This window comes from uncultured Bradyrhizobium sp. (genome assembly GCF_936928535.1).
GTDB lineage: Bacteria > Pseudomonadota > Alphaproteobacteria > Rhizobiales > Xanthobacteraceae > Bradyrhizobium.
The window spans coordinates 56,549-113,336 of sequence record NZ_CAKZHY010000094.1; the positions used below are offsets into that span (position 1 = coordinate 56,549).

Below are 56,788 nucleotides of genomic sequence, written 5' to 3' on the forward strand. Positions count from 1 at the left end.
TGCGGTCCCGGTCACGGCGGCCCGGGCATGGTCGCCAACACCTATCTCGAAGGCAGCTACAGCGAGATCTATCCAAACATTCCGCGCGATGCGGACGGATTACGGAAACTCTTCAGGCAGTTCTCCTTCCCCGGCGGCATCCCAAGCCACGCGGCGCCGGAGACCCCGGGCTCGATCCACGAAGGTGGCGAGCTCGGCTACGCCCTGGTGCATGCCTATGGCGCGGCCTTCGACAATCCCGACTTAATCGTCGCCTGCGTCGTCGGCGACGGCGAGGCCGAGACCGGTCCTCTGGCGGCGTCCTGGCACTCCAACAAGTTCCTCAACCCCGCCCATGACGGCGCGGTGCTGCCGATCCTGCATCTCAACGGCTACAAGATCGCCAATCCGACCGTGCTTGGCCGGATACCGGACAGCGAGATCCGCGATCTCTTCCGCGGGTTCGGCCACGAGCCGCTGTTCGTCGAGGGCGACGATCCCAAACCGATGCACCGGGCGATGGCAGATGCGCTCGACGTCGCGATCGCCAGCATCCGCTCGATCCAGCAGCACGCCCGCGACGGACGCAAGACGATCGAACGGCCGCGCTGGCCGATGATCGTGTTGCGCAGCCCGAAGGGCTGGACCGGCCCGAAGGAGGTCGATGGCAAGAAGGTCGAAGGCTTCTGGCGCGCGCATCAAGTGCCCGTTGCGGGCTGCCGCGTGAACCCGGCTCACTTGAAGATCCTCGAAGACTGGATGCGCAGCTACGAGCCGGACAAGCTGTTCGACAAGAACGGCGCGCTCGTCGCCGAGCTTCAGGCCCTCGCGCCCGAAGGCATCAGGCGCATGGGCGCCAACCCGCACGCCAATGGCGGCCTCCTGAAGAAGGAATTGAAGCTGCCCGACTTCCGCAGTTTTGCCATTGAGGTGCCGCAGCCCGGTGGCGTGACCGGAGAAGCGACGCGCGAGCTCGGCAAATTCCTGCGCGATGTCATCCGTCTCAATGCGGAGGAGCGCAATTTCCGCATCGTGGGCCCCGACGAGACCGCGTCAAACCGGCTCGATGCGGTGTTCGATGCGACCGAACGCGCCTGGATGGAGCCGATCAAGCCGTACGACGTGCATCTGGCGCAAGACGGACGCGTGATGGAGGTGCTGAGCGAGCATCTCTGCCAGGGCTGGCTCGAAGGCTATCTGCTGACCGGGCGGCACGGCTTCTTCTCCTGCTACGAGGCCTTCATCCACATCGTGGATTCCATGTTCAACCAGCACGCCAAATGGCTGAAGGTGACGCGGTACCTGCCGTGGCGGCGACCGATCGCCTCGCTGAACTATCTCCTGACCTCGCATGTCTGGCGCCAGGACCATAACGGCTTCAGCCACCAGGACCCCGGCTTTGTCGATCTCGTCGCCAACAAGAAGGCCGACATCGTCCGCATCTATTTCCCGCCCGACGCCAACACCCTGCTCTGGATCGCAGATCATTGCCTGCGAACCTACAACCGGATCAACGTCATCGTCGCCGGCAAGCAGCCGGCGCCGCAATGGCTGTCGATGCAGGAGGCCGCGACGCACTGCGATGCCGGCATCGGGATCTGGACCTGGGCCGGCACCGAGGATGCTGACGGCGAGCCCGACGTGGTGATGGCCTGCGCAGGCGATGTGCCGACGCTCGAGACGCTCGCCGCCGTCGACCTGCTGCGCAAGGCGTTGCCGGAGTTGAAGATCCGCGTCGTCAACGTCGTCGACCTCATGACGCTGCAACCCAGGGAGCAGCACCCGCATGGCCTCTCCGATCGCGACTTCGACAGCCTGTTCACGAAGGACAAACCCGTGATCTTCGCCTATCACGGCTATCCCTATCTGATCCACCGCCTCACCTATAACCGCACCAACCATGCCGGCCTGCATGTGCGCGGCTTTGCCGAGGAGGGCACCACGACGACGCCGTTCGACATGGTCGTGCTCAACGAGCTCGACCGCTATCACCTCGCGATCGAGGCGATCGAACGCGTGCCTGATCTTGCCACCAAGGCCGCGCAGGTGAAGCAGCGATTCCGCGACAAGCTGATCGAGCATTCGCGTTATGTGCGCGAGCACGGCGAGGACATGCCTGAGATTCAGGAATGGGTTTGGCCGGGCAAGGCGGGCTGACGGCATGACGTCGGTCCTCGTCCTCAACGCAGGCTCGTCGAGTATCAAGTTCGGCCTGTTCGAGATCTCGAGCCGCACGCCTGCCCTGCTTTGCAAGGGCCTGCTTGACGAGCACGAGGCAAAGCCGCGGCTGGTCGCAACCAGTCCCTCCGGCGAGACGCTGTTCGAAAAGCAGAAGGACGCCTCGGATGCGGACGGCGGCCATCTGTTCGCCGACGTGCTCGGCTTCATCGAGGATCGTTTTGGCGAAGGCTTGCGCGCCGTGGGGCATCGCATCGTGCATGGCGGCGCCGATTATTCCGGCCCGGTCGAACTGACCGACGATGTCTTCACCAGGTTGGAGGCGCTGACGCCATTGGCGCCCCTGCACCAGCCGCGCTGCCTGGCGCCCGTCCACGCCATCAGCGCGATCCGCCCCGCGCTGACGCAGATCGCCTGTTTCGACACCGCATTTCACCACGGCATGGCGCCCCCGATGAACCGCTTCGCGATCCCGAAGCGCTACGAGGCTCACGGCCTGCGGCGCTATGGCTTTCACGGGCTCTCATTCGAATATGTCGCAGGCCGGCTCGCCGAAATCGCGCCGGAGCTTGTAGCGAAGCGCGTTGTCATCGCCCATCTCGGCAATGGCGCCAGCCTCTGCGCCTTGCGCGACGGTCGCAGTGTCGACACCACAATGGGACTGACACCGCTCGATGGTCTCGTGATGGGCACGCGCTGCGGCAGCATCGATCCCGGCGTGCTGCTCTATCTGCTCCAGCACGAGAGCATGTCTACCGAGGATCTGCAGCATTTGCTCTATCACGAGTCCGGCCTGCTCGGCGTCTCCGGCATCTCCGCGGACATGCGCACCTTGCTCGCGAGCAAAGAAGCCGCAGCGCGCGAGGCAGTCGATCTGTTCGTGTTCCGCGCGGCCCAGGAGGTCGCGGTAATGGCGAACACGCTGGGAGGGCTCGACGGCCTCGTCTTTACCGGCGGCATTGGCGAGCATGCGAAGGAAATCCGCGGTGCCATTGGCGAGCGGCTCGCGTGGCTCGGAGTGAACATCGACTCGACTGCGAATGACGAGGGTCGCGACCGCATCAATGCCGGCCACGGCGTTGTCGACGTGCTCGTCATCCCGACCAATGAGGAACTGACGATCGCACGTCATTGCGTCGCGGTGCTGCGATCAGGGGCGGACTGATCCAACTAATGGGAGGTGTCAGCCAACCCGTCATTGCGAGCGTAGCGAAGCAATCCAGATGATCTCTGCGGCGGGACTCTGGATTGCTTCCTACGCTCGCGATGACGACGAAGGAGATAACAACGTCCCATTCAGTGAATCCCCGCAAATATCTGGATGCACCCGATCGCGACCTCGATCACGATCAGCACCACCACCGCGATTTCGAGCCGCAGCGAGCGCTGGGTGTCGATGATGTCGGTGAGCGCATCGGCCGTTTCCGCGATGACCGTGATCTTGCGCTCGAGCGTGTCGAGGCGCTCCGTCAGCTCATATTCGTCCTCCAGACGCGCATAGAGCCGGTCGAGCTGGGGCTTTTCCCAGAGCGCGTCGGGCTTCTCGGCGACGGCGACGCGGCCGGCGACGCGCTGCTGCACCAGCAGCGCATTGCCGATCAGCTGCAGGATGCCCTTGCGTCGCCGCGATGTCCGGCCTTTCTCGGCAAGCTCCCGCGCAAAAGGCTCGATGACATCGAAAACGGCCGCTACACGGCGCTCGTCGCGCGCCAGTGACGTGCTCTTGGCGAGGGCATCTGCGATCAGCAGCAGTCGTTCGTCGGAGAATTTCGAGAGACAGATCGGGCCGCCCGGCTGGATCGCCTCGGCGTTTTCGTCCTTGCAGAGCTGCGCCTGCGCGGTCTCCTCCTCGAGCGGGCTGAGCTCGCCGGTCACGCGGGACTTCAGGCTGTCGAGCAGCACCTTCTCCTCCGAAGGAAGCAGGCCGATCAGCACCACGACGCCATAACGGAAGATCACGGCGAGGCCAGCATGGACGCGAAAGGCCGCCGGCGTCGAGGACACCAGCGTGCCGAGCTCGAGGTTGGACGCGTTGATGCGTTCGCCGAGCATCACGGCGCGAATGCGCAGGGTCGGTGCGGGATCCGGCTTTGGGGATGTTGTCATCGTGCCAGCAGGAAGTTGATCGGCGTTCATAGGACACTCTCGCTCTGCGCCGCGGTCATTGCGCATTTTTTCCATCGGTAAGGTTCGTGTCAGACTACCGACAGCATCTCGTGGAAAATACGGTCATCGCCCGACGGTATTGGCGGAGAGAAAGCACCGTAAAAGCTCACGAACCCGTCACCCGCCGAAACATTCGGCAATATGACCACCCTGCGCACGACACATTCGGCTGCGATGGACCAGCACTGGTTGACCATCGCACGGCTAACCACCGCCGGAAAGTTGCACTCGGCATCGCCGCGTGTTTATGACAGTATCATAACGAGCTACGCTTCCTCCGAAGTGCTGATATCGAAGCCTCAATCATGCTGAGCGTCATCATACCGACTGAAGGCGTCGAGCAGACGGCAGTCGCAACTCTCGCCGCGCTGGTACCCGGTGCCGCAGCGGGCCTCATCAAGGAAGTTCTGCTGGTCGACGGCACCCGCAACGGCGTCATCGAACGTGTTGCCGACGTCGCCGGCTGCCGTTTCATCGGCTACGAAGGAACGTCGCAGGGCGCAGCGCTGGCCGCCGGCGCACTTCAGGCCCGTTCGCCGTGGCTGATGTTCCTCCCCGCCGGCGCGGTGCTGGACACCGGCTGGATCGAGGAGACGACCCAGTTCATCCAGGCCGTCGCGGCCAGCGGCCGGGATCGCGCCGCGGTCTTCCGCTACGCCCGTTCCCCCTACGCCGATGCCGGCTTCCGCGACTTCCTGCGATCCGTGGTGCGCAAGCTGGTCGGCCCGCTCGGCGATCAGGGTCTTTTGATCGCGCGTGATCATTACGACCGGATCGGGGGCTACCCGCCCCAGGCCCGCCGTTCCGAGGCCCGGCTGCTGCGGCGGCTCGGCCGCTCCTCCCGGACGCTGCTGCGCAGCCGGATCGTCATGGTCGGGTGAGGTCACCTAATACTTGCCAAAGTCAAATAATTATTTGACAATGGCAATTATTGAGGTGTCCCATGCCAATCAACGGTGTCGACGACCAGATCTCGGCGGTTCGCGCCTTCAACCGCTTCTATACCCGCAAGCTCGGGGTGCTCGACCAGCACCTGGGCAAGAGCCCGTTTTCGCTGAGCGAGGCACGCGTGCTCTATGAGCTCGCGCATCGCGATGACCTTGCGGCCAAAGAGATCGGAGGCGAACTCGGTCTGGACCCCGGCTATCTCAGCCGCATCGTCCAGAGCTTCGACGAACAGGGCCTGATCACGCGCACGCCCCTGCCCACGGATCGCCGGCAGTACCAGCTCAGCCTCACCGCCAAGGGCCGCCAGACCTTCGCCAAGCTGAACCTGAGCTCGCAGAATGAGGTCGCCGCGATGCTGGCCCAGCTTTCGGCCGGCGATGCAATGCGCCTGACCCAGGCGATGGCGACCATCGAAACAGTGCTGGAGCAACGCCGGAGCCCACCTGCGCCCGTCGTACTGCGCAGCCATCGCGTTGGCGACATGGGCTGGGTCATCTCCAAGCAAGGCGCCGCCTATGCCGCGGACTACGGTTGGGACATCAGCTACGAGGCGCTGGTCGCCGAGATCTGCGCCCAGTTCATCAAGACCTACGATGCCGCGCGCGAGCATTGCTGGATCGCGGAAGTCGGTGGCGAACCGGTCGGCTCGATCTTCCTGGTCAAGGCCACGGACGAGCTCGCCAAGCTCCGCCTGTTGCAGGTGGAAAAACAAGCACGCGGCCTCGGCGTCGGTCGCGCGTTGGTCCAGCAATGCATGCAGGGCGCGCGCGAGCGCGGCTACAAACGGATGACGCTGTGGACGCAGAGCATCCTGGTCGCCGCGCGCGGCATCTACAAGAGCGCCGGCTTCGAGCTGGTCGCAACGAAGCCACATCATAGCTTCGGTCACGATCTGGTGGGCGAGACCTGGGAGCGGGATCTGTAGCCGCGCATGGAGCGAATGCGCATGAATGCGCCCTCGCCCCTTGCGGGAGAGGGCATCTCCGCTGGTAGACACAAATTCACTCGGGTGAGGGGTATCTCTCCGCACTTGCCGTGCCGATAGAACCCCTCATCCGGCGCTTCGCGCCACCTTCCCCCACAAGGGGGGAAGGGAAGAGAAAATTACACCGTCGCACCCTGCGCTTTCGGCCGGCGCAGATGCTCGTCCAGCCGCGGCATGATCTCGACGAAATTGCAGGGGCGCGTGCGGTAGTCGAGCTGACTCGCGAGGATGCCGTCCCAGCCGTCGCGGCAGGCGCCGGGTGAGCCCGGCAGGCAGAAGATGTAGGTCGCACCGGCAACACCCGCGGTGGCGCGGCTCTGGATCGTCGATGTGCCGATCTTGGCATGGCTCAGCATGTGGAAGGCGATGGAGAAACCGTCCATGCGCTTCTCGAACAAAGGCTCGATCGCTTCCGGCGTGACGTCGCGCCCGGTGAAGCCGGTGCCCCCGGTGGTGATGACGACATCGACGCTGCTATCAGCGATCCAGCGGCGGATCACGGCGCGGATGGCCTCGACATCATCGGTGACGATCTCGCGCGCGGCGAGATGATGGCCCGCGGCAGTGAGGCGATCGACCAGCGTCTGGCCGGACTTGTCATCGGCAAGTGCGCGCGTGTCGGAGACGGTGAGCACCGCGATGTTGAGCGGGATGAATTGCTTGGATTCGTCGATGGACATTACGACTTCACTCCTGCTTCCACTGCCGCCGCGGTCATCCTGAGGTGCGCGCCGTGCGGTGCTACGCACCGCGCGGCAAGCCTCGAGGGATGGGCCGCGGGCTCCGCCATCCTTCGAGGCCCGCCGAAGAGGCGGGCACCTCAGGATGACGCCACTACTCCCGGATTTTCCTATGCGCAATTGCGCATCATAATTCACGCTGCGTCCGGGGCGCGGGCCGATGTAACTACGGCCCGCCGCCGCCGAACGTGTTGCAGGCTTGCAGAGTACCCTGCTGATAGCCGGTCATGAACCACTGCTTGCGCTGCGCGGCCGAGCCGTGGGTGAAGGAGTCAGGCACCACGCGCCCTGTCGCCTGGCGCTGAAGCGTGTCGTCGCCGATCGCGCTCGCCGTGGTCAGGGCGGCGTCGATATCGCCGGCCTCGAGGAAGTTCGGACGCTTCTTCGCCTCGCGATTGACCCAGATGCCGGACAGGCAATCGGCCTGGAGCTCGACCTTCACCTGCAGCGCGTTCGCCTCGGCCTTGCTGCTGGCCTGCTGCTGCAGCCGTGTCACCTTCGGGATGATGCCGAGCAGGTTCTGGATGTGATGGCCGGCCTCATGGGCGATGATATAGGCCGAGGTAAAATTGCACGCCGACTTGCCGGAGCAGCCGTGGAAACGCGTCTCGACCTCGCGGAAGAATCCGGTATCGAGGAAAATGGTGCGGTCCGGCGGGCAGTAGAACGGCCCCATCGCCGACTCGGCCCGGCCGCAGCGGCCGCCATTGGTGGCGTTGCGGAACAGCACGACCTTCGGGCCGGTGTAGGACTGGCCGCTGGCCTGGAAGATCTCGCTCCAGCGATCGTCGATCTCGCCGAGGATGCCCGAGATCATGCTGCCCATCTCGTCGGTCGGCGCGCCGCGCTTGGCCTGGGACGACGGACGGTCGCTCTGGTAGCTCGGCGCCTGGCCGCCGCCGGTGAGGATCTCGGCGCCGCCGATCAGGATGCGCGGGTCGATGCCGAAGGCATAGCCGACGATGCCCAGCACGATGATGGTGCCGATGCCGAGGCCGCCGCCGCCCATCGGCAGGCCGAATCCGCCGCCGCCACCGCCGCCGAATCCTCCCCCACCGTCGTCGCGACGATCCTCGATGTCGTCGCTGCGGCGGAAATCATCGTAGCGCATGGCGGGCTTCCCTCAAGGTCGGCAATGACGCGGCGTGGGCACGCGGAAACGCAAAAACCTCAACGCGCCACATAGCTAAAATTTCCATTGCGTTAATCAATATCCCGCTCGGCAATTATTGCCTAGTGCGACAGCCTGCGACGCCAGCAATTTTTTCCGAGGACCAAGCATTTTTTTCCGAGAGAAATTTCGGAGTCCTTTGCGGACCCGGCGGCCCCTGCAACGCCAGGAAACGCGAAACACACTGTAAAACACGACGAATGCGCGCAGCGACACGCACGCAACACGCGATGTCGGGCCTCCTCACTAAAGCGGCGGGTTAAGTCGATTTTTACTTTGCCGCTTCATTGTAACGGTCAGTCGGTTGTTTGGTCCCGCGTCGCCGACAGCGTCGCCTGAGTCAGAGTTCTTGAGTCATGGTAGTGTCGCGTCGCGGGGCGTCTGCAAAGACGCCCCGCACAAATTTTGAGTCTCCGTCGCACAGCATCATTCTCGGTGATTGCGTCGCCGAGATGTCGAAGCTTCAGGCAGGTTCGGTCGATCTCGTGTTCGCCGATCCGCCCTACAATCTGCAGCTCAAGGGCGATCTCAAGCGCCCCGACGAATCCCATGTCGATGCCGTCAACGACGACTGGGACAAGTTCGATTCATTCTCCGCCTATGACGATTTCACCCGCGCCTGGCTGCTCGCCGCGCGCCGCGCGATGAAGCCGTCGGCGACGATCTGGGTGATCGGCTCCTATCACAACATCTTCCGCGTCGGCGCGATCATGCAGGACCTCGGCTTCTGGCTCCTGAACGACATCGTCTGGCGCAAGACCAACCCGATGCCGAATTTCCGTGGCCGCCGCTTCACCAACGCGCACGAAACGATGATCTGGGCCGCGCGTGACGAGAAAGCCAAGGGCTACACCTTCAACTACGAAGCGCTGAAGGCGGCCAACGAGGACGTGCAGGCACGCTCCGACTGGCTGATCCCGCTCTGCACCGGCGAGGAGCGCCTCAAAGGCGCCGACGGCAAGAAAGTGCATCCGACACAGAAGCCGGAAGGCCTGCTCGCGCGCGTGCTGCTGTCCTCGTCCAAGCCCGGCGATCTCGTGATCGATCCGTTCAACGGCACCGGCACCACCGGCGCCGTCGCCAAGCGCCTCGGCCGCTCCTATATCGGCTTCGAGCGCGACAAGACCTATGCGAAGGCGGCGGAAGCCCGCATCGCCGCGATCGAGCCGCTGCCGGAAGAGAGTCTCGCCCCGTTCATGACCGCACGCGAGGCGCCGCGCGTGGCGTTCTCCGAGTTGATCGAGCGCGGCATGATCATGCCAGGAACGAAGCTGTTCGACGCCAAGAAGAAGCTCGGCGCACTGGTGCGTGCCGACGGCGCCATCATGTTCGGCGACAAGGTCGGCTCGATCCATCGCATCGGCGCCGTGGCGCAGGGCGCGCAGGCCTGCAACGGCTGGACCTTCTGGCATGTCGAGACCAAGAAGGGCCTCAAGCTGATCGACGAGCTGCGCGCGGAAATCCGCGCCGGCATGGCGGAGTAGCTGCATTCGCAGCCCTCGCAGGCCCTTGTACGCCGCGACAGCCGGGACTAGATTCGTAGCATCAGTCCCGACCGGTGTTGCTCCCATGCGACGACAGTCCGAGACATTGCTGCTGGTGCCGCTGCTGCCGATCTTCCTCATCGGCATGTTTCCGATGGTCGTGATCGCCCTGCTCGGCTTTTTCGGCCTCGCGCTGTTTGGCGTGCTGGTGATCTGCGTCGGGCTTGCCAGCAGCAACGAGGCGCACGACAATTTCAATCACGATGTGATCGTCAACGGCTATTCGCGCGGATCGGAGCGCAAGGCACGGGCCTCCGACATGCACCTTGCCACACGCCTCGGGTTGCGGCTGGAGGCGGTCGGCGCGGCGATGGTCCTTACGGCGGCGATCGGCCTTTGTTACGCGCCCTGATCTGCGCCTCGCGCAGATACCGCCCGGCAAACTCGCCGGTTGTGCTTTCAGCCGGGATGCAGGCAAGACAGGGGCGCAAGCGGCAATGACGCTGCGTCCTGCGGAGATGATTGATGCTCAAATTCTATTTCAACGGATCGCCGAACCCGACCAAGGTCGCGCTGTTCCTCGAAGAGGCTGGGCTGGCTTACGAGCCGGTGAAGATCGACACCCGCAAGGGCGAGCAATTCGCGCCGGAGTACTTGAAGATCAACCCGAACGGCAAGGTGCCGGCGATCGACGATGGCGGCACGATCGTGTTCGACTCGAACGCGATCCTGCTCTATCTCGCCGAGAAGACCGGCAAGTTCCTGCCCGCCGCCAGCGTGCGCGGCGAGACGCTGTCATGGCTGATGTTCATCGCCACCGGCGTCGGGCCGTATTCGGGTCAGGCCGTGCATTTCAAGCATTTCGCGCCGAAGGACCAGAACCACGACTACGCCCATAATCGCTACCAGTACGAGACCGATCGCCACTACAAGATCCTCGACGCGCACCTCAAAGGCCGCAAGTACATGGTCGGCGATGCCTATTCGATCGTCGATATGGCGCTGTGGGGCTGGGCGCGGATGGTGCCGTTCAAGCTCGGCGACGACGCCTTTGCGCGCTACCCGAACGTGAAGCGGCTGGTCGACGAGATCTCGGCACGCCCCGCAGCGGCGCGCGCGCTCGCGCTGAAGGACAAGTTCACCTTCAAGGCCGAGATGGACGATGAGGCGCGCGCCAACATGTTCAGGCACATGACGACGAAAGTCGCCTGATCACATCGCACTGCGATGAAAGGCCACGCGCGTGCGTGGCCTTTCAGGCCGCGTGGACCGAGCTCAGGAATTTTGCGACCTCGGTCTTCAACCGGCTGCTGTCCGATGACAGCGAGCGCGCCGCCGACAGCACCTGCGAGGAAGCCGAGCCGGTCTCGGCCGCGCCGCGCTGCACGTCGCCGATATTGGTCGAGACGCGCTGGGTGCCGTGCGCGGCCTGCTGGACGTTGCGGGAGATTTCCTGCGTCGCTGCGCCCTGCTCTTCCACGGCCGCGGCAACCGTCGAGGAGATTTCCGACAGCCGCTCGATGGTGCCGCTGATCTCCCTGATGGAGCCGACCGATTCTTCGGTCGCTGCCTGGATGCCGGAGACCTGCTGGGCGATCTCGCCGGTCGCCTTTGCGGTCTGCTCCGCCAGCGCCTTGACCTCGGAGGCGACCACGGCAAAGCCGCGGCCGGCCTCGCCCGCGCGCGCGGCCTCGATGGTGGCGTTGAGCGCCAACAAATTGGTCTGGCCGGCGATGGTGCTGATCAGTCCGACGACGTCGCCGATGCGCGCGGCGGCCTTGGACAACTCGCTGACGCGGGCGTTGGTCTTGCTCGCCTGCCCGACGGCTTCGCCGGCGATGCGGGCGGATTCCTGCACCTGACGGGCGATCTCGCTCACCGAGGACGACAGCTCCTCGGTCGCGGAGGCGACGGCCTGGACGTTCGCCGAGGCTTCGTGCGATGCAGAGGCGACTTCCGTCGACAGATCCTGGGCGCGCGTTGCCGTCGTCGTCAGCGTGCCGGCGGAGGTCTCGAGCTCGCTGGAGGCCGACGACACGGTCTCGACGATCTCGCCGATCGCCTGCTCGAACTGGTCGGCGAGCCGGACCATGTCCTTCTTGCGGTCCTCGGCCTGCCGCGCCTCGCTCTCGGTCTGCTCGTGACGCATGCGCTCGGTGTCGATCATGTTGTCCTTGAACACCTGGATCGCCTTGGCCATGTCGCCGATCTCGTCGGCCTTGCCGCGCGAGGGGATCTCGACCGCGAGATCGCCGCCAGCGAGCCGGCCCATCGCGCGCGTCATCGAGGTCAACGGGCCGACGATGCTGCGGGCGATCAGGAAGGCGACGATCACGCTGAAGACAACCGCGAGACCGCCTGCGACCTCCTGAATCCATGTCGTGCGGGCGATGACGCCGGCGGCATTCGCCCGCGTATTCCGGGACTCAGCCGTGAGTTCGGAATCCGCGACCTTGAGCTTGTCGATACTGGTGGCGATCAGGGGCGCAATGTTGTTGCGGAACGTCTCGTCGGCCACAAGGATCGCGGCGGAGGTCGACTCGAACGCCGCCTGATAGGCGGTCAGCGAGGTCTTGACCGGCGCGAGCGCCGACTTGACCTGATCGGGCAGAGTGGCCTCCTGGAGCCCCGCGATCCGTTGCTGCGCCCTCTCGGTATTCGCCCTGAAGGTCGAGGTTGACTTGGAATCGCGCATGGCGAGGAAGCGCCAGCTCGCCAGACGCGCCTGGAGGATCTTGGACTCGAGATCGGCGACGGGCGCCGTGACCTCGGCATCGTGGGTTCCATGCGCCGCGATGACCAGCTTGCCGGCATAGGTGTTCAGTTCCTCGCCACCGGGCAGCAGCGCGGCCTTGCCTTTCGTCGTCTCCTTGACCGCGGCGCCCATGCGCTCGCGCAGCGACTGCAGCTTGGCGATATCGCCAATGAGACCATCGTAGATCTTGCGCCGCTCCTCGGAGAACGACTCCGCCGATTGCGCTTTCAGCAGCTCGATCGTCGCCGCCTCATGTTCGGCGGCCTCCTTGAAGGCGGGCTCGTTGGCGTCGTAGATGTAGCGCAGGTTGGCGCGCTGCAGCGCCTGGAGATGGATCGATATCTCCCGAACGCGCGCGGCATGGTTCGAGAAGGCGGACATTTTCGCGACCTGGTCCTGGACCGACCACAGGTTCCAGACGGCAACCAGGGCCATGATCAAGCTCATCACGGCAAGAGCCGTAAAGCCGGCGTAAAGACGTCCCCGGATTCTCAAACGAATGCCCCGCATGATGGCCCCTCAGAATTCGCGCAGCCGAACGCCCCCACGGCTCATCCCGCTGCGGGCAGCACAATGAAGCACACTTGTTAATTGTACCCTTCTTGATCGGGCTGATGCCCCGGTTGCTGCTTCCGGGAACCGACCCGGCGGGGACCGGGGCGCGAGGTAACCGGGCTGTCGCCGGCCCGATATCAGGCTGTCGCCTGATTCAGCCTGCCGAGCGCGTTCTCGACCACTTCCAGCGTGTAGGGCTTTTGCACCACCGGCGCCGAGGCCAGGTCCACGGGGATCGGCGCGCGCTCGCCATAGCCGGTCGCGAAGATGAAGGGCACGCCGATCTCCTTCAGCCGCTGCGCCACCTTGATGCTGCTCTCGCTGCCGAGATTGAGGTCGAGCAGCGCAAAGCTCGGCCGCGTGCGCTCGATCGCGCGCAGCGCGTGGTCGACGCTCGCCGCCGTGTCGACGTGCCGCGCCCCGAGATCGAGCAGGATCACCTCCGCCGCCATGGCGATGATGAGGTTGTCCTCGACGATCAGCGCCGTGTCGGAAATGCGGGGACGGGCGGGCTGCTGTTCCTCGATGCGCATGGCGGCTCCTGCGATTGACGGCACCAGTTCGACGAAGTTCGGCGGGATCACGAATCTCGCCTGCACGCCGAGCAGGTCGAAGCGGATTTCGGCTTCGCCCTTGAGGTCGAACGGGACGGAACGCTCGATGATGGTGGTGCCGAAGCCGCGGCGCGACGGCGGCTGCACCGGCGGCCCGCCGCTCTCTTTCCACTCGATCTCGAGGCTCGAGTTCGGGTCGACCCGCCACACCACCTCGACCTGGCCGGTGGAATCGGCGAGCGCACCGTATTTGGCGGAGTTCGTCATCATCTCGTGGACGACGAGCGCCAGCGTCGCGAACGCCTTGGGATCGAGCGCAACCTCGGGTCCGTCGATTTTCACGCGATCGGCGCGGGACCCGAGATAGGCCCCCGCCTCGGATTCCAGCAGCGTGCGCAGCGCCACCGGCGCCCAGTTCAGATTGGTGATCTGGTCGTGAGCGCGCGCCAGCGCCTGGATGCGGCCGCCGAGCACGCTGGCGAACTCGTCGACGCTTCTCGCGGTGTCCTTGCTCTGCGCCACCAGCGCGCGGACCAGGCTCAGGATGTTGCGGACGCGATGATTGAGCTCGGCAATCATCAGCTCCTGCCGCTCCTGCGCGCCGCGCCGCTCGCGGGCGGCCAGATCGGACAATTGCAGGATCACCTCGAGCAGCGTCACGCGCAGGCTCTCGGCGATGCGGATGTCGGCTGCCGACCACGGCTTCGACTGGCCCGCGACCGTCTCCTGCCAGAGCTCAAAGCTCTTGCGCGGCGTCAGGCGCGGCCCGTTCGGGCCTTCCTCGTAGACTTTCTCGGGCGCGCCCGCCCAGTTCACCGAGCGCACCACCTCTCGCCGGAAAAAGATCAGGCAGTCGCGCGGGGTGCGCGAGATCGGGATCGCGAGGAAGCCGGCGGCGCGGTCGCGAAACACCTCGCCGGCCGCGTAGATCTTGGCGATCTCCGCGCTGGCGCAGATGCGGCCCGGCGAAGTCCGGTTGATGAAGGCGACGAGGTCCCTGACCTCCGCCTCGGTCGGCGTCTCGCCGTCGAGCGTGATCCTGCTGTCGGACCAGATCGCGACGCCATCGCAGGCGATCATCTTGCGGTAATCGCCGACGAAATCGACGATCGCGCGACGGCTGTGCTCGTGGGTGGCGGCGATCTCGATCAACCGCTCCTGGATCTTCTGGGCGCTGGCCTCGTAGGCCACATCGATCTCGCGCTCGCGCCCCTCCACGATCCAGGAGAACATCTGCCCGAACAGCTCGGAGGCCGTCCGCTTCTCGAACGAGATGTAGCGCGGCGAATAATGGTGGCAGGCGAACAGCCCCCACAGCTTGCCGTCGCGCAGGATCGACACCGACATCGAGGCGGCAACGCGCATGTTGCGCAAGTACTCGATATGAATCGGCGACACCGAGCGCAGCACGCTCATGGACAGATCAAGCAGCCCCGCATTATGCGAGGCTGTCGACAGCAATGCGGCCGGCGTGGCGTCGATGTCGGCGATGATGCGCAGCCAGTTGCGCTGATAGAGGATGCGGGCCTGCCTGGGAATGTCAGAGGCCGGGTAGTGCAGCCCGATAAACTTTTCGAGACCTGCTTCCGCGGCCTCCGCGATCACCTCGCCCGATCCGTCCGGATGAAACTGATAGACCATGACGCGATCGAAGCCGGTCAGAACTTTGAGCTGGCGCGCCGCCTCGCGGGCAAGCTCGGTCATGCCGCGGGTCTTGCGGATGCGCTCGAGCATCAGCCGCACCAGCTCGCCGGAATTGACACCCGCCTCGATGACGCTGGGCTCGGCCTCGACGACGAGATAGGCGCCGGAGAAATGGATCGAGAGATCGTAGAGCGGCTTGCCCGCCTGAAGCTCGACGCCGAACACGCGTTCAGTCGAGTCAGGGCCACCAAGCTGGTCGACGCGGTTGCGGATGGTCTCGATCGCGGCAGCGGAGAAGACTTTCACGAGCGGCTGTTGCAGCAGATCGGTGACGTCGCCGCCGAGGAAGCTGCCGGCATTGTCCGACGCCATGCAGATCGTGAAATCCGACAGCAGCGCCAGCAGGAAGCCGAACGGCTGCACATTGCCGGGGATGTGGATCGGCTCGCGATCGCAATTGGTGAGATTGACCGCCTCGTTCATGCGCGATCCGCCGCCCGCTCGAATGCAGCAAAGGCGCTGCGCGCCGCCTCGATCGCCTCGTCCTCGTCACAGGCCTCTTCGCATGCGAGCTTCGCCAGAAAACTCTGCCACAGCCGTTGGCCCGCGCCGTGGCTGAGATAGGCGGTGGCCTGCCCGACGCGTGGATCGGCCGCGTCCGCGACCGCCTTCAGCAGGAATTTTGCACCGAGCCGGGAGCCCTCCAGGACGTACATGGTGCCGATCACGCCGCTCTGTGTCAGCGGCGGCACCGACACGGTGGCATGCGCCTCGCGCCCGAGCCGGTCGAGATCGGCCGCAATCGCGGCGCTGCGCGTGCGCTCCGGCCAGTCCGGAAACATGTTGGCGACGCCGGCGTCCGCGAGCGCCGCTTCAAGCGGCAGCAGCGCGCCCGCGCTGGCCTGGAGAAAACGGCGATAGCCGGAAAACACGGTGAGATCGAACGCCGACATTTGCGCATCGAGCTCCCGATGCGCCGCGGCGGTCGCGTCTCTCAATCGTTCACGGAGTTCCGGAAAGCTGCGGTTCACCTGTATCGAAACGTCCGAAGCCCCAGCCAGCATGAAATTCCCAAACGCGCGCGAAGCCGGCGCGCGATTGCCCCGGAAGCAAGGGAACGTCGGTGGAACCCGGATAGTTCCGGACCTGAACCGGAAAAATGGAGACGAGACCCTCGGTCCCGCCTCCCCCTATTTCCGACGCCAATGCCTGTGGAGTTCGTATTCGATCTCCGCCCGGGTTGTCCCGCAGTCCTGCAGCTCCCGCTCGGTCATGGCGGCGAGCCGGCACCGGTCCTGCGATCGCTCCCGCCTGCGACGGATGGTCTCAACCACCGCCTGCCAGAGCCGCAGGGCCATTGCCGCTGACAACGAACGGCCCCGGCGGGTGGATGTGACGCCACTCAATCCGCTCAGCTCGCGGCCCTCGCGGCCGTTTGCGGAAACGGACCCAGCGCTCTCTCGGTCAGAACGGAGTCGCAGTACTCGCGGATCTCCTTGATCTTGCCCTCCTCGAACCGAAACACCAGGCAATAGTCATTGTCGTAACGAACGCCTTCCGGCGTGACGTTGTCGCCCTTCGCCTCCACCACGACGATGTCGCCATCGGCGATGAAGCGCTTGGCGACCGTGCGCGTCCGGTCGCGCAGGCGGGTGCGCACATAGCCGTGCAGATCGCTGAGGATCGAGTCCTTGCCCGTGAAGGTGCGCGACCAGGAATACTGGCCGGTGACGATCCACTTCGCGTCGTCGGCAAGGCTTGCGGTGAACAGTGATCGGTCGCGGACAGCCGGGTCGGGGCTGGCGGCGGCAGCGAAAATATCCTGCATCAGTTTCTTGTTGGCGCTCGCGCTCATGGCGGCATCTCCTTGTCATGCTAACGCCGAGACCATCGCCGCTGGACGAGAATTCTTCAAATCGATAGCGAATATGATATCTATTCACCTCATGAATTTGAATTCGCTCGACCTCAATCTGTTGACCGCGCTTGACGCCCTGCTGCGCGAGGCCAATGTCAGCCGCGCCGCAATGCGCATCGGACTGTCACAGCCCGCCACCAGCCACGCCCTGCAGCGGCTGCGCGATATCTTTGGCGACCCGCTGCTGGTGCGCACCGGCGCTCGAATGGAACTGACGCCGCGAGCACAGGCACTGCGCGCACCGCTGGCGCAGGCGCTCGATCAGGTGCGTGGGCTGTTCGTGCCTGACGCGTTCGATGCCGCGCGCAGCGATCGGCACTTTCGCCTGATGATGCCCGATCTCGCGGTCGAATTGTTGATGCCGCCCTTGATGGAGAAGGTCACGCGTCTTGCACCCAACGTCCGCATCGACGTGGTGCCATGGCGGGGACCGGCGATCTTCCACGCCGAGTTCGCCCGCACCATCGACCTCGTGATCTCGATCGGCAATGCCTTCAAAGGGTTTCATCGCCAGCTGCTCTACACCGACAGCGATGCGCTGGCGGTGCGGCGCGGTCATCCCGTGGGCGCCAAGCTGAAGCGGCGCGACGCTTTCCTCGCTGCACGCCATGTCGGCGTGATCATCCGCGGCCAGCCCGAAGACCTGATCGACACCTGGCTGCGGAGCAAGGGCATCGAGCGGCAGATCTCGCTGGTGGTGTCGGGCTATCTCGAGGCGCTGCACGTCGCCGCCCGCACCGACCTCGTCGCCTTCGTGCCGCGGCGGCTGATCGCAGGGCTCTCAAAGCAGCTCGGGCTCGCCACGGTGACGCCACCGCTCGATCCCGGGATCGACGAGCAGTTCATGTTCTATCCGACGCGGGCGCAGATGGACCCGGGCTCGATCTGGCTGCGACGCTTGATGCTGGAGACAGGGCGGGAGTTGGAGAAGCGGTCTTCGTAGGGTGGGCAAAGCGAAGCGTGCCCACCACCTGTCGCCGCCGGAGAAAGACGGTGGGCACGGCGCTATGCGCCTTTGCCCACCCTACGAAACCTTGCACTGGATAGAATACTGTCTCGGCAAAGACAGTGTCATCCCGGGTCTGCGCTGACGCTTGCCCGGGATGACAGGGGAGAATGTGGTCGCGCCTTACCGGATCAAGCCTTCTGCGCGTCCATCACCTTGCGCACGGCTGGACGATCGGACATGCGTTTGAAGTGGTCGGCGATCTTCGGCGTGGCGTTGATGTCGACGCTGTCGCCCTCGAGCCAGGTCGAAAGCGTGTACAGATAGGGATCGCAGATCGTGAACTGATCGCCCATCACCCAGGGTCCCCTGTACATCCTCTGCTCGATCAAGGAGAAGCAGGCGCCCATGGTCTGCGGCACTTTCGCCTTCATGTCGGCGAAGGAGCTCTCCTGCGTCGCCCAGCGCGCGCCCCGCATCTTGTGAGCGTGATTGATGTGCACGGTCGAGCAGAGATAGGAGTTGAACGACTGCACCTGCGCGAAGTCGAAGAGATCGTCGAGCGGCGCGAGCTTCGCCTTGGGCATGGTCTGGGCGATGTAGGCCAGCATCGCCGGCGTCTCGGTGAGGACGCCACGATCGGTCACCAGGGCCGGCACGCGGCCCTTCGGGTTGATGGCGAGATATTCAGGGCTGTTCTGCTGATTGTCCTTGAAGCTCAGCCGTTCAGCCGTGTAGTCGGCGCCGGCCTCTTCCAGGGTGATATAGGTGGCGAGCGCGCAGGTGCCGGTGGCGTAGTAGAGCTTGAGCATGTCGGACCTCATGGGAAAGCTGGAAATTAACGGCATTAGCCCCTGGGGTCTATAGCACGACATCCTCTTCGCAGTTGCCCACATCCGCCCGCCTGTGCGAAGACGCCCGCAGTCGGAGGGGTTTTTCATGACGGTTCTTATCGCCGGCGGCGGCATCGGCGGGCTGACGCTTGCGCTCAGCCTGCATCAAATCGGTGTCCCCGTAAAAGTGTTCGAGAGCGTCGCGGAGCTGAAGCCGCTCGGCGTCGGCATCAACGTGCTGCCGCATGCGGTGCGCGAGCTGATCGAGCTCGGGCTGCTGGACAGGCTGGATGCCAGCGGCGTACGGACCCGAGAGCTCGCCTATTTCTCCAAACACGGCAAGCCGATCTGGAGCGAGCCGCGCGGGCTGGAGGCCGGCTACAAATGGCCGCAGTTCTCGATCCACCGCGGCATGCTCCAGCAGATCCTGCTCGATGCCGCCGTCGAGCGGCTCGGCCGCGAGAACATCTTGACCAGCCATCACCTGACCGGCTGGACCGAGACGACCGGCGGCGTGCGCGCCGACTTCATCGACAGGGCGACCGGAAAGCCTGCCGGGACGTACGAAGGCACGATCATGATCGCCGCCGACGGCATCCATTCCGCCGCGCGAGAAAAGCTCTACCCGAACGAAGGCCCGCCGATCTGGAACGGCCGCATCCTCTGGCGCGGCGTCACGCCCTCGAAGGCTTTCCTAACCGGCAGGACCATGATCATGGCCGGTCACGAGATCCTGAAATTCGTCTGCTATCCCATCTCGAAGGAGCCGGACGCCGCAGGCAACCATTTGATCAACTGGGTCGCCGAGCGGCACATGCCGCCGACCTATCAGTGGCGGCGCGAGGACTATAATCGCACCGCGCGGCTGGAAGAGTTTCTGCCCTGGTTCGAGAGCTGGCAATTCGACTGGCTCGATGTGCCTGGCCTCATCCGGAACTGTCCGCACGCCTATGAATATCCGCTGGTCGATCGCGATCCGGTCGCGCAATGGACGTTCGGCAAGGTGACGCTGATGGGCGACGCCGCGCATCCCATGTATCCGATCGGCTCGAACGGCGCCTCGCAGGCCATTCTCGATGCGCGCACCATCACCCGCGAGATCCTGGCGCATGGCCCGACGACCGCAGCGCTGCTCGCCTACGAAGCCGAGCGGCGGCCCGCGACCACCGACCTCGTCCTGCTCAACCGCAAGAACGGCCCCGAGCAGGTGATGCAGCTTGTCGAAGAACGCGCGCCTGACGGCTTTGAGATCGTCACCGACGTGCTGTCGCAGAAGGAGCTGGAAGACATCGCCGCGAACTACAAGCGCGTCGCGGGCTTCCAGGTCGAGGCGCTGAATGCCAAGCCGCCGATCGTGAGCAAGGACGCGCGGGCGAGTTAGCTGAACCGCAAGCCGCGAGCTCCCGCTTCACCTCGCCCCGCTTGCGGGGAGAGGCATAGGCCGCCTCTGGCGGCCGTCCTCAAGAACGCCGAAGCAAAGCTTCGGCTATGTTGCATCGCAGATGCAATCCGGGTGAGGGGGTACAGGTCTATCGAAAATTTCCCGTGCGGAGAGAAGCCCCTCACCCCACCCTCTCCCCGTAAGAACGGGGCGAGGGAGTGAGAGAGCAGCGCCCGCCTCACCTCACCACCCTCGCCGCCTCCAGCAGCCGTTCGCCCGCGCTGGCCGTCGCCAGCACGGTGCCGTCCTCCGCCATCAGCTTCGCCTCGACGAACGCGATGGTCTTGCCGAGCTGCGTCACCTTGGCTTCGCCGATGATGGTCCCCGGTTTCGCCGGGCTGAGGAAATTCACGGTCATGCTGATGGTGGTGGTGTAGAGGCGGCCCTCGCTCATCACCAGCACGGCCGGGCCCATGGTGTCGTCGAGCATGGCAGAGAGCATGCCGCCCTGGATGAATCCCGCGGGATTGCAGAACTCAGGTCGGCCCTCGAACGCGAGTTTAATCCATCCTTCCTCCGGACGGGCATCGAGCAGGCGCCATCCCAGCAGCTCGGCGCAGGGCGGCCTCTTGAAGTTGTCCAGCGCGGTCTTGACCATTGGCAGCCTCCGTTTCGCACGCTGATAGCGCGACCCAGCTGCCAGCGTGCTGTCAGGAGGATGGGCCCGGCGGCAGATTCAGTGCATGCGCAATCACCTTGCGCATGACATTGGGCAGCGCCTCGCCCGCCAGCGTCGCGATCGGCACCCAGCGCATGCCCTGGGGCGCGCGCGTGCGAGCCTCGACCCTCGCGGTGTAGACCACCAGCTCCAGCGGAAAATGCGTGAAGACGTGGGTGACGACGCCGACCTTGCGCTGCCAGCGCGACAGCCCCTTGATATCAGGCGCCTGCTGCTTCGCCGCTGCGTCGTCCTGGCCGGCAAGCCAGTCCGAGCCCGGCACTTCGGTCATGCCGCCGAGCAGACCTTTTTCCGCCCTCGAGCGGACCAGCAGCTCATCGCCGCGCGTGACGACGAAGGCGGCGCCACGCCGCAACGTTCCGCTCTTCTTCGGTGCCTTGCGCGGAAACGTCTCTTGCGTGCCCAGGGCGCGCGCCGTGCAGTCCTCATTCAGCGGACAGAGCGAGCAGGCCGGTTTCTTCGGCGTGCAGATCGAGGCGCCGAGATCCATCAAAGCCTGCGCACTGTCGCCGGCGCGCGAATTGGACAGCAGCGTAGCCGCCAGTTGTTGGATCAAAGGCTTTGCCTGAGGCAACTCCTCCTCGACGGCATAAAGCCGCGACACCACGCGCTCGATATTGCCGTCAACAGGCATGGTGTGGCGATCGAACGCGATCGCCGCAATCGCCGCGGCGGTGTAGGGACCGATTCCCGGCAGCGCGCGCAGGCCTGCTTCCGTATCCGGAAAGACGCCGCCATGCTCGCGCGTCACCGCCACCGCACAGGCATAAAGATTGCGCGCTCGCGAATAATAGCCAAGCCCGGCCCACATCCGCAGCACGTCATCCTGCGAGGCGTTTCCCAACGCCGTGACATCAGGCCAGCGCGCGACGAATTTTTCGAAATAGGGCCCGACCGCCTTCACCGTGGTCTGCTGCAGCATGATCTCCGACAGCCAGACGCGGTAGGGATCCGACGTCTCCCCGGGCGCCGCGCGCCAAGGCAGCCTGCGACGGTGGCGGTCGTACCATTGCAGAAGTGCGATGGGGCGCGACGAGGTCTCCGCCTGAGTGGGTTCCGATTTCGCCTTCAGGGCGGACTTGGGGCTCATATCGTCACTGTAGCGATGTCAGGCCGTTCCCTCCACGTCATGCCCGCGCTCGTCGCGGGCATCCACGTCTTTCTTCGCAGGAGAACGTGGATGGCCGGGACATAGGCAAGCGGAAGCGACGCCGTCCTTGGACGGCTATGCCCGGCCATGACGGCGAAGAGCCTGTGGCTCAAGCCATGGAGTGCTATAAGGCCACCATGGCCAAATTCCCTCCCAAACCCGGCCCCATCAGCGCCAAGCCGCTCGGGATCCTGCTCAACGACGTCTTTGCCGAGGCCTATGCCAAGCAGGGCTTTGCGGCGCGCGAACTGGTGACGCGGTGGGCGCAGATCGCGGGGCCTGAGATCGCGGCCCATGCCGAGCCCTTGAAGATGCAATGGCCGCGCCCCGTGGAGGGCCAGCCGCAGGAGCCCGCGACACTGGTGCTGCGGGTCGAGGGTCCGATGGCGCTGGAGATCCAGCACTCGGCCGACGTGATCCTGGAGCGGGTCAACCGCTTCTTCGGCTGGAACGCGGTCGGCAAGCTCGCCTTCCGCCAGGCTCCCCTGTCGCGGCCCCGGCGCACGGTGCGGCCGGGCCCGCCGGACCCCAACCTGGTCGCCAAGGTGGCGGAGGGCCTGGGGGAGATCGAGGATGAAGAACTGAAGACGGCACTGGCGCGGCTCGGGGCTGCCATCAAGCGAAATTGAGCCTTATTCCCGATCTAATCTGGACCCGTCCTTGCCGCTCGCCATTGCCTCAAACCACGTTTCAAGCTAGCGACAGGCCTCGCCCGGGAACCCTCATTTGAGCCTCGGGCCGAGACCACGCCAATTCGGGAGCCGACCTTGATCATCACCCGCCGCGCCTTCACCACGATGCTGTCGCTGACCGGTCTTGCCGCGATCGCCGGGCTCTCGCCGCTGCGGTTCATCACCGAGGCCATGGCCCAGGCTGCCGCCGACGTCGCCAAGCCGGTGTCGCTGCCCGACATGGCGCTCGGCCCCAAGGACGCCGCCGTCACCATCACCGAATTCGCCTCGATGACCTGCCCGCACTGCGCGGCCTTCAACGAGCAGGTCTTCCCCAAGATCAAGTCGGAATACATCGACACCGGCAAGGTCCGTTACATCTTCCGCGAGTTCCCGCTCGACATCAAAGCCGCCGCCGGCTCGATGCTGTCGCGCTGCATCGCCAAGGACGACGCACCGAAATATTTCGCTGTCACCGACATGCTGTTCCGCCAGCAGAACGATTGGGTGGTGAAGAACACCACCGAGACCCTGACCCGGATCGGCAAGCAGGCCGGCCTCACCCAGCAGCAGGTGGAAGCCTGCCTGAAGGACCAGGCGCTGCTCGACAAGATCGCCGCCGACCAGAAATATGCGAGCGACGTGTTGAAGGTGGATTCGACGCCGACCTTCTTCATCAATGGCGAGAAGATCAAGGGCGAGGCCTCGTTCGAGGAATTCGCGAAGAAGATCAATCCGCTGCTGAAGAGCTGATTCGCTCGTCAAGATCCTGATTCGCATCTCGAAAGCCGTATCTTTCCCGGCATAAATCCCTTGGGAAAAACGGCTTTCGCTGGTTGCCCTCGCGGCGCACCGCGGCCATTGTCCGCCGCATGAGGCGCCCCGCGCGACTCGCCCCAACAGCGACATTGCCTTCCATGGTATTGTCCCGGCAGGGGGATTCGCGCCTGCCAACAGAGATGCGTGCTTATGAAAATCACCCGCCTGCGCCTTCACGGCTTCAAGTCTTTCGTTGAGCCCACGGACTTCGTCATCGAGCCGGGCCTCACCGGCGTGGTCGGCCCCAACGGTTGCGGCAAGTCGAATCTCGTCGAGGCGTTGCGCTGGGCGATGGGCGAGACCTCGTACAAGAGCTTGCGCGCCGCCGACATGGACGCGGTGATCTTCGCCGGCTCCGGCAACCGACCCGCGCGCAACCACGCCGAAGTGACGATGACGATCGACAATGCCGATCGCACCGCGCCTGCGGCGATGAACGACAGCCAGCTGCTGGAAATCTCCCGCCGCATCGAGCGCGAGGCCGGCTCGGTCTATCGCATCAACGGCCGCGACGTGCGCGCCCGCGACGTGCAGATCCTGTTTGCGGACGCGGCCACCGGCGCGCGTTCGCCGGCCCTCGTCCACCAGGGCAAGATCGGCGAAATCATCCAGGCCAAGCCCGAGCAGCGCCGCCGCGTGCTGGAAGACGCCGCCGGCGTTGCCGGTCTGCATGCGCGCCGCCACGAGGCCGAGTTGCGGCTGAAGGCGGCGGAAACCAATCTCACCCGCGTCGAGGACGTGATCGGCCAGCTCGCCGGCCAGATGGAAGGCCTGAAGAAGCAGGCCCGCCAGGCGGTCCGCTATCGCGAGGTCGCGGCCAAGGTGCGCAAGGCCGAAGCCACGCTGTTTCATCTGCGCTGGATCGGCGCCCATGCCGACGTCAACGAATCCGGCCAGACCCATGATCTCGCCGTGCGCGAGATGGCCGAGCGGACCCAGCACCAGGCCGAGGCTGCCCGCATCCAGGCGATCCGCGCGGCCGAAATGCCGGCGCTGCGCGATGCCGAAGCGCGCGCCGCGGCAGGCCTTCAGCGCCTCACCAATGCCCGCGAGCTGCTCGACCGCGAGGAAGAGCGCGCCAAGGAGCGCGTCGCCGAGCTCGAGCGCCGCCTCGCGCAGTTCGAAGGCGACATTTCCCGTGCTCAGCAACAAACCATGGACGCCGACGTCGCGCTGCAGCGGCTCGACAGCGAAGATTCCGAGCTGAAGGAAGAGATCAAGTCGCGCGTCGAGAAGCGCTCCGGCGTCGACGAGCGTGTCGGCGAGGCCGAGGCCGTGCTGACCGAGACCGAGCAGCAATTTGCCGAGCTCACCACGGCGCTCGCCGACCTCACCGCCAAGCGCAACCAGTTAGAGGCCAACGTCCGCACCCACCGCGACAAGCTCGCCCGTCTCGACCAGGAGATCGCGAATGTCGCGGCGGAAGAGCAGAAGCTCGCCGCTGATACCGGCGGCTTCGGCGATCTCGATGAGCTGACCGCGACGGTCGAGACCGCCGAGCAGACGCTGGCGGCCTCGGAAGCCGCAGCTCAAGCGAGCGAAGCCGCGCATGTTGCCGCGCGCCAGACGCTGGAATCCTCGCGCTCCCCGCTGGTCGAGGCCGACAAGCGCGTGCAGCGGCTCGACACCGAGGCGCGCACGATCTCCAAGATCGTCAATGGCGAGACCAAGAATCTGTGGCCGCCGATCATCGACGGCATCACCGTCGACAAGGGCTTTGAGAAGGCCATCGGCGCTGCGCTCGGCGACGATCTCGACGCGCCGATCGATCCCTCGGCGCCGATGCGCTGGACCAATGTCGGGCACGCCGAAGGCGATCCGGAACTCCCCGAAGGCGTCACCCCGCTCGCCAACCACGTTCAGGCGCCGGCCGAGCTGGCGCGCCGCCTGGCGCAAATCGGCGTGGTGCCGCGCGAGCGCGGCGCCGAGCTGGTCTCGCAGCTCAAGACCGGCCAGCGGCTGGTCTCGCCCGAGGGCGATGTCTGGCGCTGGGACGGCTTCGTCGCCGCCGCTCACGCCCCGACCGGCGCCGCACGGCGCCTCGCCGAACGCGCCCGTCTCGTCGACATCGAGAACGAGCTGGAGCAGGCCCGCATCGACGCGCAGATCAAGCGCCAGGCGCTCGAGAATGCCGAGTCCGAACTGCAGATGGCGGCCAGCACCGAAGGCGCTTCCCGCGAAGCGATGCGTGCCGCGCAGCGCGAGCTGAACGTCGCGCGCGAGCGTCATGCTGCCGCCGAGCGCGAGATCAGCCGCCATGCCGCGCGCAAGGCAACGCTGTCGGAAGCGCATAGCCGTCTCGCCGCCGACCGCGCCGAGGCCGAGGCCGCCTATGAGTATGCCGAGGCCGGCATCAGCGAGCTGCCGTCGAGTGAGGACACCGAGACCCGTCTCGCTGCCGTCCGCAGCGACATCGAAGGCCAGCGCCGCATCGCCGCCCAGGTCCGCGCCGAGGCGCAGGCGCTGGCGCGCGAGGCCGAGCTTGCCGACCGCCGCGTCCAGGCGATCCTCGCCGAGCGCACCGAGTGGGCGAACCGCAAGGAAAGCGCGGCCTCCCACATCGACACCATCCAGGCCCGCATTGCCGAGCTCACGATCGAGCGCAGCGAGCTCGAGAACGCGCCTGCCGTGTTCGCCGAGAAGCGCAGCGCGCTGATCACCGAGATCGAATACGCCGAGAACGACCGCCGCATGGCCGCCGACGCGCTGGCGACCGCCGAGACCGCGATGGCCGAGACCGATCGCGTCGCCAAGCTGACGCTGGAAGCACTGTCCAGCTCGCGCGAAGCCACCGCCCGCGCTGAGGAACGTATGGAAGGTTCGCGGCGCCGGCTCGAGGACATCGAGCGCGAGATCCGCGACATGCTCGAGGTCGAGCCGCAGGCCGTCGCTGCTCTGGCCGAGATCGAGCCCGGCGCGGAGCTGCCGCCGCTGCACGACATCGAGGAAGATCTCGAAAAGATGCGCCGCGACCGCGAGCGCCTTGGTGCGGTGAACCTGCGCGCCGAGGAAGAGCTGCGCGAGGTCGAGACCCAGCATACGGGCCTGGTCACCGAACGCGACGACCTGGTCGAAGCCATCAAGCGGCTGCGCCAGGGCATCCAGAGCCTCAACAAGGAGGCGCGCGAGCGCCTGCTGACCTCGTTCGAGGTCGTCAACAACCACTTCAAGCGCCTGTTCGTCGAGCTGTTCGGCGGTGGCGAAGCCGCGCTGCACCTGATCGAGAGCGACGATCCGCTGGAAGCCGGTCTCGAAATCATTGCCAAGCCGCCGGGCAAGAAGCCGCAGACGCTGTCGCTGCTCTCGGGCGGCGAGCAGGCGCTGACCGCGATGGCGCTGATCTTCGCGGTGTTCCTGACCAACCCCTCGCCGATCTGCGTGCTGGACGAAGTCGACGCGCCGCTCGACGACCACAACGTCGAACGGTACTGCAACCTCCTGCACGAAATGACCGGCTCGACCGATACGCGCTTCATCATCATCACGCACAATCCGATCACGATGGCGCGCATGAACCGTCTGTTCGGCGTCACCATGGCCGAGCGCGGCGTCTCCCAGCTCGTCTCGGTGAGCCTGTCCGAAGCGGTGGACATTCTCGACCAGAACGTGGCGTGAGGCCTGTGGCGTCATTCCGGGGCTCGCGAAGCGAGAACCCGGAATCTCGCGCTACAATCTCGAACTTCCGGGTTCGCGACTTCGTCGCGCTCCGGAATGACGACGGTGGGCCAACATGATCTCACCCACCCTCCCTGCCGAACTCAAAGCCGCGCTCGACGGCAAGCTCCAGGGCTTGTCCCGCACCGACGCCGCGCAGCGCTCGCAAAAAATCTCGACGACGTATCGCGCCGGTGGCAGCTCCGCCACGATCAAGTCGGAAGCGGATGCGCTCGCCTATGCGCTGGCGCGGATGCCGGCGACCTACGCTGCAGTCGCCGCCAGCCTGAGCGCGCTCACCGAGATCGCACCGGACTTCGCCCCGGAAACGCTGCTCGACGTCGGCGCAGGCCCGGGGACGGCGAGCTGGGCCGCCGCGGAAGCCTTTTCGTCGCTGCAGGATTTCACGCTGCTCGACGCCAACGCGACGCTGAGCCGGCTCGCACTCGAACTGGCACGCGACAGCACGCGTCTCGCGAATTGTCGTTACCTGCCGGGCGATGCCGCGACCAACCTCGCCGAGGTCTCGCAGGCCGATCTCGTCGTCGCCAGCTACGTCATCGGCGAGCTCGGCGAGAGCGACCAGCGCAAGCTCGCGGAGACGATGTGGGCCAAAGCGCGTCATGCGCTGGTCGTGATCGAGCCCGGCACGCCGGCCGGCTATGACCGCATCCTCGCGCTGCGCCAGCAACTGATCGCGCTAGGTGCGTTCGTCGCCGCGCCCTGCCCGCATGAAAAGCCCTGCCCGCTCGTCGCGCCCGACTGGTGCCATTTCAACCAGCGCCTGCCGCGCTCGCAAGCGCACCGCCAGATCAAGGGCGCCGAGGTGCCGTTCGAGGACGAGCGCTTCATCTATGTCGCCTTGACCCGCACGCCACCCGCGGCTCGCGCCGCACGCGTGCTGGCGCCGCCTGACGTCGGCAAGGCCGAGATCACGGCCAAGCTCTGTGGGACGGAAGGTGTCGAACTGGCCAAGGTTCCGCGACGTGACAAGGCGGGCTATGCAAGCGCCCGCCGTTGGCGGTGGGGTGATGCCATCCTGTCCGAAAGTTAACCTCGCCCCCCGCTTTCCCTTGAACTCGGATGGCTGCCGATCCGACCAAGTCTTACCTTCCCTCCGCGCGGGGCTCTTCCCCGGCTCCATTCTAGTCTAGGCTGCTTGCTCCAATTCCCTTTCAGGAGTCCTCCATGTCGACCGGCTGGATCGTTCTCGGCGTCATCGTCGTCCTCGTGTTCTTGGCCTTCAGCGCCTACAACCGGCTGGTGGCGCTGGGTCAGCGCGTCAGCCAGGCCTTTGCCGATGTCGACGTGCAGCTCAAGCAGCGTCATGATTTGATCCCGAACCTCGTCGAGACGGTGAAGGGCTATGCCTCGCATGAGCGCGGCACGCTCGACGACGTCATCAAGGCGCGCAATTCGGCGATGTCGGCGCAGGGGCCGGCGCAGGTGTCCGCGGCCGAGAACCAGCTCTCCGGCGCGCTCGGCCGGCTGATCGCGCTGTCGGAGGCCTATCCGGACCTCAAGGCCAACGCCAATTTCCAGCAGCTCGCATCCGAGCTCTCCGACCTCGAAAACAAGATCGCGGCGAGCCGCCGTTTCTTCAACAACGCGGTCCAGGAATACAACACCGGCATCCAGCAGATGCCCGCCGCCCTGTTCGCCGGCATGTTCGGCTTCACCAAGAAGGACTTCTTCGATCTCGGCGCCAGCCGCACCGAGGTCGAGGCCGCCCCTCAGGTGAAGTTCTGATCTGAGCTGACAGGCCGGCAGGGCAACGCGTCATGGCCGCGTATGGTCTCTACACGCACATCGCCTCGAACAAGTTTCGTTCGATGCTGCTGCTCGGCGGACTGTTCGCGCTGGTCTACGTGCTGGTCTTTGCCGGCGCGCTGGTCGCCGAGGTCGTCATCAACGGCAATCAGACCGTTGCCTATTATCTGAACCGGGGCCTCCACGACCTCATCGTCGCCTTCCCCTTTGCGACGGCCGGCGCGATCGCCTGGATCGTCATCGCCTATTTCTTCCACCAGTCGATGATCGATGCGGTGACCGGCGGGCACGACGTTAGCAGGCAGGAGGAGCCCCGGCTCTACAATCTCCTGGAAAATCTTTGCATCTCGCGCGGCATTACCATGCCGAAGCTGAAGATCATGGACTCACCGGCGCTGAACGCGTTCGCGACCGGCCTCAATCCGCAGCAATACGCCGTCACGGTCACCACGGGTCTCTTGAAAGCGCTCGATGACCAGGAGATCGAGGCGGTGCTGGGCCACGAGCTCACCCATATCAAGAACGGCGACGTGCAGTTGATGGTCGTCGCCGTGATCATCGCCGGCGTGGTCGGCTTTTTCGGCGAATTGTTCTTCCGCCTGTTCACCAATTTGAGCTGGAGCTCCGGTGGCGGATCATGGTCCTCGGGCTCTTCCTCGTCGTCCCGCTCGTCCTCGTCGTCGAGCGACAACAAGAATTCGGGCGGCGGCGCGATCATCGTCGTCATCATCGCGGTCGTGCTGATCGTGGTGGCCTGGCTCGTATCGCAGGTGGTCAAGCTCGCGCTGTCACGCTCGCGCGAATATCTGGCAGATGCGGGCTCGGTCGAGCTGACGAAAAACCCTGACGCCATGATCTCCGCCCTGCGCAAGATCGAAGGCCGCGGCGAGTTGCAGGGCGCGACCTCCGCGGTGATGGAGCTGTGCCTGGACAATCCGCGCGAAGGCTTTTCCGATCTGTTCGCGACCCACCCCTCGGTTCAGTCGCGCGTCGACGCGCTGGTCAAATTCGCCGGCGGCCATGATCCCGGTCCGCTGCCGTCGCCGACCGATGAGACCGAGCAGCCCACCGCGGAAGAACCCGAGGCCGCCCCGCCGCCGCTTCCGCAGGGTCCTTGGAACGATGCGGGCGACCGGTCCACGCCACCGCCCGTCCCCACCCCGAGCGCTTCCGGAACCGCGGCCGGCAATCCGTTACCCAATCCGCTTCCCAATCCCATGGGCCCGTGGGGCCGCCACTGAGCGGATAATTTGCCGTGCCTGGGGCTTGTTTCATGACCTTTGGGAAAACTTTCGGGAATTGCCGCTGGCCTGCGCCTGAGATTTGAATTCTCCCTTGTTTCTGCCATGTTCGCGCCCAACAGCAGACTCGGGACTATCCTTGGGAAATATCCCTAGGAAATATCCGTGGGACATCGATTTGGGGCCCGGCCGATTGCGACATCGCGATCGGGGGCGCGCGTTAGGGGACAGCAATGGCAAAGCCGGCAGTGGTTGTGGTGGGCGCGGACAAGGGCGGGGTCGGCAAGACCACGGTATCGCGCACGCTGCTCGATTATTTTTCCGCCAACAACGTGCCGACGCGCGCGTTCGACACGGAGTCGCCGCGGGGAACGCTGAAGCGCTTCCATCCCGACATCACCGAAATCGTCGACATGACGACGACGGCCGACCAGATGAAGATTTTTGACACGCTCAACGCTGTCAGCCCTTCGGTCACCGTCATCGACGTCCGCGCCGGTCTGCTCTCGCCCGCGCTGGCCTCGCTCCGCGACATCGGCTTCCTCGATGCCGCCAAGGCCGGCCAGATCACCTTCGCCGTATTCCACATCCTCGGACCTTCGATCGCCTCGCTCGAGGAAATCGCGGAGACCGCAGGCTTCATGGGTGGCGCGAAATATTTTCTGGTGAAGAACTTCATCAACGACACCCAGTTCTTCCAGTGGGATCAGGCGACCTATAATTCCTACTTCCACCGCATCAAGGACGCGACCGAACTGACGATCCCGAAGCTCAATGAAATGGCCTATGAGCAGGTCGAGGTGTCCTCGGTCCCGTTCCTGAAATTCGTCGCCAATAAGGGCATCCACGACGAGGCCGCCAACTACTCCTTCGTGCTGCGCGGCTATGTCCGGCACTGGCTGGCCAATGTCTGGAGCGAATTCGACCGCATCCGCCTGACCGACATCGTCGGTTCGAAGCCGGTGACCCGCAACAGCGAAAAATAGTTGCGAAGGCCGGGCTGATACGGCTGGATTGGGCGGAAAGTTGGCCTGATATAGCTGTCGATGTCCGCGACGCCCCTTTACATCATCTGTTCGCCCCGCCCGCAGGTCGGCAAGACCCTGCTGGCGCGGCTATTGAGCGAATTCCTGCTGCTCAAGAACGGCAACGTCGCGGCCTTCGACGTCAATCTGAAGGAACCGTCGTTGCTCGACTACTTGCCGAAGGTGACCGAAACGGCCGATGTCATCGACACCTACGGCAAGATGCAGCTGATGGACCGCGTCATCGTCGATGACGGTCTGGCCAAGGTGATCGACCTCGGCTTTCACGCCTTCGACGAATTCTTCAAGATGACCGACGAGATCGGCCTGCTCAAGGAAGCAGCGCGCCGGCATGTCGCGCCACAGATCCTGTTCGTCGCCGACACCGATCGCGTCTCGGCCCGTGCCCATGAGATGCTACGCCAGCAGATCCCGCGGATGAACCTGATCACCGTCGACAACGAATTCGTCATCCGCGGCGAGCTGCCGCACGCGATGGAAGGCGGCCGGCTGTTCCGCCTGCCGGCGCTGCCCGGCTTCCTCAAGACCTATATCGACCGGCTGAACTTCTCCTTCACCGGCTATCTGCGCCAGGAGAAGGACTCCTCGACCGAGCTGCACCAATGGATCCGGCGCAATTACCTCGCCTTCCGCGAGCTCGAGCTCAGCCTGATCCTGCAACGGTCGTGAATTATTTTATCCGGGTAATATTGACGTAAGCCGGATCGACCGCTACTGAGGCTGCACAACAGCATTCCTCAGCAGGGGCTCCCGTGACCATCGACCGGAAAGCAGCCATCGCCGCCTACAAGGAGCGGAAGACCATTGCGGGCATTTTCGTCGTCCGCTGTGCTGCAACGGGCGAGGCCTGGGTCGGCCAGGCCCCGAACCTCGAGACCATCCAGAACCGCATCTGGTTCACGCTGCGCCAGGGCGGTCACCCCTGCCGCAGCCTCCAGGCCGCCTGGAAGGCGCATGGCGAGGCCGGCCTGACGTTTGCCGAATGCGAGCGGCTGGAGGATGAGGACACGGACTATGTCCGGAACGCGCTGCTGAAGGAGCGCGCGCTGCACTGGCGGGCCGAGCTGAAAGCGGAGGCGATCTAGGCGGCGCCCCCATAAATTCCGCGGCATTACGCGACGCACCGGTACCGACGATCTCGTTTTCGGCGATCGGGGCTCCCTCCGTGTGAGCATCGCCATCGGCATCGCCTCCTTGATGAAAGTCCCTCACGGGCCAATCAAAAATCCAGCCGACCGTAGAGTTCGTCGAATGGCACGCACACATGCTCAAGATAGGCGGACCTCGATTGCAGCCGCTCATACCAGCGCTCAATGTTCGGCAAGTTCGGGCGCGGAAGGTCGAGATTGAGATAGCGATAAAGAGGGTCCCTATCGGAATATCGGCAAGCGATAGGCGGTCTCCCAGCATGAAAGACCGACCATTCAACTGACGATCGACATGCTTCAGGCAACGCCAGGTTTGCTCCAGAGCTTTGTCCACCGCAGCCAAATTGCGCTGCGCTTCGGGGGTCCTGTACCAGCCCCAAAATACGCCAACCAAAAATGCTGGCTGCAACGCGGTTTGGGACCAGTCCATCCATTGATCTGCCTCCGCGCGCTCAGCCGGGTTCGCCGGCCAGAACGAGGCTTCGGAAGAGTATTTGGCCGCGAGATACCTCAAAATGGCCTGCGACTCCCAAACGATGATGCCAGCGTCATCGATCACTGGAACACGTCCATGAGGGTTCATGGCCAGGAATTCTGCCGTATCCAGTCCCCCCGAACGAGCCTCCAAGTTCGACATGCTCGTGCGCGATGCCGAGCTCACCGATCAGCCACATCACCTTTTGCAAGTTGAACGACGATTTGCGGCCGTAGACGGTGAGCATCTGGCGTAGACCTCAATTGGGATAGATATCTTTCGCCCGACGTCGAAGAAGAATGAAGTGACGACAGAAGCTTCACTCTCTTGTCCGTGCTCCCCGGCTTTAGCACCACCGATCGCCTGCGCCGTTGCCGCTCAGTGCCCCTCGAACGTCATCAGCGTGCGCACCGGCACGTCCATGGCGCGCAGCTTGGCGGCGCCGCCGAGCTCGGGCAGATCGATGATGAAGCAGGCGGCAACGACATTGGCGCCGATCTGGCGCAGCAGCTTCACCGCACCCTCGGCGGTGCCGCCGGTGGCGATGAGATCGTCGACCAGGATGACGCGCTCGCCGGGCTGGATCGCGTCGACATGCATCTCCATCTCGTCGATGCCGTATTCGAGCGAGTAAGCGATGCGGACGGTGGTGTGCGGCAACTTGCCTTTTTTCCGGATCGGCACGAAGCCGGCCGAGACCTGGTGCGCCACGGCGCCGCCGATGATGAAGCCGCGCGCTTCCATGCCGGCGACCTTGTCGATCTTGTTGCCGGCCCAGGGATTGACGAGCTCGTCGACCGCGCGGCGGAAGGCGCGCGCGTCGGCAAGCAGCGTGGTGATGTCGCGGAACATGATCCCCGGCTTGGGATAGTCGGGGATGGTGCGAACGCTCGCCTTCAGATCGTGGTCAAAGGTCATCTGTATCCCATGTTAGTTGTCATTCCGGGGCGGCTCGAAGAGCCGAACCCGGAATGACGAGAATGAAACATGCACTCAATTCGTCCCAGCATCCAGCCGGAACGCATTCTCGACAATCTTCAGCCCCACCTCGTTGCCCAGCGACATCAGCGATTCCGGGTGGAATTGCACGCCGGCGACCGGCAGGGTCTTGTGTTCCAGCGCCATGGCGACGCCATCCTCGGTGCTGGCGGTAACTGACAACACCTCGGGCATGCTGTCGCGCTCGACGAAGAGCGAATGATAGCGGCCGATCACGATCTCGTTCGGCAGATTGCGCATCAGGCGCCCGCCGCGCACCTGCACCCGCGACGGGCGACCGTGGGCGGGGTGGGTGAGCTGGCCAAGCTCGCCGCCGAAATATTCGCCGATCGCCTGCACGCCTAGGCAGACGCCGAACACCGGCAGCTTGTTCTCCAGCGCCGCGTCGATCGTCTTCTTGATCGCGAAATCCTCAGGCCGGCCCGGGCCGGGCGACAACACCAGCAAGTCCCACCTCTTCTGCTTGAGCATGTCGAGCGCATGCACATAGCGGACCACGGTGACGCTGGCGCCGACCTGGCGGAAGTAATCAGCGAGCATGTGCACGAAGCTGTCATCATGGTCGATCAGCAGGACGCGCTTGCCCGAACCGGTCGCATCCGGCGCGAAGCTCGATAGCGGCTTCGGCGGATCGCCGCGCAGCGCCTGGAACAACGCCGCGGCCTTGACCTGGCATTCGCGGTCCTCGGCGGCGGGATCGGAGTCGAACAGGCAGGTGGCGCCGACGCGGACCTCGGCGAGACCGTCCTTCATGCGGATGGTGCGGATGGTGAGGCCGGTGTTGATGCTGCCGTCGAAATTCACGGCGCCGATCGCGCCGGCATACCAGCGCCGCGGCGAGCGCTCGTGATCCTCGACGAATTGCATCGCCCACAGTTTTGGCGCGCCCGTCACCGTGACCGCCCAGGCGTGGGTGAGGAAGGCGTCGAGCGCATCGAAGCCGGGGCGCAACATGCCTTCGACGTGATCGACGGTGTGGAACAGCTTCGAGTAGGTCTCGATCTGACGCCGCGCCAGCACCTTGATCGTGCCGGGGACGCAGACGCGCGCCTTGTCGTTGCGGTCGACGTCGGTGCACATGTTGAGCTCGAATTCGTCCTTCTCCGAGTTCAGGAGCTGGCGGATCTGCTCGGCATCACCGATCGCATCGGTGCCGCGTGCGATGGTGCCCGAGATCGGGCAGGTCTCGACGCGGCGTCCGTCGGAGCGCACGAACATTTCCGGCGAGGCAGAGACGAGGAATTCGCCCTCGCCCAGATTCATCAGCGCGCCATAGGGCGACGGGTTGATCACGCAGAGCCGCTGGAACACTTCGGCCGGCGAGCGATCGCAGGGCTCGGCGAAGAGCTGGCCCGGCACCGCTTCGAACAGATCGCCGCGGGCAAAGGCCGCGCGCGCGGTCTCGACGGTCGCCTGATATTCGCCGGGCGCGTGATCGGCAAAACCCTGGCGATCCGTCTTCACATATGGACTCTCGGCCGTCTCGCGCGGCAGGCCTTCAGTCGATTGGCCCTTCCAGGCGAAATCGTAGGAGAGCACGACGCCGCGCCCGGTGGCGCGGTCATAGGCGAGCAGGCGATCGGGGACGTAGAGCACGATGTCGCGCTGGTCCTGCTCGCGCGCACGCTTCTGCACGAGGTCCTCGATCTGGAACACGAGGTCGTAGGCGAAGGCGCCGAACAGGCCGAGCAGGCCGTCGTCATTGGCAGAGAAGGCGGCAATGATGTCGCGCACCAGCGACATGACACTGGCGCGGCGCGTGCGCTGATCTTCCTCGACCGGCGCGGCGCCACGGATGATGTGACCGGCAAGCCTCCTCGTCGTTTTCTCGGAGATCACGACACAGGGCTCGCGCAGGACGTCAGCCAGGAAGGCGATCAACACCTGCCCGCGTTCGTTGAGCGCTTCGAGCTTGAAATCGACACCAACGGTTTCGAGCTTGAGCGGTGGATCGGAGAAGCCGAGGTCAAAGCTCTCGTAGCGGCCGGGCACGGTCGTGCCCGAGGACAGCACCACGCCGCGACGGCGGTCGAGCAGACTGACGAGGTCGTCGAGCCTGGAGGCGCCGCCGGTAAACTGTTCGGCCACGCGCGTGATCGCAAGACCGCCGCGGGTGACGTAGTCGCTTCTGGGCGGGAGAGCAAAGACTGTCCTGTTCATGTCGTCCTCTTACGAAACTTGCCGAGGGAACGCCACACAGGACAAACGAGAAGGCCGCCGCGCTGTGCTGGCGACCTCTGACGATTCTGGGAGAATAAATCGCACCGGCCACCTCTTAGGAGGTGCGCCACCAACGACGGGATGGGCGGGCTGCGGTGCTCATGGGCCGGATACTCACCATGGCCCGGGGGCGGCGTCAAGGGTGGCTGCGGCGCCCTTGGTCGCCAAAAATGAGGTAAAAAACCTCCAGCTGATCATGCCTGGGCGGGCATGCTGTCACGACCCGCGGCCGCCTCCGTGGCATGACGCTCGATTTCGGCTCGCGTGACCGTGAGCACGGCTCTGCGATCAGGCCCAACAAGATTGGCGCAGTCGCGCAAGGTCTCAACCATGACGCCGGTCTTTCCGGTCACCGCGTACCAGGTCGCTCGATCATCGCTTACAGCCAACGCCGTAATCATCGCGGCCGGATCGAGACCTGAGTTTCGCAGCAACAAATCGATAGCTTCGGCTGCCAGGTTTTGTTCTGCGACTCTCGAGAAATTCCCGATGGTGTCAGCCGTCACAACGGATAATCGCGCACCCACCAGTGACGGCGGAAGGCTCTTCAAGATTTCGTGCATCTCCGCAGGCTTAGGGTTCTGACTGCCGGGACCATATTCATAGAGTTGTCCACCCTGCCCCTCGCAAACGCATACGCGTGCGCCTTTGTCGGTTTTGACCTCGAAGGCAATGGGTCGTTGCGCCTCGACATCCGGAATGCTTCCCTGAATGACCAGGAGCTTGAGCTCAGGCTCCGGCGCCACCGCCCCGCACGCCGCGGCGGCCGTAATTTGCGCGCGGTCCGTCATCTGGAAGCGTGTCTTGCGAACGCTTCGCCAGATCTGGCGTTGCAACCAATATGGGTGAAGTTGCGCAAGCCGCTCGATTTCGGAAGCGTATTGGTCCCGTGCCGCTGCTTGCAACTCCGGCCAGCTCGCAATCCATTGGGCGGCGAGTTGCGTTATTGGCCGCTGTTCATTTGCCTGATAGAAGCGGTTGTCGAGCGTGTTGAGCGCCGCGGCGCGCTCGGTGAAACCATTCTGCCTTGCAGCCTCGCCGGGATTTTCTTCCACCCACGTGATCATCTCCTGCAAGATCTGATGTTGCGCGCTCGCTCCCATGGCCTTTAGTGCCGCGAGCGCATCGGCTGACGTCGTCGAAAGCCTCGCGACGCCAGTGTTGCCGATGAACTGGCTATGGCCGCCATTCTCGACTTGAGCGAGATAGTAGTCGGCGTGATAGGCCTGCATCGCCACTTCAGGCAATTCGTCTCGGGTGTAGGCGCCGGTACGTTGGATTTCGTTGACGTAGTCGACCACGGCGCCGGTGAGATAGTAGGCCTTCCGGGGATCCTCAGCCGCTTCCAGCGCATTGCGAGGTACGACAACCGTCGTCAAGCGGCCACCCACGAACATCGCGCACCTCCGTAGTCGTATGGCGATCCGCCATACGACTACAGCCTATGATTGCGCGAAATCGGTTTCAATAGCGACGCAGCAGAAGCGTTGATCAAGAGCGCGCCGCTTTCGAAGCCCTACCCCAGATGCTTCCTGAAGAACTCCGTCGCCCGGCCCCAGGCGAGCTCGGCGGCTTCGCGGTCGTGCACGGCCTGGCGCTGCTCGTTGACGAAGGCGTGCTCGGCGTCATAGCGGAACAGCTCTAGCGACTTGCCGGCCGCCTTCATCGCCTTCTCGAAGCCGTTGACCAGATCGGGCGTGCACCAATCGTCCTTGTTGGCGAAATGGGCCTGCAGCGGGATCTTGACGTCGGAAGGCTTGGCCGCCTGCTCCGGCGGGATGCCGTAGAACACGACGCCGGCGGCGAGCTCCGGCACGTGCACCGCGCCGATGATGGTGACGGCGCCGCCGAGGCAGAAGCCGGTCAGCCCGACCTTGGCGCCGTTGCGCGACAGATATTGCGTAGCCCCGCGCACGGTTTGCGTGGTGGCGTCCATGAAGTCGAGTGAGTTCATCTCTTTGCCGGCCGCGTCCGTGTCGTGATACGGCACCACCTTGCCCTTGTAGAGATCGGGCGCCAGCGCATCGAAGCCGGCGAGCGCGAAGCGGTCGCACAGGCCCTTGATCTGGTCCGACAGGCCCCACCATTCCTGGATCACGACCACGCCCGGCGCATTGCCGCGGGCGGCATTGGCGAGATAGCCCGAGGCGTCCTTGCCGTCCGGACGCTTGAAAGTGATGCTGGTTCCCATGGTGATCCTCCGACGGGTTCTGGGGAGCGGTTGGCGGCATTTTGGCGGCTGCCCGCGCGATAGGCAATCGCGCCGGACAACACACGCGCGTGTCCAACAAAAAAGCCCCCTTGCGGGGGCTTCTTCGTTCTCGTTTCGCGTCAGGTCACTCAGTGCGAGTCGGCCCAGACCTTCTTCTTGGTGAAATACATCAGGAACGCGAAGATGATCAGGAAGATGAAGACCTGGAAGCCGAGGCGCTTGCGCGCCTCCATGTGCGGCTCGGCGGTCCACATCAGGAACGTGGTGACGTCGTGAGCGTACTGCGCGACGGTGGCCGGCGAGCCGTCGTCATAGGTCACCTGGCCGTCGCTGAGCGGCTTCGGCATCTTGATGGCGTGGCCGGGGAAGTACTTGTTGTAGTACGTCCCCTCCGGGACCGTGACGCCCTCCGGCGGCTTCTCTTCAAAGCCCTGGAGGATCGCGTCGACATAGTTCGGGCCCTGCTCTTGGAACTGGGTGAAGAAGTCGAAGATGAACTGCGGAAACCCGCGCTCATAGGACCGCGCCTTGGTGATCAGCGAGAGGTCCGGTGGCGCTTTGCCGCCGTTCGCCGCGGCCGCCGCCTGCTCGTTGGCGAACGGTGACGGGAAGTAATCCGCGGTGCGGCCCGGACGCTCGAACATGTCGCCCGCGTCGTTCGGACCGTCCTTGATCTTGTAGTCGGCCGCGAAGGCAGCCGCCTGTGCGACCGAGTAGCCCGGCCCGCCGGCGTCGGCGAGGTTACGGAACGCGATGTAGTTCAGGCTGTGGCAGTTCGAGCAGACTTCCTTGTAGACCTTCAGGCCACGCTGGAGCGAGCCACGGTCAAACTTGCCGAATGGGCCGGAGAACGACCACTTGTTCGACGGAGGCTTCAGATCGCCCTCGGCGCGAGCATCCTGCAAGGTGCCGACGAACAGCGCACCGGCAGCAACGAGCGCAACCGCGATCGAGGCAACGGCCTTGCCGCTCTTGGCGAGGATCGCCTCCGAGATCGAGTTCGGCACCGGCCGCGGCTTCTCGATACGCGACAACAGCGGCAGCACGATCAGGAAGTAGGCGAAGTAGCAGACCGTCAGGACCCGGCCGGCGATCACGTAAATGCCTTCCGGCGGCTGCGCGCCGAGATAGCCGAGCAGGATGCAGACCGCGACGAAGATCCAGAAGAACTGCTTGGCCAGCGGACGGTACTTCGACGACCTCGTCTTGGCGGCATCGAGCCAGGGCAGGAAGCACAGGATGATGATCGCCGAGAACATGCCGATCACGCCCGCGAGCTTGTTCGGGATCGAACGCAGGATCGCGTAGAACGGCAGGTAATACCATTCCGGCACGATGTGTGGCGGCGTCACGCCCGGGTTCGCCGGTATGTAGTTGTCGGCATCGCCCAGATAGTTCGGCATGTAGAAGATGAACCAGGCGTAGAGCAGCAGGAAGCAGGCAACGCCGAAGCCGTCCTTGATCGTCGCGTGCGGCGTGAACGGCACGGTGTCCTTTTCGGACTTCGGCTCGACGCCGTCGGGGTTGTTCTGGCCGGCAACGTGCAGCGCCCAGACGTGAAGCACGACGACGCCCGCGATCAGGAACGGCAGCAGATAGTGCAGCGAGAAGAACCGGTTCAGCGTCGGATTGCCGACCGAATAACCGCCCCACAGCAGCGTCACGATGCTCTCGCCGACATAGGGAATGGCGGAGAACAGATTGGTGATGACGGTGGCGCCCCAGAAGCTCATCTGGCCCCAGGGAAGCACGTAGCCCATGAAGCCCGTCGCCATCATCAGGAGGTAGATGATGACGCCGAGGATCCAGAGCACCTCGCGCGGCTCCTTGTAGGAGCCGTAATAGAGGCCGCGCAGCATGTGGACGTAGACCGCGAAGAAGAACATCGACGCGCCGCAGGCATGCATGTTGCGCAGCAGCCAGCCATAATTCACGTCACGAACGAGCAGTTCGACCGACTTGAAGGCGAGATCGGCATGCGGCGTGTAGTGCATCGCCAGGATCACGCCGGTCAGGATCTGCATCCCCAGCATGAAGGACAGGATGGCGCCGAAGGTCCACCAGTAGTTCAGGTTGCGCGGGGTGGGATAGACGACGAAGGAGGAATGGACGAGACCCATGATCGGCAGGCGCCGCTCGATCCATTGCAGTGCCGGATTGCTCGGCTGGTAGTCGGATGGTCCGCTCATGATGCGATCCTGGAAATAATACGACGTGACGGTTCGAGGCTTCGGACGCGGGTCCGAAGCTCAGCCGATCTGGATTTTGGTGTCGGAAACGAAAGTGTACGGCGGCACGGCCAGGTTCGCGGGCGCGGGCCCCTGGCGGATGCGGCCGGACGAATCGTACTGCGAACCATGGCAGGGGCAGAAGAACCCGTCGTAATTGCCTTCATGGGCGATCGGGATGCAGCCGAGATGGGTGCAGATGCCGATCACGACCAGCCACTGATCATGGCCGGACTTGACCCGGGCCTCGTCGGACTGCGGATCGGGCAGGCTCGCCACGGGAACGGCGCGCGCCTCGTCGATCTGCTTCTTGGTGCGGTGGCTGATGTAGATCGGCTTGCCGCGCCAGAACACCTTGATGTCCTGCCCCTCGGCAACCGGGCTCAGATCGACCTCGATCGGCGCACCAGCGGCGATGGTCGAGGCGTCCGGATTCATCTGGGAGATAAAGGGCCAGAGCGCGGCCGCGCCCCCTACTGCTGCAGCTGCCCCCGTTGCAACGAATAAGAAATCACGGCGTGTCGGATGGTCCGCCGAAGACGCTGTCGTCACGATTCCAACCCTTTCTTCTTATGCACCCGGTGGAACCGCTCCAGGGGCCCCCAAGGTCCCCGGAACAGTGCTGCCGGCGCCCGCGGCCCCCCGCGGCGGCAGAACTTGGCGTGTCCTCGCCAAAACAAGGCGAAAACAGCAGTCCAGAATCGTTCTATTGGCACCCTTGCAGGGCAAGCGCAAGCCCGCTAACGGCGCGGGAGCGTGCAATGCACGAATTCCCGCGCTAGCGATGTTTTATTGAGACAATTCCGTCCCTGTCGAAGCCGTCCACCGCCCATGCAGATCGCACTTTTCCAGCCCGACATTCCCCAGAACACCGGCACGATTCTCCGCCTTTGCGCCTGCCTGGGGATGTCAGCCCATATCATCGAGCCGGCCGGCTTCCCGGTCTCCGACCGGCATTTCCGCCGGGCGGGAATGGATTACCTCGACCATGTCAGCATCATCAGGCATGACTCCTGGGCCAAATTCGAGGAATGGCGGGTGGCACATGGCTACCGCCTGCTGCTGTTCACCACCAAAGGCGCCACCGACTACCGCGATTTCCGTTACCAGACGTCGGACATCCTGCTATTCGGACGCGAGAGCGCCGGCGTCACCGACGCGGTGGTCGAGGCCGCCGATGCGCGGCTGGTGATTCCGATCGCGCCCGGGCTGCGGTCGCTCAATGTCGCCATGACCGCGGCGATGGCCGCAGGCGAAGCGCTCCGGCAGGTCCGGAACCCGCACGATTGAATATGACGAGGAGAGACCAGTGAGCTACGCGGTCAAGGAGATCTTCCTGACCCTGCAAGGCGAAGGCGCCCATGCCGGGCGCGCGTCGGTGTTCTGCCGTTTTGCCGGCTGCAACCTCTGGAGCGGCCGCGAGGCGGACCGCGGCCAGGCCACATGTCAGTTCTGCGACACCGATTTCGTCGGCACCGACGGCACGCTCGGCGGCCGCTACGCCACGTCCGGGGAACTCGCCGACACCATCGCCGCGCAATGGACCGGCCGGGCGGAGAGCCGCTATGTGGTGCTGACCGGTGGCGAGCCGCTGCTCCAGGTCGATGACGCCCTGGTCGCGGCGCTCCACGCCCGCGGCTTCGAGATCGGCGTCGAGACCAACGGCACGGTCGCCGCGCCCAAAGGCCTCGACTGGATCTGCGTCAGCCCCAAGGGCGGCAGCGAGCTGGTGCTGCGGCAGGGGCATGAATTGAAGCTGGTCTATCCGCAGGCCCTCGCCGCGCCGGAAACATTCGAGGGCCTCGCCTTCGAGCGCTTCTCGCTGCAGCCGATGGACGGGCCTGAAGTGATCGAGAACACAGCGCGCGCGATCGACTATTGCCTGCGCCATCCGCAATGGCGGCTGAGCGTGCAGACGCATAAATCGCTCGGCATCAGATAGGACTGAACGGACAGATGTGGGAATTGACGAAACAGTTCCGCTTCGAGGCGGCGCATACGCTGAAAGGGACGACCTTCGGTGAGGCGAGCGAAGAGATCCACGGCCACTCCTTCCGCGCCGAGGTGACGGTGCGCGGCACGCCGGATCCAGCGACTGGCATGGTGGTCGATCTCGGCCTGCTGCAGCGCGCGATCGAAGAAGTCAGGCTGACGCTGGACCACAAGTTTCTCAACAAGATCGAGGCGCTGGGCACGCCGACGCTGGAGAACCTGTCGCGCTTCGTCTGGGAGCGGCTACAGCATATCGGCAAGCTGACCCGCGTCAGCATCCACCGCGACAGTTGCAACGAGAGCTGCACATACTACGGTCCGCAAGGCTGACGGCATGACATCCATCCTGGACCCAACAACAATCGAAGACCGCAAGGCCCGTGCCCGCGCCTGGTTCGAGCGCTTGCGCGACGACATCTGCGAAAGCTTCGAGCGACTCGAGGACGAGGCGCCGCAAAGCCTCTATCCCGGCGCATCAGGCCGCTTCGCGCGCACGCCCTGGCAACGCACTGATCACAGCGGGGCCAAGGGTGGCGGCGGCGTGATGTCGATGATGTCCGGCCGTCTGTTCGAGAAGGTCGGCGTGCACTGCTCGACCGTGCATGGCGAGTTCGCGCCGGAGTTTCGCGCGCAGATTCCGGGCGCGGCGGAAGACCCGCGCTTCTGGGCCTCCGGCATCTCGCTGATCGCGCACATGCGCAATCCGCACGTGCCGGCCGTGCACATGAACACGCGCTTCGTCGTCACCACCAAGGCCTGGTTCGGCGGCGGCGCCGATTTGACGCCAGTGCTCGACCGCAGGCGCACGCAGGAAGACGCGGACACGCTCGCCTTCCACGCTGCGATGAAGGACGCCTGCAGCGGTCCGAACGGCGTTGCCGATTACGACAAGTACAAGAAGTGGTGCGACGAGTATTTCTATCTGCCGCACCGGAAAGAGGCGCGCGGCATCGGCGGCATCTTCTACGACTGGCATGACAGCGGCGACTGGGATGCCGACCTCGCCTTCACCCAGGACGTCGGTCGCGCCTTCCTGAAGATCTACCCTGAGCTCGTCAGGCGCAATTTCGCAAGCGCCTGGACTGCGGACGATCGCGAGGAGCAATTGATCCGTCGCGGGCGCTATGTCGAATTCAATTTGCTCTACGACCGCGGCACCATCTTCGGTCTCAAGACCGGCGGCAACGTGGACTCGATCCTGTCGTCGCTGCCGCCGGAGGTGAAATGGCCATGAGGACGACAAACAGCATCATCAAGCCGCTGCCGCGCGCCATGCTGATCGACATGGATGACACCATCCTGTCCGCCTATGGCCGGCCCGAGATCGCCTGGAACACGATCGCGGAAGAATTCGCCGAGGAGCTCGCGCCGCTGCCGCCGGCACAGGTCGCGGCGACCGTGCTGGCCTATGCGCGGCAGTTCTGGTCGACCGCGGGAGCCGAGTGGCGCATGAAGCTCGGCGAAGCGCGACGGCTCACGGTGCGTGGCGGCTTTGCAGCGCTCGCAGCAGGCGGCCATCGCGCCCTTCCCGACCATCTCGCCGATCGCCTCGCCGACCGCTTCACCACCTATCGTGAGGAAGCGATCTTCGTGTTCCCCGGCGCGCATGATGCGATCGATGCGTTCAAGGCCCACGGCGTCAAGCTCGCGCTGGTCACCAACGGCGCCGCCGACATGCAGCGCGCCAAGGTCGAGCGCTTCGAGCTCGCCCATCGCTTCGACCACATCCAGATCGAGGGCGAGCACGGCTTCGGCAAGCCCGAGGAGCGCGCCTATCTGCACGCGATGGAGGCGCTCGGCGTCACCGCCGAAGATACCTGGATGATCGGCGACAATCTCGAATGGGAAGTCGTCACCCCGCAGCGCCTCGGCATCTATGCGATCTGGCTCGACGCGCATGGCGAGGGCCTGCCCGAGGGCTCGACCGTCAAGCCCGACCGCATCATCCGCTCGCTGACCGAGCTGGTGCCGGGCTAAATCCCGAAAACAACCCCATGCACAGTAGAAAGCTGCTGCAGAATCGGAGTTTTCGGATTATAAGAAAATTTGTTGCCCCGTCGGGCAAAACAGGCGTATGATGCCATCATGGGGGATGCGTGTGATGCAAGCGCCTCCCCCCGCGGCCTCTCGCCGTGCGAGCGCCATGGCTACGGCCCCTCCCCGTGTTCGGCGTGTCATGACAAATTGCTAGCCTCGCATCCGGTCGATCAACGCGAAGGGACAAGGCCATGGAATTGAAAGCCGGCGACATCGTCATGTTGAAATCGGGCGGCCAGCCGATGACGGTTGCGGAGGTCAAGGGCGAGGACGTGCTCTGCCTCTGGATGGGCATGGAAGGCGATCTCTACCGCGAGACGCTGCCGCTCGCCACGCTCATTCAGGTCGAGGAAGACGAGAATGAGGACGAAGACGAGGAAGAAGACGACGAGGACGACGACTAGGCCACCTCAAAGCTCGTATCGCTCAATGGCACCGCCCGGCTGCGTCGCTAGAGGCGCCCGGTTTGAGACCGGCAAGTACGCACCAGCAGCGCACTCGCCTGGAGCGCGATGAGATCAGGATGGATCCTCATCGCGCCCAAATTGCCTTCGATATGAACTGCGCACCAGGGGCGCGTTTGTCACGGCAGCCGCTTCGCGCTTGTCCGGATGTCGATCTAGAAGTAGCCGGGCTGGCTGATGTCGGCGATCAGGCCAATCCCGGTCGGTGTCCAGCCCAGCCGCGCTTGCGTCAACGCACTGGAGGCCGGCATGTCGAGACCGGCGAACATCGCCAGCGGCCCGTAAAAATCGCCCGCCTCCTCTTTCCTGATCGAGACGACCGGCACATTCAAGGCGCGACCGATCACCTCGACGACCTCGCGCATCGTGACCCCCTCTTCGCCGACGGCGTGGTAGATCGCGTCTGCCGTGCCTTTCTCGAGCGCAAGCCGATACAGGCGCGCGACATCTGGCCTGTGCGCCGCAGCCCAGCGCTCAGTGCCTCCGCCGACATAAGCGGCGGCGCCTTTCTTGCGCGCCCCTTCGACCAGATAGGAGATCAAGCCGGCCTTTCCGGGAGCGCCGTGAACTTGCGGCAGGCGCACCGCCATCGCGCGGACACCGCGCCTGGCGTAGGCAAGGCCGGCCTGCTCGGAGACGCGCGGGGCATGCGGGCTGGAGTCGCGGCGCATCTCCTCGGTGACCACGACGTTGGGCGCGACGAGGCCCGTTCCCGACGTGACGATGAAGGGCTTGTCGGTGCCGACCAGCACGTCGCCCATGGCCTCGATGGCCGCCTTGTCGATCGCACCATTCTCCGCGAATTTCGCGAAATCATGGATGAACGCCAGATGGATCACGCCGTCCGCATCTCTTGCGCCGCTCTTCAGGCTCTCGAGATCCTGCAGCGAGCCGCGATGAACCTCGGCGCCCAGTGTCTCGAGCGTGCGGACATTGTCATCCGAGCGTGCGAGGCCAACCACCTGATGGCCGTTCGCGATGAGCTCCTTGGCGGTTTCAGTGCCGATGAATCCGCCTGCACCGGTGACGAAGACGCGCATGAGAGCCAACTCCCTGTTCAAGATGGAGGGATATTGCTAGGCTGCTCATTCGGGTAAAGTAGTGAGCTTATACGGGTATAAACGCTAACAGGATGACGGACGCAAACCCGCTTGGGACCTATTTGCGGGATCGCCGCGCCAAGCTCGATCCTACCTCGTTCGGCCTGCCGCTGAAGCGGCGGCGAACGCCGGGACTGCGGCGCGAAGAAGTGGCGCAACGCGCGAATGTGAGTGCCACCTGGTACACCTGGCTCGAGCAGGGGCGCGGCGGTGCGCCGTCCGCTGATGTGCTGGATCGCATTGCGCGCGCGATGATGCTGACCGACGTCGAGCGCGAGCATCTGTTCCTGCTTGGCCTTGGCCGGCCGCCAGAGGTCCGATATCGCGCGCCCGAGGGCATCTCCCCGCGCCTGCAGCGCGTGCTCGACATCCTGGACTGCAGCCCGGCGTTCATCCGCACGGCGACGTGGGACATCGTCGCCTGGAACGCGGCCGCAGCTGCCGTCCTCACCGACTACAGCACGCTGCCGGAGGGGCAACGCAATGTGCTGCGCCTGATTTTCCGCGACAGCCGCATACGGGCCGCGCAGCCCAACTGGCAAAGCGTTGCGCGCTACGTCGTGGCGTCTTTCCGCGCCGACGTGGCGCGCGCCGGCGCGGCCCGCAACGTGCAATCGCTGGTCGACGAGCTCTGCGCGACGAGCGCCGAATTCGCCGCGATGTGGCGCGACAACGACGTGCAGGGCCATGGCGAGAATGTGAAGGTTCTGCACCATCCCATCGCCGGGCCGCTCTCGATGGAATTTTCGACCTTTGCCGTCGACGGTCGGCCCGACCTCAACATGGTGATCTACAACCCTGCGACGTCCGCGGATGCGGACAAGATCCGCGCGCTGCTGAAGCCTGCGGCAGTAGCCGGCGCATTCGCATCAACCGGGCCGGCTGGTTCGAATCTTCCGCTACGCTGACAGCGGCGGACGTAAGAGCGGACGACGTGCTCTGCCTCTGGATGGGCATGGAAGCTAATCTCTTCCGCGAGACCCTGCCGCTCGCCACACTGATCAAGGTGGGAGAGGACGAGCATGAGGAAGAAGACCAGGACGACGAATAGGCTAGTTCACGTCCGCATCCTATTGCGCGATATCGGAGTGTCGGGCGCGCAAGATGTCCGCTTACCGGCCGACGGCGGCGCATTGGCGGACATCGCTTGAGGTCGCCAGGCACCCTTTGCCAAATCGCACGACGGCTCGCGGCACGCGCCCCCGTGATGCCGGGGATGTGACCGGTCGTGAAGCCGGTGTCCGTTGGGGCTTTGCCGTCGAGCGCTAACTAAGGGAGGCAACGACATCCGGAGAAAAAAACGATGCGTTCCATTTTGGCTTTGAGCCTTTTGATGGCCCTGTCCGGCGTCGCAAACGCGGCGACAGTGCATCACCCCCACCGGCACAAAGCTTCCGCTTCGAGCTTTGCCTATGTTCCATCCGAGCCGCCGGCCCAGTTCCGATCCGGCCAGACCTCCTGTGACCAGCCTGAACCGTATTACGGGGCTTGCCAGGGTTATGCGCCTGGCGAGAAGGAGAGGTTTCTGGGCAGCTTGCATGGCCCATAGACGGTTGGAGGTTCGAGTCGGCGGAACGTTGAAGCAATCAGGTTCAATGTCGCACGGGGGTCTGGCTGCGTGAAACGCCAGGGATGGTTGCAAGCGATCGAAGACGTTGCTGGTCCAAGGCCGATCAAGCGCTCATGCGCCAGCGATTTCAAGTTAGACGACGAACTGATGAACGTAGTTCCAGCCGACTTTCGTTTCCCACTGGTCGCGCGTCGTTTCGTCTGCCATCAGCTCCGACTTCACTCGGGGCTCCTCCGCTTGGTCTCGATACCGCCCGGCTGTTTCTTTCAACGTGTACCGCCGTCTCCCAAGATTGTGTAAGGTGCCCAAAACAACGGGTGGGCATAAGAAAATTCAGTCTTGCCGTCGGGGCCCAGATAGCCTGGGCCATCCATCAGAGCCAACATTGCCTGCCGCAGCGCCTCGGCTCGCGTTAGCTTGGGGTCATCGGCCTGTCGCTTGAACAGATCAGTGACCAAATCCTTCGCCGATTGTGAATGAACAGACCAGTTGGTCACGAGGATGGCCCTCGTCCCTGCATAAAAAAATGCGCGACCGAGCCCGGACGCTGCTTCCGCGCCCGCTCCTTCGCCGGCACCGGTATTGCAGGCCGAAAGAATGACCCAGTCCGCATCGAGCTTCAGTTGCAGGATTTCCTCCGTGGTAAGCAGCCCATCGCCTTCGACGCCGGCAACGGCGGGCGCCGTCATCGCCAAGGCAGGCTGCGTCAGCCTGTCGAGTTCGCCTGCTGCGAGACCGTGGGTCGCAAAGACAACGACTTTGAAGCTGGACAAATCCATCGTCTTGACGGCGTGCTCGTTGGCATCCCTTCCGAGCTTCAGCGCTTTCGACGGATCGGCTTGCAGCGCAACGGCGATCGACTTCAACTCGTCGGCAGTGTCTGGAAGACGCGGCAGCATCGCAAGTTCGGCGCCATCGACCCCCTCCAACTTTGGAATTGATCTCCGACGCAATGGCGCGCCGCGTGTCGTTGCAGCCGCCGGGGGAACAATGTGCTCGGCCTTCTTTTCCTCTGCGGCCTGCTGTTCGCTGAAGATAGGGTCACCGAACGCAATGAGTTGGTCTCGGCCGGGAGCGCCGGGGGGCAGCGACCGCAGTGTAATAAGCGCCGACAACGACGGCAGGGTCGCGACATCATGGGTGCGAGCCAGCCAGGGTACGTTCCGGTAGCCAGCGAAGGGCGGGTCGTCGTCGGTTTCCAGCGTGGACGGCGCAGTCGGCAACAGCGATAGCGGCAACAACCCGAGCGCACCATTCGTCACGACGATAAGGCTCTTCGACCGTTTCCAGCCATCTTCAACCGGCTTCAAGAGGAGGGAGTAGAGTTGATAGCCGAGGCCGACGTCGAAGGGCGGGATATCGGAAATCAACGCCGCTTCCGGTTCCAAAGCCTCCCGCAGCTTCTGGATCTTGCTTTTGATTTCGCTGGGCTTGGCTTCAACGGAAGCAAACGCCACCGGGCCGGTCTTCGGTACCGCCCAGACAAAGCTTGCCTCGTCTCCGAAATAGAACGATAGCGCCGCTTCGCCGTCGTGAAGAGCCGCCTTTATTCGCTCGATGCTTGGTGGCTTCGGGTTGACGAGATCGGCATAGGCGGGGAAGCGCGTGGTCAATTCAGCGCGAGCTGCGTCGCGATCGATACGCAATCGTGCAACCGACTCTTCGACATCGTGCAGAACCTGTTCGTCGCGCTCGTTCGACGGCACGCTTAAGAGATTGTTGAGCGAGCCGAGCTGTGCTCTCAGCTGCTTGCTTAGATCCTGCTCGCTTCGCACAAGCTCCGCGAGCGCCGGATCTTTTGCCGCCACACGCGCGCTCGACTCCGCCAAGGCCTGCTGTACCGCGTGTCCGCGGATCGAGTCGGCCAGGACAAATGTCCGAGCGGGCACATCGCCAGCCGTGTTTCGAACTGTCGCCAGCAGCTTGATGTAGTTCTCGACGAGGAACTTCAACCGGGCCTGAGACCTTACCATGGTTACCGCGTCGCTCTCATCAGCATCCTGTTGTGCTGCCTGAAGTACCGGCAACGCGACTTCAAACTCGTGAATTGCGGCGGCGTCCCTGCCTGCGCGCATCAAGGCAAGGGCAAGAGCGCCGCGTGCGGAAGCACAGTCAAAATGGCGTTCGCCCACACGTGCGATCTCACGCTGGACGAGTGCCTGCGCCGCGACGAGCGCATCCTGATTCCGACCCGAAGCCAGCAGTGCATAGATCCGCGCGACATTCGACAGCAAAACTACTTTCTGCGGAGGATCCCACTGGGCAATCGCTTTGTCGAGCTGGTCGAAGACCTTGTTTGCCTCGTCCGATTTTCCCTCGCTGGTTAGAATCGAACCGAGCGACGACAGCGCGTTGGCATTGGTCGCATGATCGTCGCCGATGCCAAGGGTACGCTGGATATCGAGGCTCGCCCGTATGAGCCTCTCAGCCTCCGGGAAGCGGGCCTCCCAATTCAGAACGTCTGCAAGACCGGTTACGAAGGGCGTCGTCAGTCGATTATATTTCCCATCCGCTTTCAGACGCGAAAAAAGCGCGATGCGGGCATCCGACTCAGCCTCGGCCAATCGTCCTCGGCGTGATTTCAGCTTGGCGATATTGAGTAGAAATCCATCTGCCTGTCTTTGCAGGTCGGACGTCAACGGCACGTCTCGATCGGTCTTTACCAGTTTGCCGAAGACATCGATTGATTTGATTCGGAACTCGCGCGCCCGGACATAAGCGGCCTCGGCTTCCTGAAATTGGCCTCTCGCGTAGAAGATCGTCGCCTGCATCAGCGCAATCGAACACTCCCAGGAACTGCCTCTTATCGGGTAGGCTCGCCAGCGAGGACTACCACTGCGCGCTTCCTCGATGAGAACCAGCGCTTGTCGCAAGTACACTTCGGCTCGCGCCAGGTCTCCCATTGCAACCGCAATACCGACAGCGAGATGATGCAACGGAAACAGATTGCCCCTGGTCTCCGGTCGATCGGCCTCGGCAATCAGTTGCTCGGCCATCGCGAGCCCCTGCTTGTAGTCCCCCGTCGACTTGAACCAACTCACAGTAGCCATCGCGGCACGCATCGTCAGACGATGGTCGGCGCCTTGCTGCGCGAGGTGGAACGCTTGCTGACTGTCGGCCAGCGCATCGATCGAACGCCCCAGGATTCCCCTGGCCTCGGACCGCGCGTAGTAGAATTGTGCAAGAGCGTCCTGCGAAAGACCAGCAGACGGCTGCGCGTCAGCGGCAGACTCCATTCGAGCCAACGTAGCAGGATCCGGCTTTTCGCTATCCAGAATAGCCGTGATGTCCGCGATCGATCGTGGCGGAGGAAGAAAGTTCGGCGAAGACTGATTTTTCGCCGAACTATCTGTAGCGTTCGGCGCGCAGATACGCTGCTTCGTGGCGACGTCGAAAGAACAGTCCTCCGACTCTCGGCTCAGCGCTTTTGAGCTGAGACTCGTCACAAGGCAAAGCAGGAGTCCGCACCGCAACAACCTGTTCATTTGCGCCCCATGAAAAGCGCCGCCCAGCGACTAACGAGAATGGAGTAGTCGACGCGCTACTTTGCAGCGCACGCGCGGTAACCAAACTTCTGAATGATGTCCTTCCCGGAGATCGTGGTGAATGAAGAGGTGTCCATAATATGATTTGCAACGAGGTAGCTGCGCAGTGCTCCATTATAGGAATTGAGCATCTGGTTCGTAGCTTTCTGGTTGCTGCCGGCGTGAAACAACAATTCAGCGCTGGGCTCGACACACGCATTCTTGAGTTTCAGAAACATTGTACACGCCGACTGACAATGACCTTCAATTCTGAAGGGTTGACCGGTCGCAGCAACTTGCTGACGGATCTGACCGAATTGCCCCGTTTTACCACCCATCCCGTAACGGTAAGAGGAGTCCTGGGCGAACGCATCTGCACAAAAGCAGGTCAAAACCGAAAACAGAGCGAGAGAGAAAAACATCGCAGAACGATAGATAAAATTCACAACAGCCATTGTTTGGTTCCCAACGATAAAAATCAAAGACTATTCGTGGAATGAGGATCGGTCAATATTTCGGCAGGACAGCCAGGTTCCCGACTTGGGGAAGGAGGAGTTCATAAAGCTCGTCACGCGTGCGGTCAGGGATGGGCGCCGGATGGGTCCGGGTCAGCATCGTCAGCCGCCATGAAGTTGGATTGCGAAAACCGGGGGACCATTGCAAGCAGCAGCGCGACCGCAATTCTCATCTGAGCGCCAGTGACAGGATACGGCTGAGCGCCAGTGACAGGATACGGCGTACGAAACCTTGATGGCGCGAGAGGGAGTTCGTCCAGCCAATGCCAAGGCGACGCCCTCAGTTAGAAATGCCAGCGGACGGCCCGTGGACGCTTCCGGCCCTCAATCCAGCGGAACGTTCAGGCTTGTCCCCTTGACGATGATGCCGCCGCGGTTGCCGATCTCGATCGAACCATAGCGCTGCCTGAAGCAATCGGGCAGCGGCCGGTCACCTTCCATGCTGAGCCAGAGGCGCAACAGATGCCGCTTCTGGTTGGCATCGGGCCAATCGCGAAACCCGGTCCGATCGTGCAACAGGGCATGGTTGTAGACGAACTGCATGTCTCCCGGCTGCAGTCGCATGCCGAAATGCAGATTTGGGTCATTTGCGAGCGCGTCGAACAGATCAAGCGCCGCGACGTGAGCAGGCGTCAGCCTCATGGCATCGGGAAAGCGCTGCGCACTGTCGATGTACTGGCGCTGGTAGAATCCGGTCAGGAAGCCCGCATGCCAATTCAGCACCGGGATCTCGAGATACGGCTTTTCGTTCTCCGGCACTTCGCCGCGCCGGTCCGTCGCGATTGCGTCGAATAGGAGGGCGGCAAGGTCGGGACGCCTGGCAAACATCTCGTTGTAGATCGTCGCCGTGCTGACAAGAAGGGAGTCCCCTCCCTCCATGGCCTCGCGAATGCAGAGCAGTCCAACCACGTCGGACGAATCCGTGTGGAATGTTTGCCGTTCCGAAGTCTGGTAGATCCTGACATTCGGATCCCTCGCATCGGCGCCAACGTCGCGGACATGGCCGAGAATGTGACCCGCCGCGTTCTGCGAACGCGCCGATCCCAGATGCGCGCCCACCCCGCAAAAGATCGTCGCGGCAAACTCCTGGCTGTACTTTGCCACCGGCAGGCCGCGGATGACTTCGAAGCCGAGGCCCGTGAGCAGCGTCGTCTTGAGCTGCTCCAGGTGCGCGCCGAACTGCGGAAGCGGAAAGCTCTGCTTCGTGATCCCGGCGATGTACTTGCTCCGAGCAAGGTAGCATTCGGCCGCGTTCTCGAGCTCCGCGATCTCGCTGTCCCTAAGCGTAACCAGCCATCGATCGGGATTGGCTTTCATCTCGGCGCCCAGCCAGGCAGACGGAATGTCGATCTTTCCTCGCGGGCGATTGATCCCCGGCGCTGAGACGTCGTTCATAGCTTTGGCTCCTGGGGAGGAATGGTCGCCAGACAAGGCGCGCCGGGCCGCCAACGATATTGTGCCGACACCTTGTTTGCAACTTGGCCAGGCGCAATGCACGGGCGCTGAGCTGGCCGCGACTAACGATGGCCGGTTTCGACAAACCCAGCCAGGTTCGCGAGCGTGGAGGCCATCCCGATTTCATGGTCGGCTTTGCTGATGCCTTGCGGAACATCCTGAGCGACGATGCTGACAAGCGTCTTGTCGCCCGATGGATGAAAGACCCAGTCCATCGTCATCGTGCCGGCAAAGTCAGGCCGGTCGGATACGAAATCGACGGCCTGAACGATCCTCTGGTCCGGTACAAGTGTCACGAACCGCCCCAGCACGACATCCGTCCGGGCCGACGACTTTCCAATATCGCTCCCGAACGACAGGACGATCTTGAAGTGGCCGCCTTGTCTCGCTTCGAATTGTTCGATTGCTGCTTCAGCGCCTTCTGGCGCTATCCAGCACATGAGTTCGTCCTGATGGATGCAGGCGCTGTAGATGCGAGCCGAACTGGCGGAGATCAGGCGGGAAGATCTGTGCGTCCGGTCTAGCTCGTCCATGTCTGTTTCCTGTTTCCATGCCGGCACAACAACGTGTCAGGTTATTGTAAGACGGCTCGCATGGTCGATTTCCGACAAGCCACCTTGCGCTCCGCGCATTGCTGGTATCGGGTTATTCTGATACAACCCTTGGCTGTCGGGACGGCTGTTCCGTCCCGGATTTGGGGAAGTACCTTATGAGATTGTCATTTGGCTTCGCCGTGCCGTCAGTCGTCGTGACCTTGTCCACCGTCTTGCTGTGCAGCAGCGCGGCAATGTCGCAACCCACACCGAACTCCTCGCTTCCCGCCGTCTCGGTTGAAGCGCCAAGGGCAAGACCCGCGGTTGTGCCGCGGCAGGGGCCGTCGACCGTCACCTCCCACCACCGAGCCACCGGCTCGGTCATCAGCCCAAAATCCGGTGTTCGCCCCGGATTCGGCGCTGGGTAAGCTTGCCAGGCTGGAGCGCTCCGCCAGCAGTTGCAACGGTGGTTGCGAGACTAGTTACAAGGTCGGCAATGCTCCCTGGGTCGGATGCAGTTACTCCGGTGAAAATTTTGGTGTCAGCAGCAACTTCTCGTCCACCTGCCGGGATACGCTCAGCTACAACACTTACGCGCAGTGCTACGCCACCAAGACCTTCCTCGGCTCCAAACCAGGGGAAGCTCGCTGGATCTGCAGCAGCCTGATGGCCTCGGGTAAACTGCCCGGCGAAAGGCAAGTCGCCGAGCAATTGGGCCGCCGCTAGTCCGCCGCCCGCCCACGACAACACAGAAACGGACAACACGGCTCGAAAGCTTCGAGCCGTGTTTCATTTGCGTCTCCGCTTCTCACTCGATCACTTCCTTCGCGATCGTCAAGCGCGGTTGCTCTAGGTTCGCGGCGTTGGCTCGGGCGTTGACTGAGGCGGAGATGGCGCAGCAGGCTGTGACGATGTCGCGGGAGGTTGCTGCTGCGGCGTGGCGACGGATTGCTGATCGCCGCCTCCATGAGGAACGCAAGTTCCGATGTTGCCCAGCAGCCGCTTGGCCTCGATGTCACGGGCTTTCTTGTAGTCGCTGCGCCGTTCGATTCTTGCAGCAGCCATACGATCCCACGCATCGAACGCATCCGAATAATGCTGACGCATCTGCTGCTCGGCGGCGAGGCAATCAGCGAACTTGTCGAACACCAGATCGGTGTTGACGGGCGAGACGCCGCCGACCAGGACCACCAACATCCACTTCATCGCTTCCGCCTAGCTTCGCACCCGCTCACCGGGAACGACGCAACAGAGCCAAAGTTCCGGATCGCAGGGGCCTCACGTCTCGCAATTAGCCGGCCGAAGCCCCATCAGGAGATGACAGGCTCCAGCGTCTTTCGCATTTCCGCTATTGAACGCACGATCCGATCGCATGTCTCCGCGACGCGCACGCGGTCCTTGCCACGCGATACAAGCTGGCCGATGTCCTTCAGGGCGAGGCTTGCTTTTTCGAACCGGCTCAAAATCTCGGCCAGTCCCCCAGAGCTATGCCCGATCGAGAGCACCAAAGCCAGTTCAGAAGAGAGCTTCACCAGTTCGGCTTCCAGCTCTTCGGGGGAAAGACCATGATCCGGAACAGGAAATCGCACAATGTTGTCGCGCTTCATTTGAGCCTCCGCCGCTGGAAACGACGGGGACGCCGGCTTGGATCAGCCTCGCAGGCTGGCAAGCCGATGCTGACAGAATCTGGCAGTAGGCCGTGATATGAGCCGGCATGTCGCGCGCCCAACGCCTTCTCGACGTGATCCAGTTGCTGCGAAGCCACCGTCGGCCCGTCGCGGCAGGCCGGCTGGCCGAGGAACTGCGCGTCTCTCTCCGGACCATCTATCGGGACATCGAGACCTGAAGGGCCAAGGCGCGCACATCGATGGCGAGCCCGGCATCGGCTATATCCTGCGGCCGGGATTCATGCTGCCACCCCTGATGTTCTCGGAAGAGGAGATCGAAGCGCTGGTGCTGGGCGGCCGGTGGGTTGCCGCACAGCCCGATGAGCCGCTCGGAAAGGCGGCGAAGAACGCGCTTGCAAAGATTGCCGCCGTGCTGCCGGACGATCTGCAGCGGAGCCTGGAAACATCGGGCCTGATGGTGGCCCGCCGCGATCCGGCGGCAGGCGACGCCGAATTGCCGATCATTCGGGCCGCCATCCGCACCGAACGCAAATTGCGCGTCACTTACAGCGACGAAGGCGACAACCGCACCCATCGCACGATCTGGCCGATCGCGCTCGGGTTCTTCGATCGCGTTCGCATGGTGGCGGCCTGGTGCGAGAGCCGCGGCGACTACCGCCATTTCCGCACCGACCGGATCCTGTCGATCACGCTCACGGAGCGCCGCTACCCGCGACGCCGCACCGACCTGCTGCGGGAGTGGCGCCAGCGCGAATGCATCGGCGAGCGCTGAGCATGCTGACAGAAACTGGCAGCACCTCCTGTTAAGCCTTGCGCCATCGCCAAGCTGAACAGGAGATGCAAATGGCCGATTTCAATCTCGTCGTGCTCTATGTCGACGATGCGCAAGCGAGCTCCACTTTCTATCAGACCCTGCTGGAGTGCCCCGTCGCGCAATCATCCCCCAAATTCGTGATTCTTCCGCTCGGGAACGGCACCATGCTGGGCCTGTGGCAACGGGACGCCGTCGTGCCGCCTTCTGCTGCAGAGGCCGGCTGCAACGAGATCTCATGGGCGGCCGCAAACGAGGAGGCGGTGCGCGCGACCTTCGAGGCGTGGACGAAGCGCGGGGTGCGGATTGCGCAAGCTCCGATCGCCATGCCGTTCGGACATACCTTCGTTGCGCTCGATCCCGACGGTCATCGTCTGCGCGTGCTGGCGGCCGCCGCCTAAACGGCGCCCCGGACTGCTTTGCACGAGAGGCTGAGCGTTTGGCACCGCCCAGCCTCTCTGCCGCAGTGCCCCGACAGGGGGGCCCTATGGACGCCCCTGGGCCGAAGCACCAATTGCGTGAAACGAAAAGGCTGACTAGGAAATTCGGA

The 56,788-nt window shown here is 64.0% G+C and carries 52 protein-coding genes and 2 pseudogenes (2 of these 54 cut by a window edge); 28 read left to right on the top strand and 26 right to left on the bottom strand.

What is annotated here, in order from left to right:
• Positions 1-2,136: the 3' portion of a phosphoketolase family protein gene (locus Q0687_RS16645; RefSeq protein ID WP_298878641.1), read on the top strand. Its footprint begins 252 nt before the window's first position; only the last 2,136 of its 2,388 coding nucleotides appear in the window; the start codon falls outside the window, past its left edge; it ends in the stop codon at positions 2,134-2,136.
• A 4-nt stretch (positions 2,137-2,140) separates the two neighbouring features.
• Positions 2,141-3,322, top strand: coding sequence for an acetate/propionate family kinase (locus Q0687_RS16650; protein WP_298878643.1), 1,182 nt, complete (start codon positions 2,141-2,143; stop codon positions 3,320-3,322).
• A 131-nt stretch (positions 3,323-3,453) separates the two neighbouring features.
• Here the strand turns inward: Q0687_RS16650 and Q0687_RS16655 are convergent, their stop codons facing one another.
• A complete protein-coding gene (locus Q0687_RS16655; protein ID WP_298878645.1) occupies positions 3,454-4,293 on the bottom strand; it encodes an RMD1 family protein in 840 nt (279 codons plus the stop codon).
• Positions 4,294-4,628: 335 nt separating this feature from the next.
• Here Q0687_RS16655 and Q0687_RS16660 point away from each other — a divergent pair, with 335 nt between their 5' ends.
• Together Q0687_RS16660 and Q0687_RS16665 are read left to right on the top strand one after the other, a co-directional pair.
• On the top strand, positions 4,629-5,204 hold the full coding sequence (locus Q0687_RS16660) for a glycosyl transferase (protein WP_298878649.1): 576 nt from the start codon (positions 4,629-4,631) through the stop codon (positions 5,202-5,204).
• 62 nt (positions 5,205-5,266) lie between these two features.
• The gene (locus Q0687_RS16665) at positions 5,267-6,196 is read left to right on the top strand and encodes a helix-turn-helix domain-containing GNAT family N-acetyltransferase (protein ID WP_298878651.1); all 930 of its coding nucleotides are present in this window, start codon (positions 5,267-5,269) and stop codon (positions 6,194-6,196) included.
• A gap of 179 nt (positions 6,197-6,375) precedes the next feature.
• Here the strand turns inward: Q0687_RS16665 and moaB are convergent, their stop codons facing one another.
• Both moaB and Q0687_RS16675 read right to left on the bottom strand, forming a co-directional pair.
• The gene (moaB, locus tag Q0687_RS16670) at positions 6,376-6,936 is read right to left on the bottom strand and encodes a molybdenum cofactor biosynthesis protein B (protein ID WP_298878653.1); all 561 of its coding nucleotides are present in this window, start codon (positions 6,934-6,936) and stop codon (positions 6,376-6,378) included.
• A 226-nt stretch (positions 6,937-7,162) separates the two neighbouring features.
• Positions 7,163-8,107 (bottom strand): neutral zinc metallopeptidase, encoded by a 945-nt coding sequence (locus tag Q0687_RS16675; protein WP_298878655.1) that lies wholly within the window; start codon positions 8,105-8,107, stop codon positions 7,163-7,165.
• A 416-nt stretch (positions 8,108-8,523) separates the two neighbouring features.
• Between Q0687_RS16675 and Q0687_RS16680 the strand changes: the two genes are divergently transcribed.
• The 3 genes from Q0687_RS16680 (at position 8,524) to Q0687_RS16690 (ending at position 10,863) form a co-directional block, all read left to right on the top strand.
• Positions 8,524-9,651 (top strand): site-specific DNA-methyltransferase, encoded by a 1,128-nt coding sequence (locus Q0687_RS16680; RefSeq protein WP_298878657.1) that lies wholly within the window; start codon positions 8,524-8,526, stop codon positions 9,649-9,651.
• Between the two features lie 85 nt (positions 9,652-9,736).
• Entirely contained in the window at positions 9,737-10,063 is a 327-nt protein-coding gene (locus tag Q0687_RS16685) for a hypothetical protein (RefSeq protein ID WP_298878659.1), read from the top strand.
• Positions 10,064-10,176: 113 nt separating this feature from the next.
• Positions 10,177-10,863, top strand: a complete 687-nt coding sequence (locus tag Q0687_RS16690; protein ID WP_298878661.1) for a glutathione S-transferase family protein — start codon at positions 10,177-10,179, stop codon at positions 10,861-10,863.
• Between the two features lie 43 nt (positions 10,864-10,906).
• On the opposite strand, the gene Q0687_RS16695 is transcribed toward Q0687_RS16690, so the two are convergent.
• The 5 genes from Q0687_RS16695 to Q0687_RS16715 form a co-directional block, all read right to left on the bottom strand.
• The gene (locus Q0687_RS16695) at positions 10,907-12,916 is read right to left on the bottom strand and encodes a methyl-accepting chemotaxis protein (protein ID WP_298878663.1); all 2,010 of its coding nucleotides are present in this window, start codon (positions 12,914-12,916) and stop codon (positions 10,907-10,909) included.
• 182 nt (positions 12,917-13,098) lie between these two features.
• Entirely contained in the window at positions 13,099-15,642 is a 2,544-nt protein-coding gene (locus tag Q0687_RS16700; RefSeq protein WP_298878665.1) for an HWE histidine kinase domain-containing protein, read from the bottom strand.
• The gene (locus Q0687_RS16705; protein ID WP_298878667.1) at positions 15,639-16,223 is read right to left on the bottom strand and encodes a biliverdin-producing heme oxygenase; all 585 of its coding nucleotides are present in this window, start codon (positions 16,221-16,223) and stop codon (positions 15,639-15,641) included. Before Q0687_RS16705 ends, Q0687_RS16700 begins: the two co-directional genes overlap by 4 nt.
• Positions 16,224-16,349: 126 nt before the next feature.
• Positions 16,350-16,517: a DUF1127 domain-containing protein gene (locus Q0687_RS16710; protein WP_298878669.1), complete on the bottom strand. Its 168-nt coding sequence runs from the start codon at positions 16,515-16,517 to the stop codon at positions 16,350-16,352.
• Positions 16,518-16,570: 53 nt separating this feature from the next.
• Positions 16,571-17,014, bottom strand: coding sequence for a nuclear transport factor 2 family protein (locus Q0687_RS16715; protein WP_298878671.1), 444 nt, complete (start codon positions 17,012-17,014; stop codon positions 16,571-16,573).
• A gap of 91 nt (positions 17,015-17,105) precedes the next feature.
• On the opposite strand from Q0687_RS16715, the gene Q0687_RS16720 reads away from it, so the two are divergent.
• Positions 17,106-18,020: a LysR family transcriptional regulator gene (locus Q0687_RS16720; RefSeq protein ID WP_298878674.1), complete on the top strand. Its 915-nt coding sequence runs from the start codon at positions 17,106-17,108 to the stop codon at positions 18,018-18,020.
• Positions 18,021-18,214: 194 nt separating this feature from the next.
• Here the strand turns inward: Q0687_RS16720 and Q0687_RS16725 are convergent, their stop codons facing one another.
• Positions 18,215-18,835, bottom strand: coding sequence for a glutathione S-transferase family protein (locus Q0687_RS16725; protein WP_298878676.1), 621 nt, complete (start codon positions 18,833-18,835; stop codon positions 18,215-18,217).
• Between the two features lie 127 nt (positions 18,836-18,962).
• Between Q0687_RS16725 and Q0687_RS16730 the strand changes: the two genes are divergently transcribed.
• A complete protein-coding gene (locus Q0687_RS16730) occupies positions 18,963-20,237 on the top strand; it encodes a flavin-dependent oxidoreductase (protein ID WP_298878678.1) in 1,275 nt (424 codons plus the stop codon).
• A 238-nt stretch (positions 20,238-20,475) separates the two neighbouring features.
• Here Q0687_RS16730 and Q0687_RS16735 read toward each other — a convergent pair whose 3' ends face one another.
• Positions 20,476-20,895, bottom strand: a complete 420-nt coding sequence (locus Q0687_RS16735; RefSeq protein ID WP_298878680.1) for a PaaI family thioesterase — start codon at positions 20,893-20,895, stop codon at positions 20,476-20,478.
• A 52-nt stretch (positions 20,896-20,947) separates the two neighbouring features.
• Positions 20,948-22,066: an A/G-specific adenine glycosylase gene (gene mutY, locus Q0687_RS16740; RefSeq protein WP_298878683.1), complete on the bottom strand. Its 1,119-nt coding sequence runs from the start codon at positions 22,064-22,066 to the stop codon at positions 20,948-20,950.
• 197 nt (positions 22,067-22,263) lie between these two features.
• Here mutY and Q0687_RS16745 point away from each other — a divergent pair, with 197 nt between their 5' ends.
• From Q0687_RS16745 to Q0687_RS16785, 9 genes are all read left to right on the top strand, one after another.
• Positions 22,264-22,755: a DciA family protein gene (locus tag Q0687_RS16745; RefSeq protein ID WP_298878684.1), complete on the top strand. Its 492-nt coding sequence runs from the start codon at positions 22,264-22,266 to the stop codon at positions 22,753-22,755.
• Between the two features lie 138 nt (positions 22,756-22,893).
• Entirely contained in the window at positions 22,894-23,550 is a 657-nt protein-coding gene (locus tag Q0687_RS16750; RefSeq protein WP_298878686.1) for a DsbA family protein, read from the top strand.
• A gap of 216 nt (positions 23,551-23,766) precedes the next feature.
• A complete protein-coding gene (smc, locus tag Q0687_RS16755) occupies positions 23,767-27,231 on the top strand; it encodes a chromosome segregation protein SMC (RefSeq protein ID WP_298878688.1) in 3,465 nt (1,154 codons plus the stop codon).
• A gap of 115 nt (positions 27,232-27,346) precedes the next feature.
• Positions 27,347-28,324: a small ribosomal subunit Rsm22 family protein gene (locus Q0687_RS16760; protein WP_298878690.1), complete on the top strand. Its 978-nt coding sequence runs from the start codon at positions 27,347-27,349 to the stop codon at positions 28,322-28,324.
• Between the two features lie 134 nt (positions 28,325-28,458).
• The gene (locus Q0687_RS16765; RefSeq protein ID WP_298878692.1) at positions 28,459-29,019 is read left to right on the top strand and encodes a LemA family protein; all 561 of its coding nucleotides are present in this window, start codon (positions 28,459-28,461) and stop codon (positions 29,017-29,019) included.
• 32 nt (positions 29,020-29,051) lie between these two features.
• Positions 29,052-30,281, top strand: coding sequence for a M48 family metallopeptidase (locus Q0687_RS16770; RefSeq protein WP_298878694.1), 1,230 nt, complete (start codon positions 29,052-29,054; stop codon positions 30,279-30,281).
• Positions 30,282-30,514: 233 nt separating this feature from the next.
• Positions 30,515-31,267 carry a hypothetical protein gene (locus Q0687_RS16775; protein WP_298878696.1) on the top strand — a complete coding sequence of 251 codons (753 nt, stop codon included), beginning with the start codon at positions 30,515-30,517 and terminating at the stop codon, positions 31,265-31,267.
• Between the two features lie 60 nt (positions 31,268-31,327).
• Positions 31,328-31,996: a hypothetical protein gene (locus Q0687_RS16780; protein WP_298878698.1), complete on the top strand. Its 669-nt coding sequence runs from the start codon at positions 31,328-31,330 to the stop codon at positions 31,994-31,996.
• 83 nt (positions 31,997-32,079) lie between these two features.
• Positions 32,080-32,412 carry a GIY-YIG nuclease family protein gene (locus tag Q0687_RS16785; protein ID WP_298878700.1) on the top strand — a complete coding sequence of 111 codons (333 nt, stop codon included), beginning with the start codon at positions 32,080-32,082 and terminating at the stop codon, positions 32,410-32,412.
• 601 nt (positions 32,413-33,013) lie between these two features.
• Here the strand turns inward: Q0687_RS16785 and Q0687_RS35835 are convergent.
• The 7 genes and pseudogenes from Q0687_RS35835 to petA all read right to left on the bottom strand — a co-directional run.
• Positions 33,014-33,112, bottom strand: a pseudogene (locus Q0687_RS35835) (glutathione S-transferase); the annotation flags it as partial.
• Between the two features lie 216 nt (positions 33,113-33,328).
• Entirely contained in the window at positions 33,329-33,868 is a 540-nt protein-coding gene (locus Q0687_RS16790) for an adenine phosphoribosyltransferase (RefSeq protein ID WP_298878702.1), read from the bottom strand.
• 75 nt (positions 33,869-33,943) lie between these two features.
• Entirely contained in the window at positions 33,944-36,109 is a 2,166-nt protein-coding gene (locus tag Q0687_RS16795) for an anthranilate synthase component I (protein WP_298878704.1), read from the bottom strand.
• Between the two features lie 254 nt (positions 36,110-36,363).
• Positions 36,364-37,566, bottom strand: coding sequence for a DUF4375 domain-containing protein (locus Q0687_RS16800; RefSeq protein ID WP_298878706.1), 1,203 nt, complete (start codon positions 37,564-37,566; stop codon positions 36,364-36,366).
• A 119-nt stretch (positions 37,567-37,685) separates the two neighbouring features.
• Entirely contained in the window at positions 37,686-38,360 is a 675-nt protein-coding gene (locus Q0687_RS16805) for a dienelactone hydrolase family protein (RefSeq protein ID WP_298878708.1), read from the bottom strand.
• Positions 38,361-38,509: 149 nt separating this feature from the next.
• Positions 38,510-40,570, bottom strand: a complete 2,061-nt coding sequence (gene fbcH, locus Q0687_RS16810) for a cytochrome b/c1 (protein WP_298878710.1) — start codon at positions 40,568-40,570, stop codon at positions 38,510-38,512.
• Between the two features lie 60 nt (positions 40,571-40,630).
• Complete coding sequence (gene petA / locus Q0687_RS16815) at positions 40,631-41,161, bottom strand: ubiquinol-cytochrome c reductase iron-sulfur subunit (protein WP_092227410.1); 531 nt, start codon at positions 41,159-41,161, stop codon at positions 40,631-40,633.
• A 279-nt stretch (positions 41,162-41,440) separates the two neighbouring features.
• Here petA and Q0687_RS16820 point away from each other — a divergent pair, with 279 nt between their 5' ends.
• The 6 genes from Q0687_RS16820 to Q0687_RS16845 all read left to right on the top strand — a co-directional run bounded on the left by Q0687_RS16820 (position 41,441) and on the right by Q0687_RS16845 (position 45,042).
• Positions 41,441-41,899: a tRNA (cytidine(34)-2'-O)-methyltransferase gene (locus Q0687_RS16820; RefSeq protein WP_298878717.1), complete on the top strand. Its 459-nt coding sequence runs from the start codon at positions 41,441-41,443 to the stop codon at positions 41,897-41,899.
• Positions 41,900-41,918: 19 nt separating this feature from the next.
• Positions 41,919-42,551, top strand: a complete 633-nt coding sequence (gene queE / locus Q0687_RS16825; RefSeq protein ID WP_298878719.1) for a 7-carboxy-7-deazaguanine synthase — start codon at positions 41,919-41,921, stop codon at positions 42,549-42,551.
• A gap of 14 nt (positions 42,552-42,565) precedes the next feature.
• Positions 42,566-42,931, top strand: coding sequence for a 6-carboxytetrahydropterin synthase (locus Q0687_RS16830; RefSeq protein ID WP_237866682.1), 366 nt, complete (start codon positions 42,566-42,568; stop codon positions 42,929-42,931).
• A gap of 4 nt (positions 42,932-42,935) precedes the next feature.
• Positions 42,936-43,835 carry an oxygen-dependent coproporphyrinogen oxidase gene (gene hemF, locus Q0687_RS16835; protein WP_298878723.1) on the top strand — a complete coding sequence of 300 codons (900 nt, stop codon included), beginning with the start codon at positions 42,936-42,938 and terminating at the stop codon, positions 43,833-43,835.
• Positions 43,826-44,578, top strand: a complete 753-nt coding sequence (locus Q0687_RS16840; protein ID WP_298878725.1) for an HAD family hydrolase — start codon at positions 43,826-43,828, stop codon at positions 44,576-44,578. The genes hemF and Q0687_RS16840 overlap by 10 nt, the downstream gene beginning before the upstream one ends.
• Positions 44,579-44,829: 251 nt before the next feature.
• Positions 44,830-45,042, top strand: a complete 213-nt coding sequence (locus Q0687_RS16845; RefSeq protein ID WP_298878727.1) for a DUF2158 domain-containing protein — start codon at positions 44,830-44,832, stop codon at positions 45,040-45,042.
• A gap of 215 nt (positions 45,043-45,257) precedes the next feature.
• On the opposite strand, the gene Q0687_RS16850 is transcribed toward Q0687_RS16845, so the two are convergent.
• Positions 45,258-46,142, bottom strand: coding sequence for an SDR family oxidoreductase (locus Q0687_RS16850; RefSeq protein ID WP_298878729.1), 885 nt, complete (start codon positions 46,140-46,142; stop codon positions 45,258-45,260).
• A 92-nt stretch (positions 46,143-46,234) separates the two neighbouring features.
• On the opposite strand from Q0687_RS16850, the gene Q0687_RS16855 reads away from it, so the two are divergent.
• On the top strand, positions 46,235-47,110 hold the full coding sequence (locus Q0687_RS16855; RefSeq protein WP_298878731.1) for a helix-turn-helix transcriptional regulator: 876 nt from the start codon (positions 46,235-46,237) through the stop codon (positions 47,108-47,110).
• A 928-nt stretch (positions 47,111-48,038) separates the two neighbouring features.
• Here the strand turns inward: Q0687_RS16855 and Q0687_RS16865 are convergent.
• From Q0687_RS16865 to Q0687_RS16895, 7 genes are all read right to left on the bottom strand, one after another.
• The gene (locus Q0687_RS16865; RefSeq protein ID WP_298878732.1) at positions 48,039-51,257 is read right to left on the bottom strand and encodes a CHAT domain-containing protein; all 3,219 of its coding nucleotides are present in this window, start codon (positions 51,255-51,257) and stop codon (positions 48,039-48,041) included.
• Between the two features lie 56 nt (positions 51,258-51,313).
• The gene (locus Q0687_RS16870; protein WP_298878734.1) at positions 51,314-51,751 is read right to left on the bottom strand and encodes a hypothetical protein; all 438 of its coding nucleotides are present in this window, start codon (positions 51,749-51,751) and stop codon (positions 51,314-51,316) included.
• A 384-nt stretch (positions 51,752-52,135) separates the two neighbouring features.
• Positions 52,136-53,206, bottom strand: coding sequence for a TauD/TfdA family dioxygenase (locus Q0687_RS16875; RefSeq protein WP_298878736.1), 1,071 nt, complete (start codon positions 53,204-53,206; stop codon positions 52,136-52,138).
• Positions 53,207-53,328: 122 nt separating this feature from the next.
• A complete protein-coding gene (locus Q0687_RS16880; protein WP_298878738.1) occupies positions 53,329-53,799 on the bottom strand; it encodes an SRPBCC domain-containing protein in 471 nt (156 codons plus the stop codon).
• Positions 53,800-53,911: 112 nt separating this feature from the next.
• Positions 53,912-54,184, bottom strand: coding sequence for a hypothetical protein (locus Q0687_RS16885; protein WP_298878740.1), 273 nt, complete (start codon positions 54,182-54,184; stop codon positions 53,912-53,914).
• Between the two features lie 464 nt (positions 54,185-54,648).
• On the bottom strand, positions 54,649-55,005 hold the full coding sequence (locus Q0687_RS16890) for a hypothetical protein (protein WP_298878742.1): 357 nt from the start codon (positions 55,003-55,005) through the stop codon (positions 54,649-54,651).
• Between the two features lie 104 nt (positions 55,006-55,109).
• Positions 55,110-55,406, bottom strand: a complete 297-nt coding sequence (locus Q0687_RS16895; RefSeq protein WP_298878744.1) for a hypothetical protein — start codon at positions 55,404-55,406, stop codon at positions 55,110-55,112.
• Between the two features lie 107 nt (positions 55,407-55,513).
• Between Q0687_RS16895 and Q0687_RS16900 the strand changes: the two are divergent.
• The 3 genes and pseudogenes from Q0687_RS16900 to Q0687_RS16910 form a co-directional block, all read left to right on the top strand.
• A pseudogene (locus Q0687_RS16900) lies at positions 55,514-56,199 on the top strand (YafY family protein).
• A 71-nt stretch (positions 56,200-56,270) separates the two neighbouring features.
• Positions 56,271-56,639 (top strand): VOC family protein, encoded by a 369-nt coding sequence (locus tag Q0687_RS16905; protein WP_298878746.1) that lies wholly within the window; start codon positions 56,271-56,273, stop codon positions 56,637-56,639.
• Between the two features lie 148 nt (positions 56,640-56,787).
• On the top strand, position 56,788 holds a 1-nt sliver of the coding sequence (locus Q0687_RS16910) for a hypothetical protein (protein WP_298878748.1). 557 nt of this gene lie beyond the right edge of the window; just 1 of its 558 coding nucleotides falls inside the window; its start codon straddles the right edge of the window (only 1 of its three bases is visible, at position 56,788); its stop codon lies off the right edge, out of view.

Coding starts and splice junctions, on each gene's coding strand:
- Q0687_RS16650 (WP_298878643.1), top strand. CDS start 2,141: ATGACGTCGGTCCTCGTCCTCAACGCAGGCTCGTCGAGTATCAAGTTC.
- Q0687_RS16655 (WP_298878645.1), bottom strand. CDS start 4,293: ATGAACGCCGATCAACTTCCTGCTGGCACGATGACAACATCCCCAAAG.
- Q0687_RS16660 (WP_298878649.1), top strand. CDS start 4,629: ATGCTGAGCGTCATCATACCGACTGAAGGCGTCGAGCAGACGGCAGTC.
- Q0687_RS16665 (WP_298878651.1), top strand. CDS start 5,267: ATGCCAATCAACGGTGTCGACGACCAGATCTCGGCGGTTCGCGCCTTC.
- moaB (WP_298878653.1), bottom strand. CDS start 6,936: ATGTCCATCGACGAATCCAAGCAATTCATCCCGCTCAACATCGCGGTG.
- Q0687_RS16675 (WP_298878655.1), bottom strand. CDS start 8,107: ATGCGCTACGATGATTTCCGCCGCAGCGACGACATCGAGGATCGTCGC.
- Q0687_RS16680 (WP_298878657.1), top strand. CDS start 8,524: ATGGTAGTGTCGCGTCGCGGGGCGTCTGCAAAGACGCCCCGCACAAAT.
- Q0687_RS16685 (WP_298878659.1), top strand. CDS start 9,737: ATGCGACGACAGTCCGAGACATTGCTGCTGGTGCCGCTGCTGCCGATC.
- Q0687_RS16690 (WP_298878661.1), top strand. CDS start 10,177: ATGCTCAAATTCTATTTCAACGGATCGCCGAACCCGACCAAGGTCGCG.
- Q0687_RS16695 (WP_298878663.1), bottom strand. CDS start 12,916: ATGCGGGGCATTCGTTTGAGAATCCGGGGACGTCTTTACGCCGGCTTT.
- Q0687_RS16700 (WP_298878665.1), bottom strand. CDS start 15,642: ATGAACGAGGCGGTCAATCTCACCAATTGCGATCGCGAGCCGATCCAC.
- Q0687_RS16705 (WP_298878667.1), bottom strand. CDS start 16,223: ATGCTGGCTGGGGCTTCGGACGTTTCGATACAGGTGAACCGCAGCTTT.
- Q0687_RS16710 (WP_298878669.1), bottom strand. CDS start 16,517: ATGGCCCTGCGGCTCTGGCAGGCGGTGGTTGAGACCATCCGTCGCAGG.
- Q0687_RS16715 (WP_298878671.1), bottom strand. CDS start 17,014: ATGAGCGCGAGCGCCAACAAGAAACTGATGCAGGATATTTTCGCTGCC.
- Q0687_RS16720 (WP_298878674.1), top strand. CDS start 17,106: ATGAATTTGAATTCGCTCGACCTCAATCTGTTGACCGCGCTTGACGCC.
- Q0687_RS16725 (WP_298878676.1), bottom strand. CDS start 18,835: ATGCTCAAGCTCTACTACGCCACCGGCACCTGCGCGCTCGCCACCTAT.
- Q0687_RS16730 (WP_298878678.1), top strand. CDS start 18,963: ATGACGGTTCTTATCGCCGGCGGCGGCATCGGCGGGCTGACGCTTGCG.
- Q0687_RS16735 (WP_298878680.1), bottom strand. CDS start 20,895: ATGGTCAAGACCGCGCTGGACAACTTCAAGAGGCCGCCCTGCGCCGAG.
- mutY (WP_298878683.1), bottom strand. CDS start 22,066: ATGAGCCCCAAGTCCGCCCTGAAGGCGAAATCGGAACCCACTCAGGCG.
- Q0687_RS16745 (WP_298878684.1), top strand. CDS start 22,264: ATGGCCAAATTCCCTCCCAAACCCGGCCCCATCAGCGCCAAGCCGCTC.
- smc (WP_298878688.1), top strand. CDS start 23,767: ATGAAAATCACCCGCCTGCGCCTTCACGGCTTCAAGTCTTTCGTTGAG.
- Q0687_RS16760 (WP_298878690.1), top strand. CDS start 27,347: ATGATCTCACCCACCCTCCCTGCCGAACTCAAAGCCGCGCTCGACGGC.
- Q0687_RS16765 (WP_298878692.1), top strand. CDS start 28,459: ATGTCGACCGGCTGGATCGTTCTCGGCGTCATCGTCGTCCTCGTGTTC.
- Q0687_RS16770 (WP_298878694.1), top strand. CDS start 29,052: ATGGCCGCGTATGGTCTCTACACGCACATCGCCTCGAACAAGTTTCGT.
- Q0687_RS16775 (WP_298878696.1), top strand. CDS start 30,515: ATGGCAAAGCCGGCAGTGGTTGTGGTGGGCGCGGACAAGGGCGGGGTC.
- Q0687_RS16780 (WP_298878698.1), top strand. CDS start 31,328: ATGTCCGCGACGCCCCTTTACATCATCTGTTCGCCCCGCCCGCAGGTC.
- Q0687_RS16790 (WP_298878702.1), bottom strand. CDS start 33,868: ATGACCTTTGACCACGATCTGAAGGCGAGCGTTCGCACCATCCCCGAC.
- Q0687_RS16795 (WP_298878704.1), bottom strand. CDS start 36,109: ATGAACAGGACAGTCTTTGCTCTCCCGCCCAGAAGCGACTACGTCACC.
- Q0687_RS16800 (WP_298878706.1), bottom strand. CDS start 37,566: ATGTTCGTGGGTGGCCGCTTGACGACGGTTGTCGTACCTCGCAATGCG.
- Q0687_RS16805 (WP_298878708.1), bottom strand. CDS start 38,360: ATGGGAACCAGCATCACTTTCAAGCGTCCGGACGGCAAGGACGCCTCG.
- fbcH (WP_298878710.1), bottom strand. CDS start 40,570: ATGAGCGGACCATCCGACTACCAGCCGAGCAATCCGGCACTGCAATGG.
- Q0687_RS16820 (WP_298878717.1), top strand. CDS start 41,441: ATGCAGATCGCACTTTTCCAGCCCGACATTCCCCAGAACACCGGCACG.
- Q0687_RS16830 (WP_237866682.1), top strand. CDS start 42,566: ATGTGGGAATTGACGAAACAGTTCCGCTTCGAGGCGGCGCATACGCTG.
- hemF (WP_298878723.1), top strand. CDS start 42,936: ATGACATCCATCCTGGACCCAACAACAATCGAAGACCGCAAGGCCCGT.
- Q0687_RS16840 (WP_298878725.1), top strand. CDS start 43,826: ATGGCCATGAGGACGACAAACAGCATCATCAAGCCGCTGCCGCGCGCC.
- Q0687_RS16845 (WP_298878727.1), top strand. CDS start 44,830: ATGGAATTGAAAGCCGGCGACATCGTCATGTTGAAATCGGGCGGCCAG.
- Q0687_RS16850 (WP_298878729.1), bottom strand. CDS start 46,142: ATGCGCGTCTTCGTCACCGGTGCAGGCGGATTCATCGGCACTGAAACC.
- Q0687_RS16855 (WP_298878731.1), top strand. CDS start 46,235: ATGACGGACGCAAACCCGCTTGGGACCTATTTGCGGGATCGCCGCGCC.
- Q0687_RS16865 (WP_298878732.1), bottom strand. CDS start 51,257: ATGAACAGGTTGTTGCGGTGCGGACTCCTGCTTTGCCTTGTGACGAGT.
- Q0687_RS16870 (WP_298878734.1), bottom strand. CDS start 51,751: ATGGCTGTTGTGAATTTTATCTATCGTTCTGCGATGTTTTTCTCTCTC.
- Q0687_RS16875 (WP_298878736.1), bottom strand. CDS start 53,206: ATGAACGACGTCTCAGCGCCGGGGATCAATCGCCCGCGAGGAAAGATC.
- Q0687_RS16880 (WP_298878738.1), bottom strand. CDS start 53,799: ATGGACGAGCTAGACCGGACGCACAGATCTTCCCGCCTGATCTCCGCC.
- Q0687_RS16885 (WP_298878740.1), bottom strand. CDS start 54,184: ATGACCGAGCCGGTGGCTCGGTGGTGGGAGGTGACGGTCGACGGCCCC.
- Q0687_RS16890 (WP_298878742.1), bottom strand. CDS start 55,005: ATGAAGTGGATGTTGGTGGTCCTGGTCGGCGGCGTCTCGCCCGTCAAC.
- Q0687_RS16895 (WP_298878744.1), bottom strand. CDS start 55,406: ATGAAGCGCGACAACATTGTGCGATTTCCTGTTCCGGATCATGGTCTT.
- Q0687_RS16905 (WP_298878746.1), top strand. CDS start 56,271: ATGGCCGATTTCAATCTCGTCGTGCTCTATGTCGACGATGCGCAAGCG.